Annotated in this window: 53 protein-coding genes and 2 pseudogenes (1 of these 55 only partly in view); 32 read left to right on the forward strand and 23 right to left on the reverse strand. The window is 65.9% G+C overall.

Features of this window, described 5'->3' with window-relative positions:
• The 7 genes and pseudogenes from A9975_RS24960 to A9975_RS24990 all read right to left on the reverse strand — a co-directional run.
• A partial coding sequence (locus tag A9975_RS24960; RefSeq protein WP_183035107.1) for a helix-turn-helix domain-containing protein occupies nt 1–328 on the reverse strand: 328 nt, incomplete at its 3' end.
• A gap of 37 nt (nt 329–365) precedes the next feature.
• Entirely contained in the window at nt 366–1,091 is a 726-nt protein-coding gene (locus A9975_RS24965) for a tripartite tricarboxylate transporter substrate binding protein (RefSeq protein WP_183035108.1), read from the reverse strand.
• Nucleotides 1,092–1,154: 63 nt separating this feature from the next.
• Nucleotides 1,155–1,961 carry an SDR family NAD(P)-dependent oxidoreductase gene (locus A9975_RS24970; protein ID WP_255503430.1) on the reverse strand — a complete coding sequence of 269 codons (807 nt, stop codon included), beginning with the start codon at nt 1,959–1,961 and terminating at the stop codon, nt 1,155–1,157.
• 213 nt (nt 1,962–2,174) lie between these two features.
• Nucleotides 2,175–3,272 (reverse strand): substrate-binding domain-containing protein, encoded by a 1,098-nt coding sequence (locus tag A9975_RS24975; RefSeq protein ID WP_183035109.1) that lies wholly within the window; start codon nt 3,270–3,272, stop codon nt 2,175–2,177.
• A gap of 112 nt (nt 3,273–3,384) precedes the next feature.
• Nucleotides 3,385–4,006, reverse strand: a pseudogene (locus A9975_RS24980) (flavodoxin family protein).
• A 133-nt stretch (nt 4,007–4,139) separates the two neighbouring features.
• Nucleotides 4,140–4,667: a hypothetical protein gene (locus tag A9975_RS24985; protein WP_183035110.1), complete on the reverse strand. Its 528-nt coding sequence runs from the start codon at nt 4,665–4,667 to the stop codon at nt 4,140–4,142.
• A gap of 83 nt (nt 4,668–4,750) precedes the next feature.
• On the reverse strand, nt 4,751–5,302 hold the full coding sequence (locus A9975_RS24990) for an ATP-binding protein (protein ID WP_183035111.1): 552 nt from the start codon (nt 5,300–5,302) through the stop codon (nt 4,751–4,753).
• 376 nt (nt 5,303–5,678) lie between these two features.
• Between A9975_RS24990 and A9975_RS24995 the strand changes: the two genes are divergently transcribed.
• From A9975_RS24995 to A9975_RS25040, 10 genes are all read left to right on the forward strand, one after another.
• Complete coding sequence (locus A9975_RS24995; protein ID WP_183035112.1) at nt 5,679–6,944, forward strand: serine protease; 1,266 nt, start codon at nt 5,679–5,681, stop codon at nt 6,942–6,944.
• 125 nt (nt 6,945–7,069) lie between these two features.
• Nucleotides 7,070–9,490 (forward strand): penicillin-binding protein 1A, encoded by a 2,421-nt coding sequence (locus A9975_RS25000; RefSeq protein WP_183035113.1) that lies wholly within the window; start codon nt 7,070–7,072, stop codon nt 9,488–9,490.
• 301 nt (nt 9,491–9,791) lie between these two features.
• Entirely contained in the window at nt 9,792–10,460 is a 669-nt protein-coding gene (locus A9975_RS25005; RefSeq protein ID WP_183035159.1) for a CDP-alcohol phosphatidyltransferase family protein, read from the forward strand.
• Between the two features lie 8 nt (nt 10,461–10,468).
• Complete coding sequence (locus tag A9975_RS25010) at nt 10,469–11,311, forward strand: 2OG-Fe(II) oxygenase (protein WP_183035114.1); 843 nt, start codon at nt 10,469–10,471, stop codon at nt 11,309–11,311.
• The gene (locus A9975_RS25015; RefSeq protein ID WP_183035115.1) at nt 11,308–12,315 is read left to right on the forward strand and encodes a flippase-like domain-containing protein; all 1,008 of its coding nucleotides are present in this window, start codon (nt 11,308–11,310) and stop codon (nt 12,313–12,315) included. The genes A9975_RS25010 and A9975_RS25015 overlap by 4 nt, the downstream gene beginning before the upstream one ends.
• 32 nt (nt 12,316–12,347) lie before the next feature.
• Nucleotides 12,348–13,112, forward strand: coding sequence for an NTP transferase domain-containing protein (locus A9975_RS25020; RefSeq protein WP_150984325.1), 765 nt, complete (start codon nt 12,348–12,350; stop codon nt 13,110–13,112).
• A 53-nt stretch (nt 13,113–13,165) separates the two neighbouring features.
• A complete protein-coding gene (gene aepX / locus A9975_RS38460; protein ID WP_220810889.1) occupies nt 13,166–14,815 on the forward strand; it encodes a phosphoenolpyruvate mutase in 1,650 nt (549 codons plus the stop codon).
• A complete protein-coding gene (aepY, locus tag A9975_RS25030; protein WP_183035117.1) occupies nt 14,812–15,993 on the forward strand; it encodes a phosphonopyruvate decarboxylase in 1,182 nt (393 codons plus the stop codon). The genes aepX and aepY overlap by 4 nt, the downstream gene beginning before the upstream one ends.
• Entirely contained in the window at nt 15,994–17,058 is a 1,065-nt protein-coding gene (locus A9975_RS25035) for a 2-aminoethylphosphonate aminotransferase (RefSeq protein WP_183035118.1), read from the forward strand.
• Nucleotides 17,059–17,208: 150 nt separating this feature from the next.
• The gene (locus A9975_RS25040) at nt 17,209–17,895 is read left to right on the forward strand and encodes an ABC transporter substrate-binding protein (RefSeq protein WP_183035119.1); all 687 of its coding nucleotides are present in this window, start codon (nt 17,209–17,211) and stop codon (nt 17,893–17,895) included.
• A gap of 43 nt (nt 17,896–17,938) precedes the next feature.
• On the opposite strand, the gene A9975_RS25045 is transcribed toward A9975_RS25040, so the two are convergent.
• The 5 genes from A9975_RS25045 to A9975_RS25065 form a co-directional block, all read right to left on the reverse strand.
• Nucleotides 17,939–20,023 (reverse strand): bifunctional diguanylate cyclase/phosphodiesterase, encoded by a 2,085-nt coding sequence (locus tag A9975_RS25045; protein WP_183035120.1) that lies wholly within the window; start codon nt 20,021–20,023, stop codon nt 17,939–17,941.
• Nucleotides 20,024–20,197: 174 nt separating this feature from the next.
• The gene (locus A9975_RS25050; protein ID WP_183035121.1) at nt 20,198–21,523 is read right to left on the reverse strand and encodes an MFS transporter; all 1,326 of its coding nucleotides are present in this window, start codon (nt 21,521–21,523) and stop codon (nt 20,198–20,200) included.
• Nucleotides 21,524–21,631: 108 nt separating this feature from the next.
• Nucleotides 21,632–21,847: a DUF2783 domain-containing protein gene (locus A9975_RS25055; RefSeq protein ID WP_174427511.1), complete on the reverse strand. Its 216-nt coding sequence runs from the start codon at nt 21,845–21,847 to the stop codon at nt 21,632–21,634.
• Between the two features lie 35 nt (nt 21,848–21,882).
• Nucleotides 21,883–23,616, reverse strand: coding sequence for an FAD-dependent oxidoreductase (locus A9975_RS25060; RefSeq protein WP_183035122.1), 1,734 nt, complete (start codon nt 23,614–23,616; stop codon nt 21,883–21,885).
• A gap of 54 nt (nt 23,617–23,670) precedes the next feature.
• Nucleotides 23,671–24,630 (reverse strand): MBL fold metallo-hydrolase, encoded by a 960-nt coding sequence (locus A9975_RS25065; protein ID WP_183035123.1) that lies wholly within the window; start codon nt 24,628–24,630, stop codon nt 23,671–23,673.
• Nucleotides 24,631–24,973: 343 nt separating this feature from the next.
• Between A9975_RS25065 and A9975_RS25070 the strand changes: the two genes are divergently transcribed.
• Complete coding sequence (locus A9975_RS25070; protein ID WP_255503431.1) at nt 24,974–25,762, forward strand: IclR family transcriptional regulator; 789 nt, start codon at nt 24,974–24,976, stop codon at nt 25,760–25,762.
• An 11-nt stretch (nt 25,763–25,773) separates the two neighbouring features.
• A complete protein-coding gene (locus A9975_RS25075) occupies nt 25,774–26,619 on the forward strand; it encodes an IclR family transcriptional regulator (RefSeq protein ID WP_183035125.1) in 846 nt (281 codons plus the stop codon).
• Nucleotides 26,620–26,624: 5 nt separating this feature from the next.
• On the opposite strand, the pseudogene A9975_RS25080 reads toward A9975_RS25075, so the two are convergent.
• Nucleotides 26,625–26,909, reverse strand: a pseudogene (locus A9975_RS25080) (succinylglutamate desuccinylase/aspartoacylase family protein); the annotation flags it as partial.
• A gap of 292 nt (nt 26,910–27,201) precedes the next feature.
• Here A9975_RS25080 and A9975_RS25085 point away from each other — a divergent pair.
• From A9975_RS25085 to A9975_RS25095, 3 genes are read left to right on the forward strand one after another with little or no spacing between them, the layout of a single operon-like run.
• Nucleotides 27,202–28,014, forward strand: coding sequence for a MetQ/NlpA family ABC transporter substrate-binding protein (locus tag A9975_RS25085; RefSeq protein WP_183035127.1), 813 nt, complete (start codon nt 27,202–27,204; stop codon nt 28,012–28,014).
• Between the two features lie 54 nt (nt 28,015–28,068).
• Nucleotides 28,069–28,962 carry an ATP-binding cassette domain-containing protein gene (locus tag A9975_RS25090; RefSeq protein ID WP_183035128.1) on the forward strand — a complete coding sequence of 298 codons (894 nt, stop codon included), beginning with the start codon at nt 28,069–28,071 and terminating at the stop codon, nt 28,960–28,962.
• Nucleotides 28,943–29,599, forward strand: a complete 657-nt coding sequence (locus A9975_RS25095; RefSeq protein WP_183035129.1) for a methionine ABC transporter permease — start codon at nt 28,943–28,945, stop codon at nt 29,597–29,599. Before A9975_RS25090 ends, A9975_RS25095 begins: the two co-directional genes overlap by 20 nt.
• A 53-nt stretch (nt 29,600–29,652) precedes the next feature.
• Here the strand turns inward: A9975_RS25095 and A9975_RS25100 are convergent, their stop codons facing one another.
• Complete coding sequence (locus tag A9975_RS25100; protein WP_220810888.1) at nt 29,653–30,474, reverse strand: class II aldolase/adducin family protein; 822 nt, start codon at nt 30,472–30,474, stop codon at nt 29,653–29,655.
• Nucleotides 30,475–30,676: 202 nt separating this feature from the next.
• On the opposite strand from A9975_RS25100, the gene A9975_RS25105 reads away from it, so the two are divergent.
• Complete coding sequence (locus A9975_RS25105) at nt 30,677–31,642, forward strand: tripartite tricarboxylate transporter substrate binding protein (protein ID WP_183035130.1); 966 nt, start codon at nt 30,677–30,679, stop codon at nt 31,640–31,642.
• 95 nt (nt 31,643–31,737) lie between these two features.
• Here A9975_RS25105 and A9975_RS25110 read toward each other — a convergent pair whose 3' ends face one another.
• Both A9975_RS25110 and A9975_RS25115 read right to left on the reverse strand, forming a co-directional pair.
• Nucleotides 31,738–32,787: a DUF418 domain-containing protein gene (locus A9975_RS25110; RefSeq protein ID WP_183035131.1), complete on the reverse strand. Its 1,050-nt coding sequence runs from the start codon at nt 32,785–32,787 to the stop codon at nt 31,738–31,740.
• On the reverse strand, nt 32,784–33,401 hold the full coding sequence (locus A9975_RS25115; protein WP_183035132.1) for a TetR/AcrR family transcriptional regulator: 618 nt from the start codon (nt 33,399–33,401) through the stop codon (nt 32,784–32,786). Before A9975_RS25115 ends, A9975_RS25110 begins: the two co-directional genes overlap by 4 nt.
• A 67-nt stretch (nt 33,402–33,468) precedes the next feature.
• On the opposite strand from A9975_RS25115, the gene A9975_RS38600 reads away from it, so the two are divergent.
• Entirely contained in the window at nt 33,469–33,597 is a 129-nt protein-coding gene (locus A9975_RS38600) for a DUF2274 domain-containing protein (RefSeq protein ID WP_370565469.1), read from the forward strand.
• 6 nt (nt 33,598–33,603) lie between these two features.
• Here A9975_RS38600 and A9975_RS25125 read toward each other — a convergent pair whose 3' ends face one another.
• A complete protein-coding gene (locus A9975_RS25125) occupies nt 33,604–34,776 on the reverse strand; it encodes a multidrug effflux MFS transporter (RefSeq protein ID WP_183035133.1) in 1,173 nt (390 codons plus the stop codon).
• A 145-nt stretch (nt 34,777–34,921) separates the two neighbouring features.
• On the opposite strand from A9975_RS25125, the gene A9975_RS25130 reads away from it, so the two are divergent.
• Complete coding sequence (locus A9975_RS25130; RefSeq protein ID WP_183035134.1) at nt 34,922–35,791, forward strand: LysR family transcriptional regulator; 870 nt, start codon at nt 34,922–34,924, stop codon at nt 35,789–35,791.
• Between the two features lie 251 nt (nt 35,792–36,042).
• Here A9975_RS25130 and A9975_RS25135 read toward each other — a convergent pair whose 3' ends face one another.
• From A9975_RS25135 to A9975_RS25145, 3 genes are all read right to left on the reverse strand, one after another.
• The gene (locus tag A9975_RS25135; protein ID WP_183035135.1) at nt 36,043–37,053 is read right to left on the reverse strand and encodes a GyrI-like domain-containing protein; all 1,011 of its coding nucleotides are present in this window, start codon (nt 37,051–37,053) and stop codon (nt 36,043–36,045) included.
• 153 nt (nt 37,054–37,206) lie between these two features.
• On the reverse strand, nt 37,207–38,262 hold the full coding sequence (locus tag A9975_RS25140) for an alkene reductase (RefSeq protein ID WP_183035136.1): 1,056 nt from the start codon (nt 38,260–38,262) through the stop codon (nt 37,207–37,209).
• A 72-nt stretch (nt 38,263–38,334) separates the two neighbouring features.
• Nucleotides 38,335–38,631 (reverse strand): helix-turn-helix transcriptional regulator, encoded by a 297-nt coding sequence (locus A9975_RS25145; protein WP_183035137.1) that lies wholly within the window; start codon nt 38,629–38,631, stop codon nt 38,335–38,337.
• 238 nt (nt 38,632–38,869) lie between these two features.
• Between A9975_RS25145 and A9975_RS25150 the strand changes: the two genes are divergently transcribed.
• The 3 genes from A9975_RS25150 (at nt 38,870) to A9975_RS25160 (ending at nt 43,212) form a co-directional block, all read left to right on the forward strand.
• The gene (locus A9975_RS25150) at nt 38,870–40,099 is read left to right on the forward strand and encodes an MFS transporter (protein ID WP_183035162.1); all 1,230 of its coding nucleotides are present in this window, start codon (nt 38,870–38,872) and stop codon (nt 40,097–40,099) included.
• 145 nt (nt 40,100–40,244) lie between these two features.
• Nucleotides 40,245–41,831: a DUF1800 domain-containing protein gene (locus A9975_RS25155; protein ID WP_183035138.1), complete on the forward strand. Its 1,587-nt coding sequence runs from the start codon at nt 40,245–40,247 to the stop codon at nt 41,829–41,831.
• A gap of 28 nt (nt 41,832–41,859) precedes the next feature.
• A complete protein-coding gene (locus A9975_RS25160; RefSeq protein WP_183035139.1) occupies nt 41,860–43,212 on the forward strand; it encodes a DUF1501 domain-containing protein in 1,353 nt (450 codons plus the stop codon).
• 22 nt (nt 43,213–43,234) lie between these two features.
• On the opposite strand, the gene A9975_RS25165 is transcribed toward A9975_RS25160, so the two are convergent.
• Nucleotides 43,235–43,819: a gamma carbonic anhydrase family protein gene (locus tag A9975_RS25165; protein WP_150984301.1), complete on the reverse strand. Its 585-nt coding sequence runs from the start codon at nt 43,817–43,819 to the stop codon at nt 43,235–43,237.
• A 254-nt stretch (nt 43,820–44,073) separates the two neighbouring features.
• Here A9975_RS25165 and A9975_RS25170 point away from each other — a divergent pair, with 254 nt between their 5' ends.
• From A9975_RS25170 to A9975_RS25210, 9 genes are all read left to right on the forward strand, one after another.
• Nucleotides 44,074–44,802, forward strand: coding sequence for a cyclopropane-fatty-acyl-phospholipid synthase family protein (locus tag A9975_RS25170; RefSeq protein WP_183035140.1), 729 nt, complete (start codon nt 44,074–44,076; stop codon nt 44,800–44,802).
• A 127-nt stretch (nt 44,803–44,929) separates the two neighbouring features.
• On the forward strand, nt 44,930–45,472 hold the full coding sequence (locus A9975_RS25175; protein ID WP_183035163.1) for a BON domain-containing protein: 543 nt from the start codon (nt 44,930–44,932) through the stop codon (nt 45,470–45,472).
• Nucleotides 45,473–45,632: 160 nt separating this feature from the next.
• Nucleotides 45,633–46,508: a hypothetical protein gene (locus A9975_RS25180; protein WP_255503432.1), complete on the forward strand. Its 876-nt coding sequence runs from the start codon at nt 45,633–45,635 to the stop codon at nt 46,506–46,508.
• 70 nt (nt 46,509–46,578) lie between these two features.
• Nucleotides 46,579–46,983 (forward strand): DUF4440 domain-containing protein, encoded by a 405-nt coding sequence (locus A9975_RS25185; RefSeq protein ID WP_255503433.1) that lies wholly within the window; start codon nt 46,579–46,581, stop codon nt 46,981–46,983.
• Nucleotides 46,984–47,121: 138 nt separating this feature from the next.
• Complete coding sequence (locus A9975_RS25190; RefSeq protein WP_255503440.1) at nt 47,122–47,619, forward strand: MarR family winged helix-turn-helix transcriptional regulator; 498 nt, start codon at nt 47,122–47,124, stop codon at nt 47,617–47,619.
• Nucleotides 47,620–47,804: 185 nt separating this feature from the next.
• Nucleotides 47,805–48,230, forward strand: coding sequence for an organic hydroperoxide resistance protein (locus A9975_RS25195; RefSeq protein ID WP_043353183.1), 426 nt, complete (start codon nt 47,805–47,807; stop codon nt 48,228–48,230).
• Nucleotides 48,231–48,374: 144 nt separating this feature from the next.
• Complete coding sequence (locus tag A9975_RS25200) at nt 48,375–49,301, forward strand: LysR substrate-binding domain-containing protein (RefSeq protein WP_183035142.1); 927 nt, start codon at nt 48,375–48,377, stop codon at nt 49,299–49,301.
• A gap of 133 nt (nt 49,302–49,434) precedes the next feature.
• On the forward strand, nt 49,435–49,809 hold the full coding sequence (locus A9975_RS25205) for a CzcE family metal-binding protein (RefSeq protein ID WP_183035143.1): 375 nt from the start codon (nt 49,435–49,437) through the stop codon (nt 49,807–49,809).
• Nucleotides 49,810–50,035: 226 nt separating this feature from the next.
• Nucleotides 50,036–51,118: an FUSC family protein gene (locus A9975_RS25210; protein WP_183035166.1), complete on the forward strand. Its 1,083-nt coding sequence runs from the start codon at nt 50,036–50,038 to the stop codon at nt 51,116–51,118.
• A 94-nt stretch (nt 51,119–51,212) separates the two neighbouring features.
• Here A9975_RS25210 and A9975_RS25215 read toward each other — a convergent pair whose 3' ends face one another.
• On the reverse strand, nt 51,213–52,034 hold the full coding sequence (locus A9975_RS25215; protein ID WP_183035144.1) for a CPBP family intramembrane glutamic endopeptidase: 822 nt from the start codon (nt 52,032–52,034) through the stop codon (nt 51,213–51,215).
• Between the two features lie 273 nt (nt 52,035–52,307).
• On the opposite strand from A9975_RS25215, the gene A9975_RS25220 reads away from it, so the two are divergent.
• Together A9975_RS25220 and A9975_RS25225 are read left to right on the forward strand one after the other, a co-directional pair.
• Nucleotides 52,308–52,595, forward strand: coding sequence for a hypothetical protein (locus tag A9975_RS25220; RefSeq protein ID WP_183035145.1), 288 nt, complete (start codon nt 52,308–52,310; stop codon nt 52,593–52,595).
• A 344-nt stretch (nt 52,596–52,939) separates the two neighbouring features.
• Entirely contained in the window at nt 52,940–55,519 is a 2,580-nt protein-coding gene (locus A9975_RS25225; RefSeq protein WP_183035146.1) for a penicillin acylase family protein, read from the forward strand.
• A gap of 121 nt (nt 55,520–55,640) precedes the next feature.
• On the opposite strand, the gene A9975_RS25230 is transcribed toward A9975_RS25225, so the two are convergent.
• Nucleotides 55,641–56,115: the 3' portion of a porin gene (locus A9975_RS25230; protein ID WP_183035147.1), read on the reverse strand. It continues 617 nt past the right edge of the window; the window shows 475 of its 1,092 coding nt (coding positions 618–1,092); its start codon lies off the right edge, out of view; the stop codon is at nt 55,641–55,643.

A 56,115-nucleotide genomic window follows, 5' to 3' on the forward strand; every position in this document is an offset into this window, starting at 1 on the left:
GCTCACCGATCAGCGACAGCGTCCACAGCCCGAACTCGAACTTGTACTGCAGCGGCGTGTTGTCCCTGATTGCCTTGGCCAGCCAGCGCATTTCCTCGGCGCTGATCTTTGGTGGGCGGCCGGGTATCGGCTTAGCCAGCAGCGCCGTCTGCCCGCCGTTGGCAAAGTCGGCCAGCCAGCGATAGACGCTGCGCACATTGACACCAAAGGCCGCAGCCACGCTTTCTACCGTCTGGCCTTCGCGAATAGCCTTCACTGCCTGCTGCCGCATTACCTGCAAGGCTTGATGCTCGATCGACCGAGCATCCGAGTTTCGTTTGCATTTCATGAAAGCATTGTCTCACATGACAATACTTTCTAAAAGGTTAGTAGCTCTTCACCCCGGGCAGGCTAGGCGAGCGCGAGGTACAGGTGCCGATCGCCTTGACCTTGCCGGACTTGACGAAGGGCGTGCCCGAAGTCATGTCCACATAGCCCAGCTTGATATGCCCGGCAACGATGTCGTTGAGTACCTGTGGCACGGTCTTGTAGGGAATATGCGTCATCGAGGCGCCGGCCAGTTGCTTGAGCACCTCGCCGCAGAATTGGCCCGTGGAGCCGGTGCCCCAACTGGCGTACTGCACTTCGTTGGGATGGCTTTTGGTGTACGCCACCAGCTCCTTGATGTCGTTCGCGGGAAAGTCGTTGCTGGCCACCAGCAGGATGGCGGCCGTGCCGACCTGGCCGATGGCGGTGAAGTCCTTCACCGGGTCATACGGCAGCTTGGTGTAGACCGCAGCGTTCAGCATATGCGTGGTCGCGCCGCCGAGCGTGAAGGTGTAGCCGTCGGGCGCCGCGCGCGCGACCGCTTGCGTGCCGATGATGCCGGAGGCCCCACCTTTGTTCTCCACCACGATGGGCTGCTTCAGGATGGCCGACATGCGCTGCGCGAGCACGCGGCCAAGGATGTCGCCGCCGGAGCCGGCCGAGATCGGCAGCAACAGGCGGATGGGGTGGGAGGGATAGTCGGCAGGGGATTCACTGGCCTGCGCTGCGATTGCGGGCACGGCAAGCGCGACGACGAGCGTGGCGGCGGCTAGGTGGCGGGGCATGGGGCGTCTCCTGGTTCTTTGTTATGTGCCGCGGCGCGGCCTTTGATTTGCTGTCTGTTTCCGTCAAAGCCCCAGTCCGCCGTCTACCACCATCTCCAGCCCCGTCACATAACGCGACTCATCGCAGGCAAGGAACAACGCCGCGTAGGCGATATCCCACGGCGTGCCTTGCCGGCCCATGGGGCAGCGGCTGTTGCGAAACTCGCGCGCGGCCTGCACGGCGGCTTCGTCGCCATCGGTCAGATGGGCCGCGTGCGGCGTATCGATCAGGCCGGGCAGGATCACATTGCAGCGCACCTGGTCCGCGGCGTAGCGGCGCGCGAGGATCCGTGTCATGTGGTTGAGCGCGGCCTTCGATGCGTTGTAGGAGAGAAAGGGCATCGGGCCCCATTTGCGGCTGGCGATCGACGAGATGTTGATGATCGAGCCGCCGCCCTGCGCGATCATGTGCGGCATTGCCTTCTGGCAGGCGAGCATGGCGCCTTTGAGGTTGATGTCGAACACCCGGTCCCAGGATTGCTCCGTGATGTCCTCTAGCTCGCCGATCTCCTCGATGCCCACGTTGTTGTGCAGCACGTCGATGCGGCCATAGCGCTCGCGGCAGGCCTGCACCATGGCAGCCAGCCGGGCGCCGTCGCGCACGTCGGCCTCGAAGGCGCTGGCGCTTCCGCCCGCATCCTCGATCTGGCTCGCGGTCCTGCGGGCCAGCGCCAGGTCGCGGTCCACGCACAGCACCCGCGCGCCTTCGCGGGCGTAGACGATGGCGGCCGCCGCGCCGTTGCTGGTGTCGGCGCCGATCGATCCCGCGCCTACGACGATGGCTGCCTTGCCGGCAAGCCGGCTCATTCCTTTGCGATTGCTGTCCGGCATGCTAGGGCTGTCTCCGTGGGTGATCTTTGGGTGATCTTTACGTGATCCCCGCTACCAGGGATGGGAAAAATATAGCACTGAATTGAAACGTTTCATATAAAGGGTAAACGACTGCCTGCAAGGGCTCGAGCCAGGGTCAGGGCATGCCGCATGGGCGGCATTGCGCTGCCCGGCGGGGGCTTGCGTGATGGGTCCGGGGATAAGGCGGCAGGCCTAGCTGGCGAGGCGCTTCGCCCGGCCTCGCGCTGGTTTTCTGCCTGCCCCCGTGCCGATGGCGGCGCAGGACTCGCGCAGGATCAGCTCGCAGGTCAGCATCAGGTGCGCGGTTGCGCCAGGGCTGCCTTGCGGCTCGATGCCGGGCTCCATCTCGGCAAGGAGCAGGCGGGCGGCATGGCGCCCCAGGTCCTGCAGGTTCCAGGTGAGCGTGGTCAGCTCGGGCGTGTGCACCTGGGCCAGTTCGGTATCGCCCACGCACACCACCGACAGGTCGCCCGGAATGTCCCGTCCGGTCTGGCGCGCCGCCTTGAGCGCGCCGGCGAGCAGGGTCGTGCCCAGCCCAAAGATGGCGGTCGGCGGCGCGGCTTGCTGGAACAGCGCCAGGCATTGCGAAAAGGCGACGTCCATCGAGCTGGTGTCGATGCGCACAAGCTCCAGCGCATCGCCGAGGCCGCGCGCGGCGGCAGCCGTCTCGAAGGCATGCCAGCGCTCGCGCGCCGGGCGCAGGTGCGAACTGGGGAAGAGCAGGGCAATGCGGCGGTGGCCGAGATCGAGCAGATAGTTGGCGGTCTTCAGCGCGCCGCTGAAGTGGTCCACCTTGACGCTGGGCCGGTCCGGGGCGATATCGCGGTCCAGGATCACCAGCGGCACATCCACCTGCGCGATCTGCTGCTGCAGCTTTCCGGAGCTCTCGGAGCCGGGCGCGAACAGCACGCCGTCAACGCCGACGCGGGTCACGTCCAGCAGCAGCTCGCATTCGCGTTCGGTGTCGTTATGGGTGTCGACCAGCAGCAAGGTGTAGCCGGCTTCGCGCAGCACTTGTTCGGCCGCGCGCACGATCACGCCGTAGAAGCGGTTGGTGATGTCCGGCACCAGGCAGGCCACCAGGCGCGAGCGCCGCGAGCGCAGGCTGCGGGCCGCGGCGTTGGTGACATAGCCGATCTTGCGCGCCACCTCGAACACGTGGGCGACGGTCTCGGCGGACGGGCCGTCTCGCCCCGCCATCACATTGGAGGCGGTGCCAACCGAAACGCCCGCTTGCTCGGCCAGGTCCTTCAGGGTCGGCTTGCGCTGCGCCGCGGCTTTTTTCTGCATGGCACTCCACGGATATCGTCGTTTCCTGTGGCATGCAGTGTAGCACGCTATGAAACGTTTCAATCACGTGGAGCGCATTGGGGCGCATGGGTGTGTCCTGGGGTGCAAGCCCTCAGGCGGCCTTCTTCAGCGACGCCAGTGCCGCGCGGCCAGCGGCCAGCTGCTGGGCCACTTCCGCCACGCGCGCACCCAGGTGCTCGGCCGTGCGCAGGTCTGCCAGCGGCGGCACCACATCAGCGCTTTCGTCCGCATTCGACTGCGCTGCCGCACCCAGGAAGAAGCCGTGGCGATTGAGCGAATCCTCGGTCGACTTCGAGTTGTTATGGCCGGGGGGGCAGGCCAAGGTTGACCCAGTGCATGCCGTGTTGCGCGGAGAAGATCGCGATCTGCTGCAGCGTGGCAAGCTTGTCGCCCGAACGCGAGGCCGAGTTTGTGAAGCCCGCCGCCACCTTGTTGGCCCATTTGCCGCCCTTGGCGAACACGTTGCGCGAGGTGGCGTCCATAAAGCCTTTGAACTGCGCCGACGCGCTGCCCATGTAGGTGGGCGCGCCGAAGATGATGCCGTCCACGTTTTCGAGCGTGTCCCAGTGCTGGTCGATGTCGTCGACGCTGATCAGCAGGCTCTTTACGCCATCGACGCTGGCGGCACCGCGTGCAACGGCCTGTGCCTGCCTGGCGGTGTGGCCGTAGCCGCTGTGGTAGACGATAGCGATTTGGGTAGCGTTGGGGTTCATGATGCGGTGCCTCGAAAAAGTTGGAAATATTTGAATTTGGCTCGCATCGCGTGGATTACTGGATCTGCTTGATTGCTGGGCCGGTGAGGCAAGTCTAGGCGCCGGCAGATCGCGTTAGTGACTGAAATCTCAATTATTCATTGAAATATTTTGAATTGTCGGGCGAGGCCGGGGATTCTGTGCGCCTGGCATTTCGTGCCCACCGTGCCAGGCGCCGATGACGGTGGCGAAACAGCCATTTCACGACGGCTGCGATCGCGTTGCCACCGCCGGGCAGCCAGGCCGCGGGTCCGCGCAAGGCAAAGGTGAGCCGGTCGTGCACCTCGCAGCCGCCAGGGGTGTCTCTGACCGTTCGTTCGTGCACCCAGCTGCGCATGCTCAGCATCCGCGACGTTTCCTTGAAGCGGTAGCCCGGCCCCACCTCCGCCAGCATGATGTCGTCCGCATCCACGGGAAACATGCCGAACGCCAGTAGCCAGCTGCGGCCAAGCCGCTCGCCAAGCGGCAGCTCGCCGATCGCCTTGCCGCGCATGGCGGGCGGCGCCGTCATGCGCAGCCAGGGAAACAGCTCGTCGTTGATGCCTTCGGACGTGGTCGCGCGCTGCCATGCCTGGCTGGCACTGATCGGCAAGGTGGATGCAAGCTCGAACATCAGGGGCATGGCGGTTTTCGATTAGTGGGTGAACATGTTCGCCATGATAGCGAGCCAAACCATGCGGCCCGCTGCCTCCCCGGCTTTGCCTGTCAGGTTGTCGCCGCGCCGGCCTCGGATGGCACATGCCGGATCACGTTGAAGCCCTCGTCCGGCGAGGGCGCCACGAAGTAACGCGTGATGGCATCGAACTGTGCATCCGTTGTCTCGAACGGATGCGTGCCGCTGGCGTTGCGCGCGCGCAGGCGCGCCTTGCACACGGCGTCAGGCACATCGAGGTAGTGGAGTTGATGCGCCACGCCCGCCTGCTCGACGATGGCCCTGGCCCAGCTTCGCGTGGCCGGCGTGTTGGCAGGGAAATCAAGCACGACCGACAGGCCCGCCAGCAGCAGCGCGTCGATGTGGCTGGCCATGGCGTCACGCAATCTTGCGGCACAGCGGGCATAGTCGGCGACCTCCCGGATCTCGCCGGGATACAGGCGTGACAGCCAGTCGTCCTCGCTGATCCGCACGGTGGCTGGCCGGGCAGCAAGCTGCCTGGCCAATGTCGATTTGCCGGAGCCGATCTTGCCGCAGACCATATAGAGGACGGCGGGTGCTGCTGCTTGTGCTGCTTCTGCTTCTGCGGGGCGGGTTGGCTGCATCTTCGGGCTCCTTGGTGTTTGCAGGCCCCAAGGAGACGGGCACAAAAAACCCGCCTCGTTGGGCGGGTCGCTTTGTGTGCTCAGTCCACGTGCGCTAACCCACCATCCCAGGGATGGTGCGAATAATCGACGGGTTTTGCGCGCGGGTCATGGCGCAGATGTTAACGGATCGCCGGCTTGCCCGCAATCGCCTTCGCGCGGCGGCGCCGCCCTTGTCCTATCGCCCCGGCCATTGCAGAATACGGCCACGCCAGAATAGATAGACCCTCACGATAAACCCTCACCGCCGTCGCGCGTTTGCGCGAAGCCGTCTGCCTTGCCACGCGGACCGGCAACCCCTCCCGGCTTCCTGCCTATGACAAGGTCACCGCAACCGATGCGCCGCTTCGCCCTGATCGTTACTCCTGTCTTCCTGGCGCTCGCCGCCGCCAATGCCAGCGCGCTCGATGCCGCGCAGCTGCTCACCAAGCTCACGCCAAGCATCTATGCCGTGCGGGCAATGGGCGCCAATAACGCGCCGCTGGCGTCCGGCTCCGCCGTGGTGATCGGCCCGGGGCAACTGGTCACGGCTTGCCACGTGCTGGCCGGTGCGCGCGCGATTGCCGTGCGGCGCGACAACGTGAGCTACGACGCCACGCTGGACGCGCCGGACGTGGATCGCGACTTGTGCCTGCTGCGGGTGGCGAACTTCAGCGCGCCGGCCGTGAGCGTGTCGGCCGCGGCGGCACCGTCGTTCGGACAGAAGGTGCTTGCGGCAGCCAGCCCGGAGGCCGCGGGCGTGGTCGTGCTGGACGGCAGCGTGTCCGGGTTGCGCGCGGGCTCGGACGGCAAGCTGGACCGCATCGAGCTCACGCTTGATTTCCCGCCGGCGGCCAGCGGTGGCGGCCTGTTCGATGAGACGGGCAGGCTCGTGGGCATCCTGTCGGCAGGGCGCGCGCCCGGCGAAAAGCCCAAGGCGTTGCCCGCCAGCTGGATCGCTCAGATCAAGGAGCGCGGCGTGGCGGCGATGGCCAGCTATCGCGCGCCAGCGCCAGCGCCAGCGCCGGCGGCTGCGGCGCCTGTGGTGGACGAGGCCGGCGCTGCCCCGGCTGGCGGCGCGTCGCCCCGCGTTGGCGAGGTCTGGCGCTATGAACTGGTCGACAAGCTGACACGCAAGCGGCGCGATGTGGTCTACCGGGTCGATCGCGTCGAGGATGAGCGCATTACGTTCAACCAGGGCGCCCGCGTCGAGACCCTGGACGGCCGCGTCGCGCGGATCAGCACGCCCAGCGGTGGCGAGTTCGATGGCGCATCGCCGCCGCGCGGCTGGGTGCCCGAAGACGTCAAGCCGGGTGCCCGATGGAAATACAGTTACAAGCAGGCCGGCACCGACTTGCGTACGGAACTCACCGGCGAGGTGACCGGGGAGTCCACCATCACGGTGCCCGCCGGCAGCTTCCGCGTCTTGCGCCTGGCCTACAAGGGCTATGTGGCGCGGCCGTTCTACGGCGTCTCGTATGGCGCACCATCCTCCGTGCCCTACACGGCGGTGGCGTGGTATGCCCCGGAGCTCAAGCGCGTGGTGCGCTTCGATGCCAGCTACGCGTCCAAGTACGAACGCGTGGACGAAAGCCTGGTGCTTGCGGAGCACCGCTTCGACTGAAGTGGCCCCGATGGGGCCTTGATTCCCAGGCGCGGGACGATATGCCGGGGTGCAGCAAGCGATTTTGGTAGGATGCAGACCTTTCTTCGTGCCGGAATGTGACTCCGCCCCATGCTGCTTGCTTCATGAATCTGGCCCAGATCAAAACCCTGGCCGCCGAGCGGCTTGCCCGCCTGCGGCGCCCCACGCGCCGCGGCGTGGCCAAGGCAGTGGCCGCCGTGCCGGTGCTGTTCCTGCTCTATGTGCTGGTGCTGATTCCGTTCACCCCGGGCATCAGCGATATCCGCAAGGCCAAGTCCGACCAGCCCGCGCAGATCCTGTCGGCCGATGGCAAGCCGCTGGCCGTGTTCAAGTGGGCCAACCGCGAATGGGTCCGCCTGGCCGATATCTCGCCCAATGTGACGACCGCGCTGATCGCCACCGAGGATCACCGCTTTTACCAGCACTTTGGCCTGGACTGGCGCCGCATGGGCTCGGCCGCGCTGCATACCTTCTCCGGCGACCGGCAAGGTGGCTCCACCATCACGCAGCAGCTGGCCCGCAATCTCTATCCGGATGAGATCGGCCGCGCGCCTACGCTCACGCGCAAGCTCAAGGAAGCCATCACGGCGCTGAAGATCGAGGCGCTCTACACCAAGGACGAGATTCTCGAGACCTATCTCAACACCGTGCCGTTCCTGTACAACGCTTACGGCATCGAGATGGCGGCGCGTACCTACTTCGATAAATCCGCCGGCCGGCTGGACGTGCTGGAGAGCGCCACGCTGATCGGCATGCTCAAGGGCAACAGCTACTACAACCCGGTCATCAACCCCGAGCGCGCCGTGCAGCGGCGCAATACCGTGCTGGCGCAGATGGTCAAGTACCAGAAGCTGGAGCCGGCGAAATACGAGTTGCTGAAGAAGCGCCCGCTGCGCATCGACTTCGAGCGGCAGACCGAGCCGCCCGGCCCGGCGCCGCACTTTGCCCAGCAGCTGCGCAAATGGCTGATCACCTGGGCGGACCGCAACGACTACAACATCTACACCGACGGGCTGGTGGTGCGTACCACCATCGATTCGCGCCTGCAGGCGCTGGCCAACCAGGCGGTGGCGCGCCAGGGCAACCAGCTGCAAGGCATCGCCGACGCCGCGTGGGCGCCGCGCTCGGGCTGGGCCGCCAACAAAGACCTGGTACAGGCGTTTGTGCGCGAGACCCCGGCGTACCGCACGGCCAGGGAGTCCGGGCAGACACCGGAGGCGGCCATGAAGCAGTTGCTGGCTGACACCGCCTTCATGCAGGCGCTGCGACAGTCCAAGACCCGCATCCAGGCTGGCTTCCTAGCGCTGGACCCGCGCACCGGCGAAATCAAGGCATGGGTAGGCAGCCGCGACTTCACCCTGGATGCCTTCGATCACGTCCAGCAGGCGCAGCGCCAGCCGGGTTCCACGTTCAAGCCGTTCGTGTATGGCGCGGCCTTTGAGCAAGGTGCCAAGCCCGACGACACCTTCGTCGACCAGGCAGTGGAAATCCCGCTGGCCGGCGGCGAGGTCTGGCGGCCCTCCGACGATGGCCCCCCGAGCGGGCGTGCCATGAGCCTGCGCGATGGCCTGGTGTATTCCAAGAACACCATCACCGCGCAACTGATGCAGAGCGTTGGCCCGGCCAAGGTGGCCAAGCTGGCGCGCGCCATGGGCGTGCGGCAAAGCCGGCTCGATCCCGTGCCCTCGCTGGCGCTGGGCACCAGCCCGGTCACCTTGAAGGAAATGGTCAGCGCCTACGGCACCATCGCCAATCAGGGCGCCTACCTGGAGCCGGTGATGGTATCGCGCATCGAGGACCGCAAGGGCGAGGTGCTGGAGACGTTCCGCCCCGCGTCACCCGAGCAGGCACTGCCGGTTGCCACCGTGCAGACGCTGATTGACGTGATGCGTGGGGTGATCGACCGCGGCACTGGCGCGAGCATCCGCACGCGCTTCGGCATCCGCGCGGATGTCGCCGGCAAGACCGGCACCACGCAGGACAACGCCGATGGCTGGTTCATCCTGATGCATCCGCAACTGGTAGCCGGCGCCTGGGTCGGATTCAACGACAGCCGGGTGACGCTGCGCAGCGACTACTGGGGCCAGGGCGCGCACAGCGCGCTGCCGATGGTGGGCGACTTTTTCCAGCGTTCGCTCCGGTCCCGCATGATCGATGCGAACGTCCGCTTCGTGGAGCAAAAGGAGACCGGCCTCTTTGAAGCCTTGGGCTGGACGATACGCGGCTGGTACCAGCGGTGGTTCGGGCCGGCGGCCAAGCCCGAAGCGCCGCCCGCGCCCAAGCGGGCGGCGCGCCCGGCGCCGGAGCCGGCGGCGGCGGCCGAGCCGGACACCAGCGTGGCGGCATCGGCGGTGCCGCCCGCCTTGCCGGGCGTGGGCAGCCCGGCCATTGAGCAAGGCGCCGTCGATGCGGCACCGGCCAGTGCCCCGGCGCAGGTGCCGGCAAGCGCGCCGTCAGTCATGGCGGCGCCATCCTTCACGCAAGACGATGCCAGGGCACGGGCCAGCGAAAGCAGCCAGCCCTGAAGCCGGGCCCGGCGCGACGTTGATCGCCGCAACCCCGGGTTCCGCCGCGCCAGGTTCAGCCCGCCGGCATGCGGAAGGTAAACGCGTCTTCGACGGCTTGTGGGCGACTTCCAGGTCGCCGCCGTGCACGCGCGCTTACCGTTGCGGGTCACATCGCTTAACATAGCGGTTTGACTGGCGTATGCCCCCAAAAGCGGCCCGGCCGGCCTTTCGGCGTTGCGTCCGCACAATGCAAGGTGCGCAATCCAGCGCTAGTATGCGAGCCGTGCGGCAGCTTTCCTGCCGGTGGACCTTTTTCCAGATGAACAAAAATCCAAAGAATTCCCGTGGCGAGCCTCCCGCTCCGCCTACCTGGGACGCCCGTCTGGCGCGCGCGCTTGTCCGCCCGCTCAAGGACTCCTGGGTCACTCCGAACCACTTGACCACCCTGCGGCTCGTGATCGGCCTTGCCGGGGTAGCGTGCCTGATGCAAGGCGGTTTCGCGTGGACCAACTACGGTGCGCTCCTGATCGTGGTGTCCAACTTCGTTGACCATACTGACGGAGAATTGGCAAGAATTAGCGGAAAATCGAGCAAGATAGGCCATTTTTATGACCTGGCAAGCGATGCGCTGATTACCGTCCTGCTCTTCGTGGGCATGGGCGTAGCCATTTCCGGGCAGGCCGCGGCAGACACGATGTCGCCTGTGCTGCAAGGCACGCTCGCCGGCGTGGCGGTGGCGCTGATCTTCTTCCTGCGCATGCGGATCGAGTCGCGTGTGGGGAAAAGCGGGACGAAGCAAGCCTCTGCCGGCGGTTTCGAGACAGAAGACGTGCTTTACCTGCTGCCGCTCGTTACGCTGACCAGCGGCATCGCGCCGTTCCTGATGGCGGCCTCGATCGGCGCCCCCCTGTTCGCGGCCTGGGTCATCATCGATTACTGGCGCGTGATGCGGCGTCCCCTGCCGGCCACGGCTTCGACGGAGATCTGAGAAACCCGATGAGCGAGCAAGCCAACGACATCACGCTGGACGACCCGTCCTCCGCTTCGGTTCCCTCCCGCCAAAGGCCGGCCGCGGAACCTGCCCTCGGCGCCATGCTGCCCAATCCCGATGCCTGCGTGGCCGAGCGCACCGCCCGGCTCGACAGCAAGCAGCTGCGCGCCGATTTCGTGCGCCAGGGCGCTTTCCTGCACCTGGAGGATTTCCTGGCGCCTGAGGTCACCGCGCAACTGGTGGCCAGCGCCCGCGCGCTGGTGCCGCAGATCAACCGCAATTACCTGCCCGGCCACAAGCAGGGCGGCAGTGTCAGCCGGCACACCATCGACGAGCGCGCGCCGTTCATCGCCGAGCTGTACCGGTCGAAGGCGCTGATCGGCTGGCTGGAGCAGATGTGCGGCGAGAAGCTGCTGCTCTCCCCCGACTCTGATCCCCATGCCTACGCGCTGTATTACTACACGCGCCAGGGTGACCACATTGGCTGGCACTACGACACCTCTTATTACGACGGCCGCCGCTACACGCTGCTGCTGGGCGTGATCGAGGAATCGTCATGCCGCCTGGACTACGAACTGCACACGCGCGACGCGCAGGTGCCCGATGAGCCCGGCTCGGTGCAGACCACGCCCGGCGGGCTGGTGTTCTTCGATGGCGACAAGCTGCGCCACCGCATCACGCCGGCCGGCGCCAACGAAATGCGCGTGTCGCTGACTTTCGAGTACGTGACCGATCCGGGCATGCGCCCGTGGCTGCGCTTCATCTCCAATATGAAGGACGCGGTCGCCTATTTCGGCTTCCGGCAAGTGTTCAAGAAACTGGTGCCGGGCCAGAAGCCACGCCCATGACCCGCGCTGCCATGCTCTTCCTGTCGATCGGTGCGGCGCTCTTTGTCGCGCTGCTCGCCTGGCAGGGATTCGGCTCCGTCGCGTCGACGTTCATGTCGGCCGGCTGGGGCCTGGTGCTGGTCGCCGCGTTCCACCTGCTGCCGCTGGTGCTGGACGCCGGCGCCATCTACGTGTTGTTCGACCGCCGGGCCGGCCACGGCACCATGCGCGACGCGCTGCTGGCGCGCTGGGCCGGGGAGTCCGTCAACAGCCTGCTGCCCGCGGGGCAGATCGGCGGCCCGGTCCTGATGGTGCGCTACTTGGCGCAGCGCGGCACGCGCATGCGCGACGCCGCCGCGGCCATCACGGTGAGCACCACCATGCAGGCGCTGGCGCAGATGGTGTTCGCCTTTATCGGCCTGGCGCTGTTTGGCTTGTATGGCGGGCACGACGCGCTTGCGGACCTGCGCACGCCGACCCTGGTCGTCACCGCCGTGCTTGCGCTATGCATAGCGGGTTTCTACGTGGTGCAGAAGCGCGGCCTGTTCGGCCGGGTGCTGCGCCTGCTGTCGAAGGTATTCGGCAAGCGCGACTGGTCGGGGTTGACCATGCGCGCCGATGCCGTGGACGCGGCCGTGCAAGGCATGTACCGCGACCGCCGCAAGGTGGCGTCCACCTTCGCGCTGAGCCTGGTGGGCTGGCTGGTCGGCACGGGCGAGGTCTGGCTGGCCCTGCATTTCCTCGGGCATCCCGTCAGCTGGCTCGACGCCTTGCTGCTGGAGAGCGTGGGGCAGGCGATCCGGGGCGCGGCATTTGCCATTCCCGGCTCGCTGGGCGCGCAGGAAGGCGGCTACCTGCTGCTGGCGCCCATCGTCGGCCTGCCGCCCGATGCGGCGCTGGCGCTATCCCTGGCAAAGCGCGCCCGCGAGATCGGGCTCGGCGCGCCGGGGCTGCTGTATTTACATTTGAGTGAACGAAAATTCCAACGGCGGCGCGCAGCAGGTGTGCAGCGGGCCGCCGATTGATCGATGGCAATTTGCATGGGTGCGGAGAACGAATGCGAGCAATCATCCTTGCCGCGGGCCTAGGCCTGCGACTTCAGCAACAACCCGGGGAGCAATTCCCCAAGTGCCTGCTGCGTTTTGAGGGCATTACCCTGCTGGAGCGGCATCTGCGCATGCTCGACGCGGCCGGGGTGGACGAGATCGTGCTGGCGCTGGGCTTTCAGCCGGAACACGTCGAAGCCGAACTGGTACGGCTGGGGCGCGACCCCTATCCGGAGATCGTGCTGAACCCGCGTTACGACCTGGGCAGCGTGCTGACCGTGCACACGGTGGCCGATGCGCTCACGCGCGGCGGCGACGTGCTGCTGATGGATGCGGACGTGCTCTACGACGAGCGCATCCTGAGCGCGCTGGTGGCGGGCGGCACCACCAACCGCCTCTTGATCGACCGTGATTTCGAAGCCGGCGACGAACCCGTCAAGCTGTGCCTGAAGGACGGCGTGCCGGTGGAGCTGCGCAAGCAGCTCGCGGTTGGCCTGGAATACGACACCATTGGCGAGTCGGTCGGTTTCTTCCGCTTTCAGGAGCAAACGGCGCGCCGCCTGGCGCAGATCGTCCAGGGATACGTCGACAGCGGCCGCTCGAACATGCCGCACGAAGAAGCGGTGCGCGACCTGCTGCTCGAAGGCGGCCACGTATTCGATGTCGCCGATGTGAGTGGCGCACCGTGGATCGAGATCGATTTCCCGAACGACGTGGCGCGTGCGCGCGACGAAGTCCTGCCCGAACTTCAGCCGATTGTGGGAGTAGCACAGTGAACGCGATTGACCCGATTTTCTCGACTGCCTCGCGCAGCGCCCGGCTGCGCCAGATGATTGTCGGCAACGAGCTGGAATTCATGATGGAAGCCCACAACGGGCTGTCCGCGCGCATCGTGCGCGAGGCCGGTTTCAAGGCCATCTGGGCTTCTGGCCTGGCGATTTCCGCCCAGTACGGCGTGCGCGACAACAACGAAGCCAGCTGGACCCAGGTGGTCGACACGCTGGAGTTCATGGCCGACGCCAGCGACCTGCCGATCCTGCTGGACGGCGACACCGGCTACGGCAACTTCAACAATGTGCGCCGCCTGGTGCGCAAGCTCGAGCAGCGGGGCATTGCCGGCGTGTGCATCGAGGACAAGCAGTTTCCCAAGACCAACAGCTTCATCGACGGCGAGCGCCAGCCGCTGGCCGAGATCGATGAGTTCTGCGGCAAGATCAAGGCCGGCAAGGATTCGCAGTCGGACGACAACTTCTCCATCGTTGCCCGCGTGGAAGCCTTGATCGCAGGCTGGGGCATGGACGAAGCCCTGCGCCGCGCCGAGGCCTATCGCCAGGCCGGCGCCGACGCCATCCTGATCCACAGCAAGCTGTCGCGCCCGGACGAGATCCTGCAGTTCGCGCGCGAGTGGGCCGGCCGGGGCCCGCTGGTGATCGTGCCGACCAAGTACTACAGCACCCCGACCGAAGCCTTCCGCAAGGCCGGCATCAGCGTGGTGATCTGGGCCAACCACCTGATCCGCGTGGCGGCATCCTCGATGCAGGCCGTGGCCAAGGAAATCCACGACAGCGAGACGCTGGTCAACGTGGAAGACCGCATCGCCACCGTCAACGAGATCTTCCGCCTGCAGGACGCCGACGAATACTCGACCGCCGAGAAGATCTACCTGTCCGGCTCGCAAGCGCCGGGCGCGGCGGTGGTGCTGGCGGCCGGCCGTGGCACCGGCCTGGAGCCCCTTACCGAGGACCGTCCCAAGGTCATGCTGCCCGTGGCCGGCAAGCCGCTGCTGCGCTGGCTGGTGGACGCGTTCAAGAAGCAGTCGATCAACGACATCACCGTGGTGGGCGGCTACCAGGCCAAGGCCATCGACACGGCCGGCATCAAGCTGGTGGTCAACGAGCAATACGCGCAGACCGGCGAGCTGGCCTCGCTGGCATGCGCCGTCGACGGCTTGCAGACGGATACCGTGATCGCCTACGGCGACCTGCTGTTCCGCAGCTATATCCTGCGCGACCTGCTGGAGAGCGACGCGCCGTTCAGCGTGGTGGTGGACTCGTCGCTGACCACGGAGTCGAACCAGAGCGTGCGTGATTTCGCCTATTGCTCCGCGCCCGACGACCGCGACCTGTTCGGCCAGAAGATCCTGTTGCGCCATGTGTCGAGCAAGGGCCAGGAGCCGGGCGCCGCACAAGCCCAGGCACCGCACGGCCGCTGGATCGGCCTGCTGAACGTGCGCGGCGAGGGCCGCGCGCGCCTGCAGAAGCTGGTCGCCGAGCTGCGCAAGCGCGACGACTTCAACACGCTGGACATGCCCGCGCTGCTCAACGCGCTGGTCGAAGCCGGCGAAGAGATCGAAGTGAAGTATGTGCACGGCCACTGGCGCGGCGTGAACGACCTCGACGACTTCCGTCGCGCGGGCGATTTCGCGCATACGCAGACGCCGTTTGCGGTCGGCGGCACGGACGCAGAGGAAGCCCGATGATCGAAGCGGCACAGTTTGTCGAGGCCGCGCGTGCGCGCGGCTTCGACTGGTATGCCGGGGTGCCCTGCTCGTATCTCACGCCGTTCATCAACTATGTGATGCAGGATCCGTCGCTGCACTACGTGTCGGCGGCGAACGAAGGCGATGCGGTGGCGCTGATCGCCGGCGTGACGCTGGGCGCGCAGGGTGGCCGCCGCGGCGTCACCATGATGCAGAACTCCGGCCTGGGCAATGCGGTCAGCCCGCTGACCTCGCTCACGTGGACGTTTCGCCTGCCGCAGTTGCTCATCGTGACCTGGCGCGGGCAGCCGGGCGTGGCTGACGAACCGCAGCACGCGCTGATGGGCCCGGTCACCCCGACGATGCTCGACACCATGGAAATCCCGTGGGAAACCTTCCCGACCGACCCGGCCGAGGTTGGCCCGGCGCTGGATCGCGCGGTGGCGCATATGGATGCCACCGGCCGTCCGTACGCGCTGGTGATGCAAAAGGGCAGCGTCGCGCCGTATGCGCTCAAGCAGCAGGAGCAGCCCGCGCCGCGCCCCAAGTGCACGCCGCTCTCGGGCGCGCAGGGCGCATCGCGCGATGGCCTGCCGACGCGCCGCGACGCGCTGCAACGCGTGATCGCGCATACACCAATGGACAAGACCGTGGTGCTGGCATCGACCGGCTTCTGCGGGCGTGAGCTTTACGCGCTCGACGACCGAGCCAACCAGCTCTACATGGTGGGTTCGATGGGCTGCCTCACGCCCTTCGCGCTAGGCCTTGCGCTCGCGCGTCCGGACCTCAACGTGGTCGCCGTGGATGGCGACGGCGCGGCGCTCATGCGCATGGGCGTGTTCGCCACGCTCGGCGCCTATGGCCCGGGCAACCTCACGCATGTGCTGCTCGACAACGGCGCCCATGACTCCACCGGCGGACAGGCGACCGTGTCGCACCATGTCTCGTTTGCCGGCGTGGCGTCTGCCTGCGGCTATGCGTCGGCGGCCGAAGGCGACCAGCTCGACCTGCTAGACCAGACGCTCACGGCCGCGCCTGCGAGCGCCACCGGCCCGCGTTTTGTCGCGCTGACGATCAGCGCCGGCACGCCGGATGGCTTGCCGCGCCCGACCATCACCCCGGTCGATGTGAAGACGCGCCTGGCGCGACACATCGGTGCCGACCAAGGAGGGAAGTAAATGCTGCTACTCAATCCGGGCCCCGTTACCCTGTCGGAACGTGTCCGCCAAAGCTTGCTGCAGCCCGACCTGTGCCACCGCGAAAGCGAGTTCTTCGACCTGCAGGACGAAGCCCGCGCACGCCTGCTGGACATCTACGAGCTGGATCCCGCCGAGTGGGCCGCGGTCCTGATGACCGGCTCCGGCACGGCGGCGGTGGAGAGCATGATCGCCGCGCTGGTGCCCGAGCAAGGCAAGCTGCTGATCGTCCAGAACGGCGTGTACGGCGAGCGCATCACGCAGATCGCCACGCAGTACCGCATCGCCCATGAGGTCGTTGCGCACGACTGGATGCAAGCGCCCGATCTTGCCCGCATTGCCGCCGCGCTCGAAGCGGACTGCGCGATCACGCACGTGGCGGTGATCCATCATGAAACCACCACCGGCCGCCTGAACGACCTCCAGGCACTGGACGCACTGTGCCGCGCGCGGGATGTGCGCCTGCTGGTCGATGGCGTGAGCAGCTTCGGCGCCGAGGCGATCGATTTCGGCGGCAGCATTGCCGCGGTGGCGGCCACGGCCAACAAGTGCCTGCATGGCGTGCCGGGCGCATCGTTCGTCATTGTGCGGCGCAGCGCGCTGGAGCAAGCCGCCAGCCGGACGTACTACCTCGATCTCGGGCGGCTCGCGCGCTTGCAGGACCAGCGCAATACACCGTTCACGCCGTCGGTGCATGCCTATTACGCACTGGTGGAAGCGCTGCGCGAACTGGCGCAAGAGGGTGGCTGGCGCGCCCGCCATGCGCGCTATGCGGCCCTTGCGGAACGCGCGCGCGCCGGGCTTGAGGCCCTGGGCATGCCGGCCCTGTGGCCGTCGGACCAGTCCTCCGTGGTGCTGCGGGCCTACCGCTTGCCGGCCGGCTTGTCGTATCCCCAGTTGCACGACGGCCTGAAGGAACGCGGGTTTGTCATCTATGCGGGCCAGGGCGGGCTGTCGGCCGAGCTGTTCCGCATTTCCACGATGGGCAATATCCAGATGGATGACATCGAGCGCTTGCTGCAAGGTTTCAAGGCGCTGACCCAGTAATTGCCTGCTGGCATTGGCCGGTGCGTGGTGCGCGCCGGCCACTGTCGTTTTCGTCATTTTATTTTTGGCGGCAAAGCACTAGCATTAGGCAAGAGATGCGGGTACCCCGGGCCCCGGGCGAGCGCATCTTGTTCGTGGAGGATCATTGCGATGCCTCGCCGTTTCCGCCATCGCTTTGCCCGTGCGGGATGCCACGCCACCGTGCTCGCGGTTTGCGCCGGCTTTGTCTTTGTCCTTGGCGCATCCTTGCCCATCACCGCGCCGGCAGCGACACCTGGCGAGAGTCCCGCAGCCGTGGGCGTTGACCGCGCCTCGCCGGACCGCATGGTCCGCGCCGCCGTCGAAGGCGTACTCACCACCATCCAGGCCAACGCCGACACCCGCAACGGCGATCTGGACAAGATCACGGCCGTGGTGCGCCGGCAGTTCCTTCCTTATGCCGATTTTCAGCGCACTACCCGGCTTGCGGTCGGCAGCGCCTGGCGCACTGCCACGCCAGAGCAGCAGAAGCAGCTTTACGAGCAGTTCCAGACGCTGCTGGTGCGCAGCTACGCCTTGTCCCTTTCACAAGTGCGCGAGCAGACGCTGAAGTTTCGCTACAAGGCGCCGCGGACCGCGGGAAAGGATGTGGTGGTGGAGACCAGCGTGCTGAACAACGGGGATGAGGTGCAGATCGATTATCGGCTGCAGAAGGGCGCGGCGGGGTGGTCGATTTACGATATCAATATGAGCGGGGCTTGGCTGATTGAGGTTTATCGTAAGCAGTTCGCGGATATTGTGGCCAAAGGGGGGATTGAGGGGTTGGTCAAGTATTTGGCTAGTCATAATGCGGCGTGAGGTAGCCCGCGTCGTTTAGTGGCCCCAGGGTATGGGGCCTTCTTCATCCGGCATCCAATAGCAGATTGTCGCTGGACAGCGATTCAATCAGGTTCTCCGCGGACATTGGCCGTCCGAGCAGGAATCCTTGCAGCGAATTGCATCCAAGCCGCGTCAGGAACTCCTGCTGCTTCGCCGTTTCGACCCCTTCTGCAACGATATTCAAATTCAACGTCCGCCCCAGCGCCACAATGGCCGAGACAATCGCCGCATCCTCGGTATCGCGTGACAGGTCCCGGATGAATCCGCGATCGATCTTCAGCTCGCTCGCAGGCAGCCGCTTGAGGTACAGCAGGCTCGAGTAGCCGGTGCCGAAGTCGTCGATCGAGATGCGCACGCCCATGTCGTGGAGCTGCTCGAGGATCTGCAGGCTGGCGTCCGCGTCGCGCATGGCCGTGGATTCGGTGACCTCCAGCGTCAGGCAGGCTGGCTCCAGCTCATGCCGGGCCAGCGTGTCGCGCACGGTCGCGATCAGGCTGGCGTGCCGGAACTGCAGCGCCGAGAGGTTGACCGCCATGGTCCACTCGGGGCGGCCCTCGTTGCGCCATGCCCGCATCTGCCGGCAGGCTTCGTCCAGGATCCAGTCCCCGATCGGCACGATCAGGCCGGTTTTCTCCGCGAGGGGGATGAACTGGTCCGGGGCGATCAGGCCGCGCGTGGGGTGCATCCAGCGCACCAGGGCTTCCACGCCGACTATCGGGCCGCTGGGGGCGGTGAGCTTGGGCTGGTACTGCAGGGTCAGCTCACGGCGTTCCAGCGCCATGCGCATGTCCTGCACCAGCTGAAGCTGCTCGTGCACGTTGGCGTTCATCGATGCTTCGAAGAAGCAGATGGTGTTGCGGCCCAGCGCCTTGGCGTGATACATCGCCGCGTCGGCGTTGGTCAGCAAATCGTGCTGGAGCTCGCCATCGCCAGGGTACATGGCGATGCCGATGCTGGTGGAGACGCGCAACTCGCGCCCGGCTACCTGGAAGGGCTCGCGCATGGCGCTCAGCACCTTTTCGGCAAGGGTGGCGGCATCCGCCGGCTCGTTGACGCCGGCCAGCAGCACGAACTCGTCGCCGCCCAGCCGTGCAATGGTGTCTTGCGACCGAACATTGGCGCCGATGCGCCGCGCGACTTCCACCAGCAACTGATCGCCGACGGGATGGCCGTAGGCGTCGTTGACCGCCTTGAAACCGTCCAGGTCCATGAACATCAGGGCGAAGCGGCTCTTCTCCCGCGTGGCGCCCTGGATCGCCTGCTCGAGCCGGTCTTCCAGCAGTGCGCGGTTGGGGAGCTTGGTGAGGTTGTCGTGCAGCGCCAGGTAGGTCAGTTCCTGGTTGGCTTCGGCGAGTGAGATGGCCAGCATGGAGGTGCGGGCTTCCAGGCGCATGTCGAGCACCGAGGTGATCAGGGCAATCGCCAGCACGGCCAGCGTGACGACGATGATCACCACGGCCAGCCAGCCGGAGTCCATGCCGTCGCGCGCCGCGCCGCAGACGGCGCCGATCGGAAATTGCGCGGCCGCCATGCCGGTGTAGTGCATCCCGGCGATGGCAAAGCCCATCACCACCGATGCGCCCGCGCGCAAGGGCCGCACCCAGACGGACTCGCGCCGCAGGTTGAACGCGATCCACAGCGCCGTGCCCGACGCCAGGACCGCAATGACCACGGACAGGACGAACAACGAGGGGATGTAGTGGATACCCGGCACCATGCGCAGTGCAGCCATGCCGGTGTAGTGCATGCCGGCAACGCCGCTGCCGATCAACAAGGCGCCGCCAGCCAGGCGCCGCCATGGCAAGGTCTCCCGGCCCACCAGCCAGAGCGCGAGCGCGGATGACGCGATGGCGATCAGCAGCGAGGCCACGGTGATGGGCAGGTCGTAGCCCAGCGGAATCGGCAGGTGGAACGCCAGCATGGCGATGAAGTGCATCGACCAGATGCCGGTGCCCATGGCGCAGGCGCCGCCCGCCAGCCACCAGTGGGCCGCGCGCCCTTGCGCGGTGGCAATGCGCCCGGCCATGTCCAGGGCGGTGTAGGAGGCCAGCATCGCCACAAGCAGTGAGAACAGCACAAGCAAACTGTTGTAGCTACCGGCGTGCATGGAAGACCTTTCTGGATGTTGACCTGGAACTGCCTGGAGGCCGCCTTGTGCGCACGCGCAAAGCGAGCGTGCCAAGGAAGGCGCCAGTACGCCCCTCATATCGACAAGAGGGCGGGCAAGTTTAGTCGAAACCCCAAAAAGATGGGAGCTCGGGGGCCAACTGGCCCCCGGCGATCAGTGCCGTGGCTCGGCCTTCGGCACGCCCGCCCACATGGCGGCGCCGCTGGCCAGCAGCAACGCCGCGAGCAGGTACAGCGCGTTGTCCATGCTGCCCGTGTGCGTCTTGATTTGCCCGATCACCCACGGGCTGACGATGCCGCTGGTAATGCCGATGCTGCTGATAAAGGCAATGCCGGCGGCAGCGGTGTGGGCTGGCAGGTGGCTTGGCGGCAAGGACCAGAAGATCGGCAATGCTGCGAAGATCAGCACGCACGCGGCGGACAGCAGCGCGAGCATCGCCGCGAAGCTGGGCAGGTGCAGGGTCAGCAGCGCCAGTGCCAGCGCGCCGCCCACCGTGCAGGCGACGAAATGGCGATGCCGCTCGCCGCGCCGGTCGGAGTGGCGGGCGATCAGGATCAGGCCGACGGCGCCGACGGCGTTCGGGATGACGGAGTAAAGACTGATGGACATCACATCGGTGATGCCGAAGTCCCGGATCATCAGGGGCATCCAGAAGCTCAGCGTGAGCGAGCCGCAGGTCAGCGCGAAGTAAATGAAGGCAAAGAGGTAGATGCGCGGGTTGCGCAACGCCTCGATGAGCGCGCTCAACGAGTGCGCGCGCGTGGCCTGTCCGGCCGGCCCGTTATGCGCGGCGAGGAATGCCTTCTCCGGGGCGGTGAGCCAGCTCGCCTGCTGCGGGCCATCGACCAGGAACACCGCGGCGGCGAGCCCGAGCAAGATGGCGGGCGCACCTTCGATGGCAAACATCCACTTCCAGCCATAGAGCCCGAGCACGCCGGCCATGTCGCGCATGATCCATCCCGACACCAGCCCGCCCAGCACGCCGGCCACGGCAACGCCCGCGAAGAAAATGGCCATCACGGCGGCGCGCCGCCGCGCCGGGAACCAGTAAGTCAGGTACAGCACGATGCCGGGGAAGAAGCCGGCTTCGAACACGCCCAACAGGAAGCGCAGCGTATAGAAGTGCGTGGGTGTCGACACCCACATCATGCCGACCGACGCCAGGCCCCACAGCAGCATGATGCGGGTGAAGGTGCGGCGGGCGCCAAAGCGGGCCAGCAGCATGTTGCTGGGCACCTCGCACAGCACGTAACCCACATAGAACACGGCGGCGCCCAGCCCGTACATCGCATCGCTGAAGCCCAGGTCCTGCTTCATCTGCAGCTGGGCAAAGCCGATATTGATCCGGTCGAGGAAGGAGATGACGTAGCAGACAAAGAGGAAAGGGATGATGCGCAGCCAGATCTTGCGATAGAGCGCGTCTTCGTCGCGGGCAGCACGAGCCGGGGGCGCAATGGCCCCTGCAGAGGAATAGGTCATGGATTGTCTCCGGGAACGCGGGCCCGGCCGGGCCCTGGATGCCGACGTCTGGTGCGTATTGGCAATGAGTGGAAGCGGGAAGCGGGAAGCGGGCCGCGCCCGCTGCAATCAGGCTTGCGCGCTGATCTCCGGCGCCGCGCCCTGCCGCGCGAGCTGCATGGCGGCGGCGAGCGTGTCGTGGTCGCCGATGTGATTTGCGAGCAACAGGATCAATTGCGCATTGGCCGCCTGGCTCTGGCCGTCGTCGAGATCGCGGTGCATGTCGATCAGGGCTTCGTAGAAGTCGTCGGCGCGCGCCAGGTTGGGTTGGGTGTTGAGTGCCATTGCTGTCTCTCTGACTCAGAATGTCGCGGCGGGATTCATGCCGCTACCGCAGCGGCCGCTTGCGCTGCCGGTGCGCCGGTCTGCGTGCCGAGCAAGTTGCCGGTCGCGCGTGACATGGCCTGCTGGACGGCGGCGATGTCGACCTGCCGCCAGCGCGCGCAGACATGCTGGTCGGGGCGGATCAGGTACAGCGTGCCGGGCCGCGCGTCATAGCGCTGCGCCGCGAGTCCCTCGGCGTCGTGCCACACCGCTATGCCGGGCGATGCAGCGGACATGGCTTGCGCGCTGACCACCACCAGCCTGAGCGGCACGGTGCCTTGCTGCAGCCGTTGCAAGGCGGCCAGGCTGTCGGCGTCGGGTATGCCGAACAGCAGCGCGGTGAATTGCCCGCCTAGTTGCGGCAGCAGCCATCCTTGGCCTTGCGCACTGGAGATCGGCGCATCCACGCAGGCCGTGCCCGGCACCATGGTGCCGGCAAAGTCGCCGGTGTCAGGCGTGTTGAGCGTCGAATCGCGCAGCACCGATGGCAACGACAGCCGCCCGCTATTCACCAGCTGCCGGGCGAACGCATGCGTCTTCGACAGCGCCAGCACGGCATCGCGGAACACCTTGCTGACCGCACTCTTCGGTGTGATGAAATCCGTCGAGCGCGTCGAGTTGCGGATGTTCTCGTCGGCGGCGTATTCGCGCTCGCTCGCATAGGTGTCGAGCAGGCTGTCCGGCGCGCGGCCCTGGATCACGTACGCCAGCTTCCACGCAAGGTTCTCCGCGTCCTGCACGCCGCTGTTGGCGCCGCGCGCGCCGAACGGCGAGACGCCATGCGCGGAGTCGCCGGCAAACAGCACATGGCCATGGCGGAAACTGTCCATGCGCAGGCAGGAGAAGGTATAGACGCTGACCCATTCCAGCTCGAACTTCGCGTCCGGCCCGAGCAGCGCCTGCACGCGCGGAATCACGCGCTGCGGCGTTTTTTCCAGCACGGGATCAGCGTCCCAGCCGAGCTGGAAGTCGATGCGCCAGACATTGTCGGGCTGGCGGTGCAGCAGCACCGACTGGTTCGGATGGAAAGGCGGGTCGAACCAGAACCAGCGCTCCGTGGGGAATTCGGCTTCCATCTTCACGTCAGCGATCAGGAAGCGATCCTTGAATGTGCGGCCCTTGCTGTCCAGGCCCAGCAGGTTGCGCAGCGGGCTGCGCGAGCCGTCGGCCGCCACCACGTAGCGTCCGGTGAGCGCATAGGGGCCGTCCGGTGTGTCGACGGTCAGCACCACGGCCGCGTCCGGCGTGCCGGCGTGACGCTGTTCGATGCCCGTCACCTTGTGCTTCCAGCGGATCTCCAGGTTCGGCAACTGGCGTGCACGATCGAGCAGGAAGCCTTCGACGTAATACTGCTGCAGGTTGATGAAGGCCGGCCGTTGATGGCCCGCCTCCGGCAGCAGGTCGAAGGTGTAGACCTGCTCGTCGCGCACGAAGACCTTGCCGACGTGCCAGCGCACGCCCTTGTCCACCATGGGTTCGCCGCAGCCGAGCCGGTCGAAGACATCCAGCGTGCGCTTGGCAAAGCAGATCGCGCGCGATCCGCTCGACAGCGTGCAGTCATCATCCACCAGCACCACCGGCACGCCGTGCTGGGCCAGGTCGATCGCGGTGGCCAGGCCGACCGGCCCGGCGCCGACGACGATCACCGGGTGCGGCTTGCCCGCGTGCGCCTGCCTTTGCTCGCGGCAGGGCTGGTACTCAAATGACTGGTTCTGGTAATCGTTGCTCATGCTTGTGTCTCCATCCACGCTGTACGGCCATTCCATCTATGCGGCGATTGGCCTTCAGTTTTGCAGCGCGGCCCACATTTCCTTGTCGCGCTGCGCGGTCCAGATGCGCGGATGCTGGATGCCGCTGGCCTCATCGAAGGCGCGCGACACGTCGAACGGCAGGCAGTGTTCGTAGATGAAGACGTGGCCGAATTTCGGGTCCATCGATTTGCGCGTATGGGCCATCGCGCTCTTCAGGTCCAGGCGGTCCACCACGGCTTCCTTACCCGCCTGGAACAGCGTGGTGACGAAATCCTTGGTGTACTCGATCCCCTTCTTGACCTCTTCCGGATTGGTCAGGGCCGGGCCGCGGCCGGGGACGAGCTTCTCGGCGCCCAGCGCCTGCAAGGCGTCGAGCGTGGCAGGCCATTGCTCGAGTTGCGCGTCGCCGCAGTAGCAGGCCGCGTCGTACTCCACCAGGTCGCCGGAGAACAGCACCTTCTGCGACGGCAGCCAGACCACGGTATCGCCCTTGGTGTGGCCCGAGCCCAGATGGGCGATGCGCACTTCGAGCTTGCCGAGGTACAGGGTGATTTCTTTCTCGAACACCAGCGTCGGCCAGGTAAGGCCCGGCACGGTTTCCACGCCGGCGAACAGGCGCGGGAAGCGTTCGATCTCCGACTTCATGTCGGCCTCGCCGCGCTCCACGATCATTTCGTAGGTGCCGCGGCTGGCGATGATCTGCTGCGCGCCTTCGGCGAAATAGGCCGAAGCACCCAGCACGCGCACCGCGTGGTAGTGCGAGAGCACGACGTACTTGATGGGCTTGTCCGTCACCGAGCGGATCCTGGCGATCAGGTCTTGCGCCATGGCGGGCGTGGCGGTGGTGTCGACGATCAGCACGCCGTCGTCGCCAATGATCACGCCGGAGTTGGGATCGCCCTCGGCGGTGTACGCGTAAGCGTTCTCGGAGAGCTGGGTGAAGGTGACTTTCTTGGCTTCCAGGTCGGCCTGGGATGCGAATGCCTTGCTCATGCTTGCCTCATCTCTTTTGTCTTGCGTGGGGAAAAGACGAGACAGCAGGCGCCGGAGCGGATCACTGCATAGCGGGGGACTGTCTCGCCCCGTATTCACTCTATAGCTGCACCGGTATCGGGGTAAGGCCATCTTAGGAATCGCAGTGAAATTAGTCAATAACAAATCGTATTGTTTTTGACTAACTAACTTGGCGAGACGGGTAAGGCACAGGCAAGACGCAGAAATCCAAGGGGAAACCCTCGGTCTTGCCAGGTGGATGGCGTCGGGTCGATTACTATCTGGGTTTTCAAGCGGGGGCCGAATGCCACGACCAGCACGATCAGCGCGATCCGAGGAGCACATGGCGGACGCCGGCGGCGAGGAGAAGGCGCAGCGCGGCATCCAGAGCGTGGAAGTCGGCGGCCGCTTCCTGCGCGCGCTGGCCGATGTCCGTGCGCCGATGGCCCTGGCCGAGCTTGCGGCCAGCGTGCAGATTGCGCCCGCGCAAGCACACACTTACCTGGTCAGCCTGGTGCGGCTTGGCCTGATCAAGCGCGACCACCTGTCCGGGCGCTACGAGCCAGGCCCGCTGGCGCTGCAGCTCGGCATGCTGTATCTGGATCACGATCCGGCCTACCGGGCGGCGGTGCCGCGGGTGGCCGCGCTGGCGGGCTCGTGCGGGTTCAGTGTGGCGATCTGCGCCGCCGGCCCGCAGGGCCCCACCATCGTGCGCTATGCACACGCCGGTTCGCCCTTGCACGTGAACCTGCACGTCGGCACGGTGATGTCGCTGTCGGCAACGGCGACCGGCCGTGTTTTCTGCGCGTTTCTTCCGCCAGGCCAGTGGCAGGCGATCTGGGCGCAGCAGCACGCGGGCGACACGCCCGCCGTGGACGCCACCGCGTTCGACGCGGAGCTTGCCGCTATCCGCGAGCGCGGCATCGAGCGCAGCATCGACGCGCCAAGCCCCGCCGTCAGCAGCCTGTGCGTGCCGGTGCTGGACGCCAGCGGGCGGCTGCGCCTGGCGCTGACCGTGGTGGGATCGACCGGCGCCATCGATGTGGGCTGGCGCGGCCCCGTGGCTGTCGCATTGCTAGACACCGCCGCCGCCATCCGTGACGCGATCGTCGCCACTACCGAAGCCGAATGACACCCGCCCCCATGCCAATCGACGACATCCCGGGCGAAGCCGCCAAGCCGCAACGCGGCATCCAGTCGCTGGACAACACCGGCCAGTTGCTTGCCGCGCTGGTCGCGGCCGGGCGGCCGCTGCCCTTGCGCGACCTTGCGCGCGCGGCCGGCATGCCGCCCGCCAAAGCGTTCCCGCATCTGGTCAGCCTGCAGAAGATCGGCTTGCTGGCGCGCGACGCGGCGGGCAATTTCCTGTCCGGCCCGCTGGGCCTCGAGCTCGGGCTGATCGCCTTGCAGCGGCTCTCGCCAACCCGCGAGGCCGAGCCGGAAGTGATCGAACTGGCGGGCGCGACCAGCCTGAGCGTGGCAATGGCAGTGCTTGGCCCGCTGGGGCCGACCGTGGTCCGCCTGGAGGAAGCCGCGCGGCCACAGCACGTCAGCCTGCGGGTCGGCACCGTGCTGTCGCTGGTTAATACGGCGATCGGCCGGCTGTTCGCGGCGCACCTGCCGGAGCCTGTGCTGATTGGCCTGCTGGGCCAGGACGCGCTTCGGCTAGCAGGTGTACCGAAAGCGGAAGCCGTCGAAGCGGACGGCGGCGCGGGCGAAGCGCTTGCGCCTGCGTACGCGGCCCGGCTGGCGCAAATCCGCGCGCAGGGGATCGACAATGCGCTGAGCCGGCCCGTGCCCGGTATCGACACACTTGCGGCGGCCGTGTTCGACCACACCGGCAGCATTGCGCTCGTCATCGCCCTGATTGGCACATCGGGCAGCTTCGACAGCGGTACCGACGGCGCAACGGCCGGGACGCTATTGCAGGCGGCGCGGCGGTTGTCGTGGCGGTTTGGCGCGATGGAGCCGATGGAGGTGCCCAGCTAGCCGCGCGGCCGCAGGATCACCTGGCCCTGCACCATCTCCGGCGTGAGCGCGCGGATCAGCCGCGAGACCAGGATCTGGCCTTCGTATTCGTCCCCGTGGTTGCCTGCCATCACCAGCACGGCGGGGCCTTCGCCGTTGCGTACCGAGGCGATCGGGATGGGCAGCCAGCCATAGGCGGAGCGATGCGCGGAGTGCGGCAGGCGCAGGTAGCCGGTGTGCTTGCCCGGCGCGTCGAAATCGACTTCGCTGTGGATGGGGGTGGCGGGCGCGTGCCCCGGGGAGGAAGCCATGGTAGAGCCTTGGGGTGATGGCGGCGCGAGCCGTGCAGCTCGCGCGGCGTACGGAAACCCATCACTTTACGCAGCCGGCCCGGCATGCGGAAAGAACAAATCGGCGCATGGATATGCGTACGGCGTGCGCACGCTTTGACTTCTGGTCGCCACGGCTGCCACGCTGGCAGGATTTCCGGATTTGCTATTGCGGTTTTATTCTTGGACCGGCATGCCGTCGCTTACCTAGACTGGTTGCCTGGCATTTCGCCAGCTCAATCAACGCCAGCAACGTCTTCGAGGTGAACGGCTTATGAACCTGCGTGCAATTTTCTCCACGGTCCTCGCCGCCACGACGGCGCTCGCCATCGGCGCTGCCCCGGCGCTGGCCGCCGACAAGCCCATCAAGGTCGGCGTGCGCGGCGGGGTGGACGAAGAGATCTGGGAAGTGGTGACCAAGGTGGCCAGCAAGCAAGGCCTCAACGTGGAGCCGATCGTGATTACCGGCACCGCCAGCCCCAACGAAGCGCTGAACAATGGCGACCTTGACGCCAACGCGTTCCAGCACAAGCCGTTCCTGCGTGACCAGATCAACCAGCGCGGCTACAAGATCGTGGCGGTGGCGGACACGCTGATCTCGCCGATCGCCTTTTACTCGCGCAAATACAAGTCGCTGGAGTCGCTGCCGCAGGGCGCGCGGCTGGGCATTCCCAATGATCCGAGTAACCAGACCCGGGCGCTGGTGATCCTGCGCGACCACGGGCTGATCAAGCTGCGCGAGGGTTTCGACCCGTACACCGGCACGGCCACGCTGGGCGACATCACCGCCAACCCGAAAAAGCTGGACCTGGTGGAGAGCGCCTCGGTGGTGCTGGCGCGCTCGCTGCCGGACGTGGATGCCGCCGCCGTGGTCAACACCTTTGCCTACCAGGCCGGGCTGATCGCCACGCGCGATGGCATTGCGGTGGAGAAGAAGGAGCGCAACCCGTACGTGAACGTGATCGCCGTGCGCGAGCGTGACAAGGCGGCGCCGTGGGTGGCACCGCTGATCAAGGCGTACCAGTCGGATGAGGTGCGCAAGTTCATCCTGACCAAGTACCAGGGCTCGGTGATCCCTGCGTTCTGATGTGGCGGATGTCGTTGTTCATGTTGTTCAAGTTGTTCCCGGAGGATTTTCATCGTGTCACAAGCGCCCCCGCTGCAATCAAGTCCGCCGCATATCGTCTTCGAGCAGCTTGGCAAGCACTACCCGGGCGCGCCCGCGGCCGCTTTGCAGGAAGTGTCGTTCACGGTGTCGCGCGCGGAGGTATTCGGCATCATCGGGCGTAGCGGCGCGGGCAAGTCCACGCTGTTACGCACCATCAACATGCTGGAGCGTCCCAGCGCCGGGCAGGTGCGCGTGGATGGCGTGGACGTGGGCACGCTGGATGAAGACGGCCTGGTGGCGCTGCGCCGGCGCATCGGCATGATCTTCCAGCATTTCAATTTGCTGTCGGCCAAGACCGTGTTCGAGAACGTGGCCTTGCCCTTGCGCGTGGCCGGCGTGCCGCGCGCGGAGATCGTGCCGCGCGTGATGGCGTTGCTGGAACTGGTGGGCCTGGCCGACAAGGCGCAGGTGTATCCGGCCACGCTGTCCGGCGGGCAGAAGCAGCGCGTGGGCATTGCGCGCGCGCTGGTGCACCGCCCGGAGATCCTGCTGTGCGACGAGGCTACCTCGGCGCTGGACCCCGAGACCACCGAGTCGATCCTGGCCCTGCTGCGCGATATCAACCGCACGCTCGGACTGACCGTGGTGCTGATCACGCACGACATGGCGGTGATCCGCCAGGCTTGCGACCGCGTGCTGGTGCTCGACCAAGGCCGCGCGGTGGAGCTCGGCACGGTGTGGCAGGTGTTTGCCGAGCCGCAGGCCGCCGCCACGCTGGCACTGCTGCGTCCGCTGCGGCTGGATTTGCCAGTGCCGGCCGGCGGCGAGTTTGCCAATGCCATTCATGCCGCCAATGCGGCCAACGCGTCGTACGCCCGTGCGCGCGCCAATATCGAGATAGAGGCTTATGTTCCCGCCAATGGCTGACAAGTACGTAAAGGCGCTGGGCGAGACCTTGCTGATGGTGAGCGCCGCCTGCCTGGTGGTGTTCGCGTGCGGAATGGCGCTGGCCATCGTGCTGACGCTGAGCGCGCCGGGCGGCTTGCGTCCGCGTCCGCGGCTGCACCGCACGCTGTCGGCGCTGGTCAACACCTTCCGCTCGATCCCGTTCATCATCCTGCTGGTGGCGATGCTGCCCGTGACGCGGCTGATCGTCGGCACCACCATGGGCACGTGGGCGGCGGTGGTGCCGCTGAGCGTGCACCTGATTCCCTTCTTTGCGCGCATTGCGCAGGTCAGCCTGAACGAGATCGATCCGGGCCTGATCGAGGCCGCGCGCGCCATGGGCTGCCGGCGCTGGCACATCGTGCGCCACGTGCTGCTGCCCGAAGCGCTGCCCGGCATCGTTGGCGGCGCAACCGTCAGCGTGATCGCCATGATCGGCTCGTCGGCCATGGCCGGCGCGGTGGGCGCCGGCGGCCTGGGCGACCTGGCCATCCGCTACGGCTACGAGCGCTACGAGACTGCGGTGATGTTCAACGTGATCGTGATCCTGGTTGCGCTGGTCACGCTGGTGCAGTTTGGCGGCGAGCGGCTGGCGCGGCGCTTCGACCACCGGCGCTGAGCCGGCCACGCAGCGCGTGCCGCCGTTGCCGCCGTACTGACGGTGACTGACCGCTACTGGCGATACGACGGATCGCTGCGATCGAGCTGCCGCATCAGGGCCGCCCAGTGCTTGCGCGTGACGGCGCCGCCGGCATTGCTCACCACCAGGTCCGCCACCTTGCGCGCCACGGCATCGGGCGCGATCACCAGCGGCGCACCGCCGGACTGCGCGGCCAGCTGCGCCACGCAGGCGCGCTCCAGCATATGCAGTTCCTGGAAGGCCTGCGCAATGGTGGGCGCGCACGTCAGCAGGCCGTGGTTGCGCAGGATGAAGATGTCGCGCTCGCCCAGGTCTGCCACCAGCCGGGAGCGTTCGTCCAGGTCGATGGCGATGCCTTCGTAATCGTGATAGGCCACCCTGTCGAAGAAGCGCATGGCGTGCTGCGAAATCATCAGCAGTCCATCGCGCTGTGCCGACACGCCGATGCCGGCGGCGGTGTGGGTATGGAGCACGCAGCCCACGTCGTGGCGCGCGGCGTGGATGGCGCTATGGATCACGTAGCCGGCCGGGTTGATGCCAAGGCCGGTGTCGTCGCGCAGGATCTCGCCGTCGATATCGACCTTGACCAGGTTGGACGCGGTGATCTCTTCGAAGGTCAGGCCATACGCGTTGATCAGGAAATGCGCATCGGGGCCCGGCACGCGCGCGGAGAAATGCGTGTAGATGTGATCGGTCCAGCGGAACTGCGCCGCCAGCCGGTAGGCCGCCGCCAGCTCCACGCGCACGGCCCACTCAGCGGGCGAGACCTCGGCCTGGACGGCGGGAAAGCGCAGCGCGGGGAGGGAGAGGCTCGGGTCCGACAAGGCAAGCAGCGGTTCGGTGACGGCGTTCATGCGGCGCTCCGGAAGAAGGGGGGAGCGGAACATCATACGGCTGACGCCCGGGCTTGCCAACGCCGCAATCGGCATATGGAAATGCAAGCGCAGCAGCGATGCGCCATCCCGTAGAATCCTCCCCTGCGCGGCCGTTCTCATGCGCCGCGCGCCATGCACATACGCAGCACCACACATAAAACCAATAACGCAGGAGCGCCCCTTGAAGAAGCCCTTTGCCCTCATCGCCGCCGCAGCAGCATTGACGACGGCTGCCACCTTTGCCCACGCCGCTTATCCCGAGCGGCCCATCAAGCTGATCGTGCCTTTCCCGCCGGGGCAGGCCACCGACATCTTTGCGCGCGCGCTGGCCGAGCGGCTGGGCAAGCAGCTTGGCCAGCCGGTGGTGGTGGACAACCGTGCCGGGGCGGGCAGCAACCTCGGCATGGAGATCGCTTCGCACACTGCGCCCGACGGCTACACGCTGGTGATGGCCGGCAGCGCGATGGCAGTCAACCAGACGCTGTACAAGAAACTGAACTACAACCCGCGCCAGGATTTCCAGCCGATCTCCGGCGTGTTCTCGGTACCGTTGGTGTTCCTCGCCACGCCGGCTTCCGGCATCGTCTCGCTGCGCGACCTGATCGCCAAGGCCAAGGCCGCGCCCGGCAAATACAGCTACGCCAGCGCGGGCGTGGGGGGGACCCAGCATCTGTCGGCCGAAATGCTCAAGGCCCAGGCCGGCATCTTCATGGTGCACATCCCCTACAAGGGCAGCGGCCCGGCGCAGTCCGACTTTCTCGGTAACCAGATCCCGCTGATGGTGGATTCGGTGACGGCGGCGCTGCCCCTGATCCAGTCGAAGAAGGCCGTGCCGCTGGCGGTCACGGTGGCCAAGCGCGCGCCGCAGCTGCCGTCGGTGCCCACGGTGCGTGAGCAAGGCGTGCCTGGCTTCGAGGCGCTGGGCTGGGCCATCCTGATGGCGCCCAAGGGCCTGCCCCCTGCGCTCGTGAGCCAGCTCAACGCGGAAACGGTGAAGGCGCTGCAGTCGCCCGAGCTGTCGAAGTTCATCACCGACCGCGGCTCGGAGCCGATGCCGATGAGCCCGGAGGAAACCGGCAAGTTCGTCGACAGCGAGATCCTCAAGTGGGGCGCGGTGGTGAAACGTTCGGGCGCCCAGGCTGATTAAGCGCGGCTAACAAAACCATGTCATCGCCACATGCCTGTTGAGCTTAGCCATGAGGCGATGGCGCAGCGGCTTGCAAGTGAACGGAATCCATGCGTCTAACGCACGGCTGTCAGCCATCGCATCAGGCGTTCGACAGGGCCTTGCCTCATCTTGAAGCTCCAGACCCAGGCCACGATTGTTGCAAATGCCAGAAAAGCTGATGCGGCCAGCGCGGCGTCGGTCAGAGTACAGTTGCCACCCAGCGCCCCAAGTGTTTCCAGCAGGCCCATGCCGATGAAAATGTGTGCCAGATAGATGCTGAGGGTCATGCGCCCGGCAGGTAGCAGGAATCTCAACGGCCGATTGGGCCACTGGCTGGAAATTCGCAGGCAAACGCCAATGGCAGCGCTGGCGGAGCCAATGCCCATGAGCAGATATAGCGGGCCCGGTGGCATAGGTGTCGTGCCTAGCAGCCAGGCAAAGGCGCTGTCCTGGCACAGGTGTGAGATTACACCAGCCAGCACGGCCATCGACAATCCGGCTCCTGCCAACGCCCATTGCGTACTGGCGCGTTGCAGTGGTAGATGTGCCAGCAACATGCCATATAGAAACAGCGTCAACCATGGCAGCACCGGATGGAATCCGTTGAACAGCAGGTTACGAGCGAAGCCGGCCGGCGTCCACAGGTCGGAGTAGTGTAACGCTGCCCATTCCCAACCTTGACTGTAGTCGGAGTTCAGCAAAGCCCACAATGAAACAGTTGCCACGGCCAACATGGCGGCGAGCAACGGCGCTGTCCTAGCTCGCAGCAACGGCAATACCAGCAGGAAATACACTGCGTAGTAGTGGATGATGTCGGCGGGAAATATCAGCAGATTAAGTAATCCTGCACATAGCAGGAATAGCGAACGACGTAGCGTCCATATGCGTGCCGTTGTCGACTCCAGATTGCGTGTGGCTAGCACCAAGCCCATGCCAGCCAGCACGACAAAGGTGGCTGACGCCTTGCCTTCAAGGAAGCCCAATAGTCCGTCCAGCCACGCCGGCCCACGGGCGGCAGGCTGCATCGCTAACCGGAAGTTGACCAGTATCATTCCGGCCAGCGCCAGATAGCGAGCCAGATCCAGACCATCCAGGCGCGGTCTTGCGGGGGGAGCAGACGTCATGTTCCAAGCAAGCCGCGCAGGAGCCCTGGATGGAGTGCATCCATTACCTGGACAGAGGGACTGTCTTGGTAGCCGGCGGTTTCTGCCTGCGCCATCAACGCCTGGCGCAAGGCATCGTTCTCAACGATATCTAGCAGCGCCTGTGCCACTAGCCGCGCGGGCGCAGTCGCTTTGAACACGCCTCGCTTCGTGGCACGTTCGATGGCATTTGTCAGGGTATCGAGCAATTGCCTGCGATTGTTCTCGAACGCAGGCATAAGAGCGGGACTTCGCGCGATTTCCGCCAGGCATTCAACGCCCAGTATCGCCCATTCGCGCTGCCGGCAAAGCGCCCAGTATGCTGCAAGGAACTGCGTTACCTGTTCCGTTGATGGATTGGTGGTTCTTTCGAGTGTGCGTAGCAGCGGCGCTAGTTCGGCCTGCTCCTGATTAGCAACTTCGGCAATAAGAGCCTGTTTGCCGGGAAAGTAGTTGTACAGGTTGCCCAGACTGACTGACGCAGCCAAAGCGATATCGCGCATGCTGGTCGCGTGAAAGCCCTTGTCTATGAAGCAGTCGATGGCGGCCTGCATGATGACGGTACGACGATCCGTCTGATGTCTGTTTTGGCTCATAACGGAACAATATGAACGAACGTTTGTTCATTTTACGCATCGTGCTGGTAGCAAGGCAAGCAGAAAACTGATCGATGCCTGCTACGCACTGGACCACACGCAGACCTACGGCGAAGCCGTCGATGCCTTGAAACTGATCCCCCACATGCTGGAGGCGTTCATGGCCGGGGATCGGGGATTCAAGAGGCGTACATGATGGTACTCAGACCACGCCCGTTCGGCGTCCAGGCCGTGGCAGACAGGTGGACAGCGCGATCAGGCCGAGCACCAGCACCGCGCCACTAAGCACGCCAAGGCCGGTGCCGAAGGCCGCGCTGACCCCCATTGCTACCAGCGCGGCGCTGCCGATCTGACAGAACCCGACCAGTCCCGACGCGGTGGCCGCATACCCGTGCTCGCTTGCAATGGCCCCGGACACCGCCAGCGACAGCGACGAGCCATTGGCGAGACTGACCAGGCACATCGGTAGCACTACTGCGGTTGCGCTATGGAGCCCCAGCGCCGCCACGGCCAGGAATGCCACGCCGCCAAGCACGAAGCACATGATGCCGGCAGCGAGGATGCGGTCGTAGCGCCAGCGATCAAGCAACCGCTTGGCCAGCAGGTTGGCACCGATGATGCCGGCCGTCAGTGGCAGGTACAGCCAGCCGCTTTGTTCCTCACTCAAGCCTTGGCGCGCGAAAAGAAACGGCGATTGGGTCAAGTAGACGAACCAAGCGCAATAGATTGCGCAGACCACCAATGTATAGCGGCGAAAAGTTCGGTCGCGCAGGACATGACTGAAGCCGGCAAAGGGAGAGGTCCGGGTGCGGGCGGCAATGGGTAGCGTTTCCGGTAGCAGCGTCATCACCATCAGTAGTGCCACGACACCGAACGCGGCGACGAACAAGAAGTCTGACCGCCAGCCGAAGGCCGCTGCCAGGTGGCCGCCTATGGCCGGTGCCAGGGCTGGCGACAGCGACACCAGTGGGTAGATCACCGCATAGGCCTTGGCAGAGGTGCGCTTGTCGCAAGTGTCGGCGATCAGGGCGCGGCCAACGACAAGGCCTGCAGCCGCGCCGACTGCTTCAAGCATGCGCCACGCCAGGAACCCGTTGTAGGTGGCCGAGGTGGCACAGCCCACCGAGCCGACGATGTAGAGGGCGATGCCGGTCAGCAGTACGGGCTTGCGGCCATTGCGGTCCGACAGTGGCCCGTAGGCCAACTGGGCAATTGCTAGTGCCAGCAGGTAGAACGAGATTGTCTGCGGCATCTGCCAGTCGGCCACGCCGAACTCCGTGGTCATGCTCGGCATGGCGGGCAGATAAACATCCGAAGCAATCAGGCCGAAGGCACTCAGCATGGCGACGGTCAGAATGAACGGTAAGCGAGGCATGGCAGCTCCCGGCAGCCAGGCGGGCCGGCTGCGCGTCAAAGGTTCAGAAGGGATGGGCGCTATGTTATGGAGATGCCTTCCATGTGAAAATGCACAAAACAGCAGCCTATGGCTGCATATTTGCGGTATTGACAATGGGGCAGTGATGAACTGGGACGACGTGCGGATATTCCTGGCAATTCAGCGCGCCAGCACCTTGCGCGGGGCAGCGCAGCAACTGGCCATCGACCAGACCACGGTGGGTCGGCGTCTGACCGGATTGGAGCAGGCGCTGGGCAGCCGGCTGTTCCTGCGCACCACGGGCGGCTTGGTGTTGACCGACACCGGCCAGCAAGTGCTGCGCATAGCCGAGGACATGGAACGCATGGCCGTCTCCTTCGAGCGCCGCAGCGAAGGTGCCGACGCGCGCGTGGCCGGAGAGGTGCGGGTGACCACCACCGACGCGTTGGCGGTGGACTTCGTGGTTCCGGCCATTGAACGCCTGCGCGCCAGCCATCCCGAGGTGCGGGTGATCCTGAGCACCACGACGCGGCTGCTCGACCTGGCGCGGCGGGAGGCCGACATTGCTGTACGTACCCTGCGGCCGGAGCAACCGGACTTGATCGTCCGCCAACTCGGCTGCTGGGAAGTTGGCCTGTACGCAACCCGAGGCTATCTGGACAAGCATGGTGAACCGCAGCCCGGAAAAGGCTTTGCGAGCCACGACATTGCGCTCTACCAGGAGGGTGTGACCGGCCGGCAGGACGACACGCTGGCGGGTGAATCCAGGGCACAGGGTCGCGTGGTTGCCGAACTGGATTCGAGTCTGATGCTCACGACCTTCGTGCGCGCCGGCTTGGCGATAGGCGAGCTACCCGAGTACCTGGCCCGGCGCGATCCCGCGCTGGTGCGGCTATGGCCGGAGTGCCAGCGGGCCAAGCCCTACGAGGCGTGGCTGGTGTTGCACCAAGACTTGGCGCGCACGGCCAGAGTGCGTGTCGTCGTGGAGGCGATCACATCGGCTTTCGCCGATTGAACGTCAGGCATGGGCGAGCCACGTATCCGCTTTTGGGGAGCGATGGTCGAGAGGCTGATATGACTCCCCGTGTCAATCGGGATTGGTTTGGTTCAGTTGACAGTTCATGTCGTTTCTCCCACCCAATTCCCTGAGGGCGGCTCCGGCCATTCTCTTGAGTCCGGGGGGGTCCCCCCGCTATGCCCGCCTGCGCTTTAGCAACGCGCAGATCGTCTCGTGGGTCTTCTCATCCAGGTGGTAGTTCCACAGCGCTATAGCGCACGCACGGGAATACACAGCTCGCAGGTCAGTGAGCCCGTTCGCGAGTCCAGTGCCGACACTGCCGAGAAGCGCTCGAAGCATGGGCGCTCGTCGCATTGCAGACCGCTGGACGGCAGCCATTCGCGGGTCAGCCAGGTCCATGCCTGGGCGATGGTGGCAGGGGCGCCGCTGAATTGCGCCACGGCGTAACGCCCGCCTGGCAAGACGGAGATGCTGGCCTGGCCGCCGGGCTGGAAGGTTTCAGGTATCTCCACGCAGGCGTCGTAGCGGCACTTGTCCGGTGGCGTGATGCCGGGGGCATCGTGGCCGATGCCGTAACACATTTGCCCGGCCAGGCCGTTGGCATGCATCCATGGCGCGACGGCTTCACGCCAGAAGGTGCCGATCGCCGGGCCATAGGGGCCGATGTGGCGTTGGTAGGCGACACGTGCCTCGGGTAGATCGATGATGCGGACTTCCATATTGCTCTCTCCATCTGTTTGGCAGGAGAGACCATGGTCGATGAAAGCACCGCCATCCACCTGATCGACGTTGCGCAGGACCTGATCCGGATTGCTATGGCGGTTGGCCAGGCGCGCGCGCGCCGCCGCGGCCCGCGTGGCGCGGTGTTCGGCTGCGCCGGCGCGCCACGCAGAGGGCGTGCAGCCAAACTTGAGCCTGAAGGCGCGCGCGAATGCCTCGCCGGAGCCGAAACCGGTGGCCAGTGCGATTTCCAGCACCGAGGCGCCGGGTTTGCACGCCAGCTGGAATGCGGCGGACTCGAGCCGGCGCCGGCGTGCGTAGTCGCCCAGCGTCTCGCCCATCCAGGCCGCGAACAAGCGATGAAAATGGAAGCGGGAAAAGTTCGCGACGTCCGCCAGTTGGGCCAGATCGAGCGGTGCATCCAGATGCTGGTCGATATAGTCGAGCACGCGGTTCATGCGCCGCGTGTACTCCGCGCGATGGATGCGCAGCTGCGATGGGGCTGACTGCGGGCCTTCTGCTTGGTCGGTGGGTGCCATGGCTGCGGATTATGGCATGACGGCGACAAGCGCAAATCGTCCCGACCAACGGAAAACGCCCCGCGCTGGGCGGGGCGTTCAACCGGTCACCTGCTCGACCAGTTCGCCTGGCCGCGCGCGCTCATGCAAGCCAGCGCGGGCCGGCAACCGTGCTCAGGCAAGCGCGGGGTAGTCGATATAACCTTCGGCGCCCGAGTGGTAGTAAGTCTCCGGCTGCGGCGTGTTCAGCGGCGCGTCGATCTGCAGGCGGCGCGGCAGGTCCGGGTTGGCGATGAACAGCTGGCCAAACGCCACCGCATCGGCTTCACCGGCTTGCAGCACGTGCTCGGCAGTTTCCTTGGTCATCTTCTCGTTGGCGATATAGGTGCCGCCAAACGCCTTCTTCAGCGCGGGGCCGAGGCGGGGCTCGCCCAGCGCTTCACGTGAGCAGATGAAGGCAATGCCGCGCTTGCCGAGTTCGCGCGCCACGTAGCCGAAGGTGGCCGGCAGGTCCGAGTCGCCCATGTCGTGCGCATCGGCTCGCGGCGCCAGGTGCACGCCCACGCGCGATGCGCCCCACACGTCGATGCAGGCGTCGGTCACTTCCAGCAGCAGGCGGGCGCGGTTTTCGAGCGAGCCGCCGTAGGCGTCGGTGCGCTTGTTGGTGCTGTCCTGCAGGAACTGGTCGAGCAAGTAGCCGTTGGCGCCGTGTACTTCCACGCCATCGAAGCCGGCGGCCTTGGCGTTCTCGGCGCCGTGGCGGTAGGCCGCGACGATGCCGGGGATTTCATCGGTTTCCAGCGCGCGTGGCGTGACAAACGCGCGCTTGGGGCGCACCAGGCTGACATTGCCTGCGGCGGCGATGGCGCTGGGCGCCACCGGCAGTTCGCCGTCCAGGAAGACCGGATCGGAAATACGGCCCACGTGCCACAGTTGCAGGAAGATGCGGCCGCCGGCGGCGTGCACGGCATCGGTCACCACCTTCCAGCCGGCGACTTGCTCGTCGGACCAGATGCCCGGGGTGTCGGCATAGCCCACGCCCTGCGGGGTGACCGAGGTAGCTTCGCTGAGGATCAGGCCTGCGGAGGCGCGCTGCACGTAGTACTCAGCCATCAGGGCGTTGGGCACGCGGCCGCCGCCCACTGCGCGCGAGCGCGTCAGCGGCGCCATGATGACGCGGTTGGGGAGGTCGAGGTCGCCGATGCGGATGGGGTCGAAGAGTGAGGTCATGTCAGTTTGTCTGGGTGTCGAGGAGAGTGGCGCACCGTGGGTGCGTAAGTAGGCGCTCGCGCGCCGCTGGTATCAAAGATCGCTGTGCATGTGTTCGAGAAAGGCCTGGATGGTCTGCTCGTCACGCTTGAAAAAAATCCATTGGCCAACCCGCTTGGAAGTCACCAGCCCGGCGCGTTGCAACGTGGCGAGATGTGCCGACACGGTGGATTGCGACAGTCCGGTGCGCGCGTCGATCAGGCCTGCGCAGACGCCCAGCTCGAGCGGATAGTCCTGCATGGCGAAATTCTCCTGCGGGGCTTTCAGCCAGGCGAGGATGCTGCGCCGTACGGGATTGGCCAGGGCCTTGTGGATGGCGTCGATGTCCATTGCGTGGGTTTGTCCGGTCTCGGAGGTACGGGCTGTTTCGCGTTTTGGCGAAACATATATCCGCTTCTCACAAAATTAATATCGTGACTATACGATATACATGGAGACTTTGCTCGAGAGGCTTTTGCGCCACCTGATAGTGCCTACTCGGATTGTGGTTATCTCCATTTGGTTGCTTAAAGAAACCAATGTGACTTAGAATTCGCCAAGTTTCTTTATAAAACCAGATGGATCCATGATGACGCCTAATCCAGCCACCGCCGCCACCCTGGCCACCGCACCATTGGCGCAGACCTCGGACGCGCCGTCTGCCATGCCGTTGTCGCTGGTCTGGCTGTTCGCATTGGCGTGTGGGCTCAGCGTGGCCAACGTCTACTACGCGCAGCCCTTGCTGGATGCGATGGCGCGCGAGTTCGGCTTCGGCTATGGCTCGGTCGGCATCGTCGTCACGGCCACGCAGGCGGGCTGCGCGCTGGCGTTGCTGCTGCTGGTGCCGGTGGGCGACCTGGTGGACCGGCGCCGCCTGATCCTGCTGCAGTTGCTGTTGCTCGCCGTCGCCCTGGCGCTTGTGGCGGCGGCCTCCACCCGCACGGCCTTGCTGGCGGGCATGCTCGCCGTGGGTCTGCTGGGCACGGCGATGACCCAGGGGCTGATTGCGTTCGCGGCCACGCTCGCCGCGCCGGCCGAGCGCGGGCGCGTGGTGGGCGCCGCGCAGGGCGGCGTGGTGATCGGCTTGCTGATGGCGCGGGCTATGGCGGGCGCGCTGGCGGATCTTGCTGGCTGGCGCGCGGTGTATGTGGTCTCGGGCGTGCTGGCGTTGCTGATGATCGCGCTGCTGGCGCGCCGTTTGCCGCGGCAGGCCAGCGCGCCGGTGAAGATGCGCTACGTCAGCCTGCTCGCGTCGATGTTCACGCTGCTGGCGCGGGAGCGCACGCTGCAGGTCCGCGGCGTGCTCGCCATGCTGATGTTCGCCGCGTTCAGCGTGTTCTGGACTGCGCTGGTGTTGCCGCTGAGCGCGCCGCCGTATTCGATGTCGCATACCGCTATCGGTGCCTTTGGGCTGGTTGGCGCTGTGGGCGCGCTGGCGGCCGCGCGTGCCGGGCGCCTCGCGGATCGCGGGCTGGGCCAGTGGACCACCGGCATCGCCCTGGTGCTGCTGGTGGCGTGCTGGGCGCCGCTGGCTTTTGCGCGGGAGTCGCTGTGGCTGCTGGTGGCGGGCATCATCGTGCTGGACCTGGCCGGGCAGGCCATCCATGTCACCAACCAGAGCATGGTGTTTCGCGTGCGGCCCGAAGCGCACAGCCGGCTGGTGGGCTGCTACATGTTGTTCTATGCGCTTGGCAGCGGTGCGGGGTCCATCGCTTCGACGCATGTCTATGCGTGCGCAGGATGGTCCGGCGTCTGCATGCTGGGCGCGGCGATCAGCGCGGCAGCGCTGGTATTCTGGGGTGTGACCTTACGCCGGTAGCGCGGCGATAAAGCGACAATAAAGCGGCGGGAACTTTCATTTTGCTTACTGGTTCAGACCGGATATCCGGTGAATCCACGTCAACCAAATGCCGTCCCCCAGCGTAAGAGCGGTGTCACCCCTTGGGGTTCGAGACAGGCCAACCATGTCCTTGAGCATTTCACGCCTGCTGTCACGCCTGATGTCGGCTTGCCTCCTGAGCGCGGCCGCAGGCCTGCTGGGTGCTTGCGCGCAAGGCGGCGGCGCGCCGGAGGGCACATCCGGTGCGGCCCTGAAGCCGGGCGACCTGCACTGGCTCAACACCGTCACCTTCGGCGCCAACCAGGCCAGCATCGAGCGCCTGCGCAAGCTGGGGCGCGAGCGCTATCTCGAAGAACAACTCAAGGCGCCCGGCACCGATACGGGCGAGCTTGCCACCACCATCGGGGCGCTGAGCATTGCCCAGCAAAGCGGTGAGCAAAGGCTGCGCAGCGTGCGCGCCGAGCAGCAGCGCATCAACACCCTCACCGACGAAGACGAAAAACGCAAGGCACGCGACGCGCTCAACCGCAGCGGCAACGACGTGGTGCTCGACACCAGCCGCCGCCATCTACTGCGCGCCCTGTACTCGCCCGCGCAACTGCGCGAGCAGATGACGTGGTTCTGGATGAACCACTTCAGCGTGTACTCCGGCAAGGGCTCTGTGCGCTGGGTGCTGGCCGACTACGAGGACAAGGCGGTGCGCCCGCATGCGCTGGGCAAGTTCCGCGACCTGCTGATGGCGACCGTGACATCGCCCGCCATGCTGGAGTACCTGGACAACGCGCAGAGCGCGGTCAACCGCATCAACGAGAACTATGCGCGCGAGCTGATGGAGCTGCACACGCTGGGCGTGGCCGGCGGCCCGAGCGGTTCGCGCTATACGCAGCAGGATGTGCAGGAGCTGGCCCGCGTGCTGACCGGCCTGGGCATCAATGCCAGCGGCGAGCCGCCCAAGCTCGCGCCGCAAAAGCAGGCGTTTTACCGCGCGGGCGGGCTGTTCGAGTTCAATCCGAACCGGCACGACTTCGGGCCCAAGACCTTGCTTGGCCATCGTATCGAGCCGAGCGGCTTCCACGAGGTGGAGCAGGCCGTGGAGATTCTCAGCCGCGATCCGGCCACCGCGCGCTTCATCTCCTACAAGCTCGCCGTGCACTTCGTCGGCGATGCGCCGCCGCCGTCGCTCGTCAATCGCATGGCAGGCACGTTCGCGCAGACCGACGGCGATATCGCGGCGGTGCTGCGCACGCTGTTCCTGTCGCCTGAGCTGAACACCACGCTGGCCTCCGGCACGCGCAAGTTCAAGGACCCGATGCAGTTCGTGGCTTCGTCGCTGCGGCTGGCGTATGACGGCCGCACGGTGGCCAACCTGCGCCCCGCCATCGGCTGGCTTAACCAGCTTGGCGAGCCGCTCTATGGCCGCATCACGCCGGACGGTTTCCCGGCCGCGGAGAGCGCATGGGCCAGTTCGGGGCAGATGGTCAAGCGTTTCGAGATCGCGCGCGCCATTGGCTCGGGGCAGGCCGGGCTGTTCTCCAAGGATGATGGCAAGCCGGCCGAGCGCACCGGCTTTCCTTTGCTGACCAACCGCGTGTTCTTCGACAGCATCGAATCCACGCTCGGCCCCGCCACGCGCACCGCGATGACGCAGGCGACGTCGCAGGCGGAGTGGAACACCATCTTGCTGTCGTCGCCCGAATGGATGCAGGACTGAGCAGTCCGCCCCGAACAAGGAGTACCCCATGCAACGACGTGACTGGCTAAAGGGCGCGGGGCTTGCCGGACTGGTGGCATTGGCGCCCGGCATCGTCTCGCGCGCCTACGCGCTGCCGCAGCAGGCCGATGCGCGTTTCCTGCTGGTGTTCCTGCGTGGTGGCTACGATGCCACCAATGTGCTGGTGCCAGCGGGCAGCGATTTCTACTACGCATCGCGCCCGACCATCGCCATTGCCAGGCCGGTGGCGCAGGGCGCACCGGCCGATCCGCGCGCCGCGCTGTCGCTGGCGGCGGCCTTCGATGGCGGCGGGGGCAGGGGCATCGATGCGTGGGCGCTGCACCCCGCGCTCAAGGACAGCCTGCTGCCGCTGTGGCAGAAGCAGCAGCTTGCGTTCGTGCCGTTTGCCGGCACCGATGACCTCTCGCGCAGCCACTTCGAGACGCAGGACGGGGTCGAGGCTGGCTTGCCGCTCGCCGGCAACGGCAAGGGCAGCGGACGCATCGATGCCTCGCTGCGCGGCACCGGCTTTCTCAACCGGCTGGCCGAATCCATGGGCGGACGCGCCGCGCCCGTCGCCTTTACCGACGGCCTGCCGATGGTGCTGAGCGGCGCGCTCACCGTGCCCAATGTCTCGCTCAAGGGTACCGGACGCACGCCTTTCGACGAGCGCCAGACCCGCGTGCTTGCGCAGATGTATCGCGGCACCCGCTTCGAGTCGCTGATCAACGAGGGCTTCGAGCTGCGCCAGACCGTGGCGCAGGAGGCCGAGGCCATGCAGCGCCGCAACAGCATGATGGCCGCGAACCTGCCCGCGCAGGCCGAGCCTGACATGGCGGGCCGCATGCAGGAGATGCAGGCGGCCAACCGCCGCGCGCTCAGTGCCAAGGGCTTCGAGGTGGAAGCGCGCCGCATGGCGGGGCTGATGCGCGAGCGTTTCAATCTTGGCTTTATCGATGTCGGTGGCTGGGACACGCACGTGAACCAGGGAGGCGCACAGGGGCAGTTGGCCAACCTGCTCGATAACCTCGGGCGCGGCATCTCCGGATTCGCGGACGAGATTGGACCTGTGTGGAGCAAGACCACCGTGGTGGTGGTTTCCGAATTCGGCCGCACCTTCCGCGAGAACGGCACGCGCGGCACCGACCACGGCCATGGCACGGTGTACTGGGTGGCCGGCGGCGCCGTGCGTGGCGGGCGCATCGCTGGCGAGCAAGTGGCGGTGGAGCAGCGCACGCTGAACCAGAATCGCGACTGGCCGGTGCTCAATGAATACCGCGCGATGCTGGGCGGGATGTTCAAGCGCCTGTACGGGCTGGACGATGCGCGCCTGGCGCATGTGTTTCCCGATACCCGGGCCGTGGATATCGGGCTGGTCTAGCTCGCGGTGATCGTGGCGACTGTCAAACGTCGGTCGCCTCCAGCTCCGCCTGCAGCCGCTCCATCTCCCGCATCATCTGCGCCGAAAACGCCGGCCCTTCCCACGCCCGATAGTTCTGCTGTGCATAGGCCAGCGCGTTCTTGTAATACAAGAACGCATTGAGCCGGTTGCGCACATAGTTGTTCTGCGTGCGCGTGACCTTGCCCGGGCTGCCCATCACGATGGAGTTGGGCGGGATCACGGTGCCTTCCTTGAGGAAAGCGTGCCCGGCAATGATGCAGTTATCGCCGATCACGCAGCCGTCCATGATCGTCGCGTTGATGCCGATCAGGCAGTTGTCGCCGATCGTGCAGCCGTGGATGGTGCAGTGGTGGGTGATCGAGCAGTGGCTGCCGATGATGGTCGGCGTGCGATCGCCGATATGCAGCATCGCGAAGTCCTGGATATTGGTGTAGGCGCCGATCACGATTTCCCGGCTCTCGGCGCGCGCTGCCACATTGATCCAGATCGATGCGCCCTCGTGCACGGTGATCTTGCCGTAGAGGTAGGCCGATTCGTGCACGTAGGCGGTGGGGTGCAAGCTCACATCGGGGCCGATGAATGCCATCGCTGTCTCCTTAAGTTATTTTTGGAATGGGCAGATTGTACGTCGATGCGTTGGCGCGTTAATGCGCCGGGGTGCGTTCCATCTGTCGCGTCGACGCCCTCGCGACGGGTTCGTTTCCGCTTTTGTATTCGACCTTGTGCTGGTAGGTCTCATACCAGCATAAGTTGTCATCTTGTCGCGCCGGGACCGGCCCTTTAGGCTGTTCAGGGTCATCTCCCCGCAACAAGACAGAGCGAACGACGAGGAACGCTTCCATGACCCCCAATAAAACCGCCGCCGCTGATCCCGCCGCCAAATTCGACCCCAGCCGCGCTGGCGAGTACGAAACGCAAAGCCGCATCGCGCTGGCTGGCTACGACGCCTGCCATGAGCTGTCCGCCTGCATGCTGGCGGCAACGCTGGGCGCCGGGCGCGCGGCCGAGGTGCTGGTGGTCGGCGCTGGCGGCACGGCGCAGGAGATCGTCTGCGCGGCCAGGCTGGAGCCGGCGTGGCGCTTCACGGCGGTCGATCCGTCGGCGCCGATGCTGGACCTTGCCATGGCGCGCGTCGCCCAGGCCGGGCTGGCCGAGCGAACGCATGCCGTGCCGGGCGTGGTGGAGGACCTGCCCGCCACGCCGCGTTTCGACGCCGCCACGTTGATCGGCGTGCTGCATCACCTGCCAGGGGACGAAGCCAAGCGCGATATCTTGCACGCCATCGCCGCCCGCCTGAAACCGGGCGCGCCGCTGATCGTCGCCGGCAACTACCGCGCCTATGCCAGCGAGCCGCTGCTGCTGGCTGCGTGGGGCGAGCGCTGGCGCATGCAAGGCGCCAGCGCCGACGAGGTCCAGGCCAAGCTGGGCAAGATCCTGCAAGGCGCGGACCCGCCGCACTCGGAGGCTGCTGTGCAGGCGCTGCTGGCCGAGGCGGGCTTTGCCGCGCCGCAACGCTTCTTCGGCAGCTTGTTCTGGGGCGCGTGGCTGGCGCGCAAGCAGGGCAACTGAGCCTGGACGCGCGCGCTTGGCCGGGCTTTGCGCGCAAGCCAGCCGGTTCTATCCTACGCAGACGAGAGCCGCCATCAAGGAGCTTGCCGTGTCCGTCCGCTTTTTGTCCTTGCGCGCGCAGATCGCCATGGTGGCGCTGGCCGGGACTGCTCTGCTGGCCTGGCCGGCGCGCGGCGCCGACAGCGACCAGGAAAACCGTGGCCACGATCCCTTCTTCCAGATCTCGTCGCGCATTGCCAATTGCCCGGAGCCGCTCGGGCCTCGCGTGGACGAAGCACAATGGCGGCGCGACGCCCATCACCGGATCGAGGACGGCAACCACTGCTATGTCGAGGGCCGCTGCCGTCTCGGCAATGCCTACCAGTATGAGACGGAGATCGTGGAAAGCACGCAGCGCCGCCTGCAATCGCTGTCGATCACGCTGCCGGGCTGGCGGGAATCCACGCTGTGGCTCACCGTGCGGGGCCGCTGGCTGCTGGTGCAGGGCTGCGTGGGGCGGGGTTTTCCCGGGCAGCCCTTCGTGGCCGCATTGCGCGAAGTCGCCGACGTGGAGATCGTGGTCGACCAGTTCACGGCGGATCCGGCGCGCGGCGTGCCTTACCCCGTATTCGGTGGCCGTCCCGGCCCGGCGGCGCCCGTTCCGCCGCAATCCGGCCGAGGGCCGAATTAAGCATTTTCTTCCCAAGGTGAGATTCTTCGATGCTGGCGCCAATCCGGGTTGTGGGGCGTCATGCCAAGTGCTACCTTCTGGGCGTGCTGGCGGCCCGTCCGGGTTGAAACCCCGATCCATGGGGAAGCGCCAGCGGCAGGTTTTTTGCTCGGGACACGACATGACTGCTCACCCTCAGGGGCCGAAGCCCGCCTTCAGGCGGCTGGGTGCGGTGCTGCTTCCATTGCTGCTATGCGGGCTCGCCGATGAAGCCCTGGCGCAGCAAGGCGCTCCCGACAGCCCGGCGCAGGGCGTGCCCGGCACCATCTGCGACGCGCCGTGGTTCCAGTCCGGCGCGCGGGCGCAGATGGAGGCCAGTGGTGACATGCCGATGTCGATCACCATGACCATCCGGAACCCGGCGCTCACGGCAAACGGCTGCAGCGCCTGGCTGTCGATTCACTCTAAGTCGGCGCTGGCTGCCATGATGGGCCCGCCGGTGGTGATGGACCAGGTCCACAAGATGACGTTCGACCGTGGCGCGACGCCCGGCTCGGTCGGCAGCGTGAGCAGCCAGCGCGCCACCATCAATGCGCAGGCGCGCTACACGCGGCTGTTCGGGCAGGCATCGTTCCAGGGCAAAGGCGTGCTCAGCTACGCGGGCCTTGTGATACGAGAGGGCGTGGTGCTGCCGGGCGAGACGCTCAGTTCCAGCCTGGATCTCGAGATCCACAGCCTGGCAACGGACGAGATGGTGACGACCATTCGCGCGCCATCGGCCTCGGTCTCGGTTGGCGAGCGGCGTGTCGGCCGTGCGCAATCCATCGAGACCATGCTGGGCCGCCGCGAATGCATGCCGATCACTTACGAAAAGCGCACCTCTCTGGGGCCTTTGATGATGGGCGATGACCTCATCCAGACCGAGCCCGCGATCATGAGCGTCACCGACTGGTACTGCCCGACGGAAGCGTTCGTGCTGCGCACCGAGGTGCGGCAAAAAGGCAAGGTCGAGAGAATCGACACGACTGCCATTGGCTTGGACGACGACGCGCAGTGACGCAGGATGCCGAGCGCTGGCAGGAACGCCGCGCCGGAGAATGCCGGGGAACGCCAAGGAGCACCACGACATGAACAACGAGCACCACGAGAACCACGAGATCGATTTGCTGCCCTTGCTCCGGCAATTCGAAACCGAACTGCACCGTCCCGCCGCGCGCGGCGACCGCCATCGGCTGGACGCGCTGCTGCACGAGGACTTCCTGGAGTTCGGCCGCTCCGGTGGCATCTATACCAAGGCCGACACGCTGGACCAACTGCCCACCGAAGCCGCCTCGGGCACGATCTGGGCGCAGGATTTCTCGCTTCGCCACCTTGCGCCAGGCGTGGCCATGCTGAACTACCGCTCCGCCTGCCAGCAGCCGGACAGCCGGCTGGAGCGGCACACCCTGCGCACCTCGATCTGGACGCTGACCGACAAGGGTTGGCAGATGTCGTTTCACCAGGGCACGCCAACGGACCCTTTTTCTGCTTGATGCGTTTCAAGCTGGCTGAATTGCGCACGTTGATTTAAAGCGCCATGGCCACGACTGCCTGGTAGGGACCGGTCAGGGCCGGTTCGACAAGGAAAAAATAGCTTGCAATTGAATCGTGCGCTATGTATATTTCAACCCATGGACACGAAACGCACCTCCCGGACCAAGCAGGCAGCACACGACGCCACGGCAAATGCCGCGTCGGGGTTGCTTCTGGACCAGCAGTTCTGCTTTTCCGTGTACGCCACGTCGCTTGCGTTGAACAAGCTGTACCGCAAGTTGCTGGCGCCGCTGGGCCTGACATATCCGCAGTATCTGGTGATGTTGGTGCTGTGGGAGGCCGACGGCCTGACCGTGTCGGAAATCGGCGGCCGCCTGCATCTGGATTCGGCCACGCTGACCCCGCTGCTCAAGCGCATGGAAGCGCAGCAACTGCTGCGGCGTGAACGTGCCGTTGCCGACGAGCGGCAGGTCATTGTCACGCTGACCGCCGAAGGCCATGCGCTCAAGGAGCCGGCGCAGGCGGTGCCCCGCGCGGTGCTGTGTGCCTCGGGCTGTAGCGTTGATCAGGTGGTGGCCGTGAAGGCGGAGCTGGACCAACTGCGCGAGCGGTTTGCCGTAGCGGCCGGCGGGTAAGGATCAAGGCGCCGGCGCGATGGGAGTGGCGGCTGACGGCGGGCTAAACAACTTGACAGCCCGTTTTGATTGTCTAATATATAGCGTGCTATTTAATAGCTAGCTATTAAATATGGAAAGCGAACAGGCTTTCTCCAACCTAAGGCTCGATGAGCCGGTTTTATCAACTAGCCAGGAGTGTCATCATGTCGATCGAAAAAGTCCTCTACCGTGCATCCGCCACTGCAACCGGAGGCCGTGACGGCCGCGCCGTGTCGTCCGATGGCGCCCTGGATATCAAGCTGGCCACCCCGCGCGAGCTGGGTGGCGCGGGCGGCGCCGGCACCAACCCGGAGCAGCTGTTCGCAGCAGGCTACTCGGCTTGCTTTCTCGGCGCGCTGAAGTTCGTGGCGGCGCGTGACAAGGTGGCGCTGCCTGCCGACACCGCCATCACCGGCCAGGTCGGCATCGGCGCCATCCCCACCGGGTTTGGCATCGAGGTGGACCTGAACATCGCGTTGCCCGGCCTGGATCGCGCCGTCGCGCAAGACCTGGTCGACAAGGCGCACGTGGTCTGCCCGTATTCGAATGCCACGCGTGGCAATATCGACGTGCGCCTGACGCTGATCTAAGCAGGCATCTCCATCCCTGCGTCCCCGGGGCCGGCCCCGCGCAATGCTCTAAAATGAGCCCCTTTGCGCGGGGCCGTCTGCTTTGTCTCGCGTGTAGCCACAAGTGGCAAACAGCGAAGCAACAAGACAGCCCCCGGAGACACAGTGCGCTACGAGCTCACCGACCTGCGCCTGTTCCAGGCGATCGCAGAAGCGCAGAGCCTGTCCAGTGGCGCTTCTGCCAGCCACATCACGGCATCCGCCGCCAGCTACCGCCTCAAGAATCTCGAGCACGCGATGGGTACCGCCTTGTTCGTGCGCAGCGCGCGCGGCATGGAACTCACCCCTGCTGGCGAGACCTTGCTGGTGCACGTGCGCGAACTGCTGCGCGGCGTGGAGCGCATGCATGGCGAGGTCGGTCGCTTTTCCGCCGGGCTCAAGGGCCATATCCGGCTGCTGGCCAATAGCAGTTCGCTCAACGGCTTCATCATCCCCAGCGTGAGCCGCTTCCTGGCCGCCAACCCGGACGTCAACATCGACCTGGAAGAGCGCGCCAGCCAGGCGATTCCCTGCGCCGTGGCTGCGCAAGAGGCCGATATCGGCATTCTGGCTGGCGATATCGATGCCAGCGACGTCCGTGCCGTGCGTTACGCGGTGGACGAACTGATCCTGGCGGTGCCCAACGGCCACCCGCTGGCGCGCCAGGCCGAGCTGCGCTTCGGTGCCGCGCTGGATTTCGATTTCGTGTGCATGAGCCGCGGCAGCAGCAACTTCCTCTTCCTGCGCGACATGGCGCAGCGCGCCGGAAAAAGCCCCAACGTACGGCTGCACGCTCATAGCTTCGAGGCCGCGTTGTCACTGGTCGAAGCCGGCGTGGGCGTGGCCCTGGTACCGCGCAGCGTGGCCGCGGCAGCCCTGCGCGAAGCCCGGATAGCCGGCGTGCGGCTGGCGGAAACCAGGGCCCGCCGCGAGCTGAACCTGATCGTGCGCGCCGCAGGCAAGCTGCCGTCCTTCACGGCGGCGTTCGTGCAATTCCTGCTCAATGACCCGCGTGTGGCCGCCACGCGGGAGGATGGCGCCCCGGTCGCGTAGTTGCCGGCGTCACCACTGAGTATGAAAAAAGCGACTGAATGCACGATGAATATATCATTTTTAGAATAGATTCATCGTCGCTACACTTTCCTCGTGTACCCAAATCTGACAAGGGTAGGCACAAGGAAAAACGATGAACAAGAAGCAAACGCTCGCCGCCGCTCTGGCACTCCCCCTACTCGGCATTGCCTGCGCTAGTCCCTCCGCCTGGAGCGCCACGGCGCCCACGTCGGCCACGAAAGCCGCCCGTGTCGCCGCCCTGTTTGGCAGTCCCGCCGACGTGAGCACGACCACCCGCACGGTCACGCTGGTCCCGGGCATGAATTACGTGAACGTGGCATCCGGCGAAACGGTGGCCTTTCGCGCCGGCGACAAGACCGTCGGCTGGACGTTCCTGGAGGCCGTCGGCGGGACCTCGGTCGATATGAGGACCATCTTCCCGGAGATGGCGCAGGCCAAGGGGATCCGGGTGTACATCGCGCCGAGCCAGTTGTTTACCGGGGGCTGAGCCCGGCAGCCCCGGAGGCTGCCAAGAGCGGAGGTCGGACTGCCGTCAGGCCTGGTGGGCAATACACCCATCGCCGATGCCGATGCGGCGGGGGGCGCAGGGCGCGTGCCGGCGTGCCCGGGCCCGGTTGCCTTACGGTGAAAGGCGGAGGACACTAGCGTACTTTGCCGGTGCCAGCCGGGCGATTGCGCCCAGCGCCGCTTCGCTGTCAGCCACTTCGCCGATGATGCTGCCCAGAATTACCCGTCTGCTCGCGCGCGTCCATCCGGTGCTGCGGCGTGCGCTGCGCCCGGTGCTGGATCCGGCGCGCCGCTACCGCCATGCCAAGGTGATTCATGCAGCCAGGGTAGCGCTTGGCCTGCTGACGTCCATTGCGCTGACCACGGGCATCCGCCTGCCTCATGGCGAATGGGCATCGATCACGCTGCTGGTGGTCATCGGCGGCCTGCAGCACCACGGCAATATCCGCAAGAAGGCGGCCGAGCGTGCGCTCGGCACGCTGATCGGCGCGGGCGCGGGGCTGGTGATCATCCTGCAGCAATCGTATTTTCACGCGCCCTTGCTCAGCTACGCGCTGATCGTGATCGCTTGCGCCATCTGTGCGTATCACGCGATCGGCAAGGGTGGCTACGTGGCGCTGCTCTCCGCCATTACCATCTTCATCGTCGCTGGCCATGGCGAGAACGCCATTGCGGACGGCCTCTGGCGCGCGGCGGATGTGCTGATCGGCATCGCGATCGCACTGCTGTTCTCCTTCGCGCTGCCCCTGCACGCCACCTATACGTGGCGCTACAAGCTAGCCGAGGCCCTGCGCAGTTGCGCCAGGATGCACACGGCCATCGTCAACGACGCGGGCTTCGACCGGGCCGTGCTGCAGCGGGCCATGGTGCTGCAAGGCAGCCTGCTGGTACAACTGCGATCGCTGATGCCGTCGGTGGCCAAGGAGATCAATGTATCGATGGAGCAGCTCGAAGCCATCCAGCATGGCATGCGCGTGTGCATCAGCTTGCTGGAAGTGCTCGCAGCCACGCGCCCGCGCGTTGACGACGAAGAAGACAAGACATTCGTGCGCGACCATCTTGCCGAAGAAAACCGCCGCGTCTGCGCCATGCTGATCGGCATGGCGCGCGCGTTGACCCATGGCGTGGTGGCGCGCCTGGCCCCGCGCGGTAGTTGTTCGCTTGCGCAAACTGCGGGCACCGTCGCGCCGCAATGGGCTGGCTACATCTCGCTGACGCTGCGCTTGTCCGACGAGTTCGACGACCTCAGGCAGCGTCTGGCGGCCATCGCGGATCGCTGGAACATTTAAGGCCGCTTTGGTGTTCACCGGTTGCCTCGACGCCGGTGATGACGTTTGCCCGGGCGCCGGCCTCGTGGTTTGTCTGCAGGGAGGACGTGGGCTGTCAGGATTGGCCTTCGGCCGCACCCGCGCCACGCGGGTACCAGAGCAGCCGGCGCAGCATCCAGGCGCCGGCCAGCCCCAATGGAACGGCTAACGCCCACACGCCGACCGGCGCTTCCAGCGCCGTGCTTTCCGGCGCCATCGCGGCTGAGATCATGACGCCTGTGTTCAGGCCCGCGTGCAGGACGATGCCAGGCCAGAGCGAACGCGTGCGGCAATAGAGCGCCGCCGCGAACAGCCCGATGGCGAACGCAATCACGAACTGGTAGATGTTCAGGTGCGCCACGCCGAAGACGAAGGCCGAATACACGGTGGCATCGGCACGCGCGTACCGACGGAGCATGCCGCGCAGCAGGATGCCGCGGAAGAACATCTCCTCAACAAACGGCGCGATCACGCACACCAGCACCCAGATGCCAATGCCCCCGCTCGTCATCTCCGTGATCATGCGCGCATCGTCGGCGGAAAACGGGAACAGCGCCTCTATGCCGACCATGGCCAGTCCGTCCAGCAGCAGGATCAGCGGCACCATCAGCAGGATCGGCGGGGCCAGCACGCCCAGCGTGGCCGCCACGCTGGCCCGGCCCTCGTGAAACAGCTTGCGGTAGCTCAGCCCGCTGGCATGCAGCAACGTGCTGAGCACCAGCCCATAGCAGGCCACGCGAATCAGGCTGGCGGCGGCCATTGGCTGCATGCCGCTGCGCAGCAAGGCCGGGCGCAGCAACATGGTCAATATCACCTCGACAAACCAGGCCACGAAGGTGAGCGCGAGCGCCCATTGGAAGGTAATCGGTCGGGTCTGGTCTGGCCGGTTGGAATTCATGGATCGCGAGATCTTTCGGGGCGAAGGGCTTGTTGTAGACGGCCGTCTCCATTAACGGCAGCGGCATCGCGATTCTGTAGAGTCGGCCACTCGAAAATGACGTGAAAGGCAGACGGCAGGTGCGTGCATTGTGGCTTTTCGCCCCGCACCTGCCAGGTACTAACAATTGATTACAACCGAGGGAGGCCCGTCGCACTATGCTCCCCGAGCCCCAAAAGACTGCGCCCGCCAATGCAGCGGTATGCCGTACAACATGAATCGCAGGAGATTCGCATGAACAAGATCTACTCGTTTGCCTTGATGGCGATTGCCACGCTGGCGGCGACCTCGGGAGCCGCCCAGGCGCAGCATGTTGTCGGGGGGATGGGCGAGGAAGTCAGGCTCGGCGCTTTCGGTGGCCGCGGCGACAATGACCTGGGCGGCCGCAGCCTGCCGGACAGCCCTGGGCTCAATGCAGCAGGCCGGGACAGGAACCGCACGCGAGCCATCGGCCGACACGCAGTGCGCGCCAGTGGCGCACGCGGAAGGACACCTTCACTTCCCGGCAGAAATTTGCCCTAGGGGTCAGAGACACCGTCTTTCCGCCGCTCTGGAGCCCAAGTGGACACTTGGGCGGGCGAGTCGGGAATGACATCGCTGCTACCTGTACTCCACACCGATGCATGGGCAATCGGCCACTTCCGAGGATGCTGTCGCCCCGGCTCATGGGCGGCGGCAGCTACCCGCGGACGGAAGTCAGCGCAGGCTGAATTCCGGTGCCGCCCCCGCATGCGGAAAATGACAAACGACAAATGACAACCGGAGGGAGTTGTTGCAGGGGCAGACGCGCCTTTATTAATTGACCAACCGGTCGGTTTATTTTAGGATGTGCCGGCGCCATAAAGAAAAAAGACCCCGGAGACATCATGACCCTGCGCCCCCGCCTTGCCCGCATTGCATCGACCGCCGTCATCCTCGCCCTCGGCGGCATCGCGGATATTCCAATTGGTCTTGCGACGGCGCATGCGGCTTCGTCCCATGCTGCGCAGCAGGTCGTGATCAAGCGGGACGAGTATGGCGTGCCGCATATCTACGCGGATACCGCCTACAAGCTCTTCTATGGCTATGCCTATGCCGTCGCGCAAGACCGGCTGTTCCAGATGGAGATGGCAAAGCGCAGCACGCAAGGCACGGTGGCTGAGGTGCTGGGCGAGAAGTTCGTCAAGTTCGACCTGGCAACGCGCGGCAACTACTGGCCCGCGGCGATCGAGCAACAAATCGCGGCCTTGCCGCAGAGGGAGCGCGACATCCTCGATGGCTATGCCGCCGGGATGAATGCGTGGATCGCGCAGGTCCGTGCGCGGCCTGACACCTTGATGCCAAAGCAGTTCAACGATGCGGGCTTCAAGCCGTCAGACTGGAGCGCATTCGACGTGGCGATGGTGTTCGTCGGTACCATGGCGAACCGCTTCTCCGACAGCACCAGCGAGGTGGACAACCTGGCGTTGTTGACTGCCCTGAAAGACCGGTATGGTGAAGCGCGTGGCATGGATCTGTTCACGCAGTTGAAGTGGCTCGTCAATCCAAAGGCGGTCACCACCATCGCGGCCGGCGAGCGTACTTATCCGATACGGCTCGGCGCCCCGGCAGGCACCGGCGAACTTGCCTACGCTTTGCCACGCTACGACGGACCGCCGCCGATGGCGGAGCGGCCCGCGCGCGGCGACGACGGCATGCTGCTCGCGCTCGACACGCAGGCCAACCGCGACACCGTGTTGGCCCAGTATGCGCAGAGCGGCGCCAACGGCCCTGCCGGCTTCCCGACCACCAGCAATATGTGGGTGATCGGCAAGCAGCGTGCGCGCGGCGCCAAGGCGATCATGCTCAACGGGCCACAGTTTGGCTGGTTTAACCCGGGTTACACCTACGGTATCGGCCTGCATGGCGCGGGCTTCGATATCGTCGGCAATACGCCGTTTGCCTACCCTTGCATCCTGTTTGGCCACAACGGCACGATCTCATGGGGATCGACTGCCGGCTTTGGCGACGACATCGACATGTTCGCCGAGCGCGTCGACCCCGCTCGGCCTGACTTCTACTGGCACAACGGCAAGTGGGTGCAGATGCAAAAGCGCGCCGAGATCATCCACGTCAAGGATGGCGCGCCCGTGACACTCGACGTCTACCGCACCGTGCACGGCATCGTCATGCAGCGGGACGACGCCACGCACACTGCCTATGCCAAGGCACGCGCTTGGAGCGGTAAGGAAGTCCAATCGCTCCTGGCGTGGACCCATCAGGCGCAGGCGCATGACTGGAAGAGTTGGACAGCCCAGGCCGCACGACAGGCCCTGACCATCAATTGGTACTACGCGGACCGCCAGGGCAATATCGGATACGCACACACCGGCGCCTATCCACATCGCCGCACGGGCCACGACCCGCGCCTGCCCGTGCCCGGTACCGGGGAATGGGACTGGCGCGGCGTGCTGCCGTTCTCCACCAACCCGCAGGTCTACAACCCGCGCTCCGGCTATATCGCCAACTGGAACAACTCGCCTGAGCAGGGCTACCCGGCCTCTGATCTTTTTGCCTTCCTGTGGGGCGCGGCGGACCGCAATGTCGAAATCCAGCATCGCATCGAGGCGCACGCGACGCTCGACAGTGACGATGCCTGGCAGATCCTGAAGGACACCAGCCGCTCGGACCTGAACGTGCGGCACTTCCTGCCGTTCATCCGCAATGCCGCCGCGGCGCTGCCTGCCGATGATCCGCGCCGCCGCCTTGCCGATACGCTGGCAGGCTGGAACGGCCTCAACGACGACCCGCGCGACACAGGAAAGTACGCCCAGCCCGGCTCGGCCATCATGAACGCCTGGCTCACGTCGATGCTGGCAAGGACCGTCGTCAAGGCGGTTCCAGCGCCGTTCGACAAGTGGTACATGGCCAGCGGCTACGAGACGACGCAGGATGGCCCCACCGGCTCGCTGAACCTCAGCACGGGCAGCAAGGTTCTTTACGAGGCGTTGCTGGGATCTCGCTCGGCCATTCCCCAGCGCGTGGACCTGTTTGGCGGCGCTGCGCCAGACGATGTCATTCGCGCCGCACTGGGCGACACCTGGACATCGCTGTCAGCCAAGTACGGGGACGATATCGCCCGCTGGCAACCGCCAGCCGTGATGCTCACCTTCCGCGCGAACAACTTCTTTGGCATTCCGCAGGCGGATGCGGCCGAAGCCATTCGCGTGCCGGAGTACCAGAACCGCGGGACGGAGAATGACCTGATCGTGTTCGGCAGTGCCGCGGCTGCCGGCAAGGCGCAGGCATGGGATGTGGTGGCGCCGGGGCAGAGCGGGTTCGTCGCGCCGGATGGCACTCGCTCACCGCACTACAGCGACCAGCTCGCCCTCTATACGAGCTTTGGCCGCAAGCCGCTGCGCCTGGAGGCGGGCGAGGTCGCGCGCCATACGCGCAGCGAGGAAAGGGTCACGGTCACACCGCGCTAGTTCGTGGCTGGCGGCCTCAGGCTGGCCGCTGTGTCCCTTGGCCAGCGGCAACATTGGCTGCGCCCCGCTGGCCCTGGCTCTTGTCGAAGTCGCGCCGGGCTCAAAAGCCGGGAAAAACGGCTCAGAACCGATGCCGCATGCCCACAATCGCACCCACCTGGCTCTGCCCGGCGCCGACTTGTTCCGTGGTATTCACCAGCGTTGTCGCATTGGCATTCAGCGACGGCCCGAACCCGGACAATCCCATTGCAGACCCATCGCGGTTCTTCGCGTAAGCGAGGATCGTGTAGAGATCGGTCCGCTTGGACAGCGCGTAGGTGCCGGATAACACAAAGCTCAGCGGATCGGCCGACGAGTTGCGCACGTCGGTGTAGTACGCGGCGCCGGTCAGCGAAATGCCTGGCGTGGCCTGGTACTGCAAGCCGGCCCAGTAGAGGTTGGTGCGCAGGGAGCTGGTGGTGAAGTCGCCACGGTAGTAGCGGTAGCCCGCCAGCACCTTGACCGACGAGATGGCATAGGCCGCGGCCACGGCGGCACGGCGCTCGCGGTTGTCCTGCAGCGTGACCGTGTTGCCGCGGACTTCGTCGTAGGCCATG

Origin of the sequence: Cupriavidus sp. UME77, assembly GCF_014170355.1 — a bacterium.
GTDB lineage: Bacteria > Pseudomonadota > Gammaproteobacteria > Burkholderiales > Burkholderiaceae > Cupriavidus > Cupriavidus basilensis.

Excerpts from the sequence above, each read along its gene's own strand:
- A9975_RS24965 (WP_183035108.1), bottom strand. The coding sequence starts at position 1,091 with ATGCCCCGCCACCTAGCCGCCGCCACGCTCGTCGTCGCGCTTGCCGTG.
- A9975_RS24970 (WP_255503430.1), bottom strand. The coding sequence starts at position 1,961 with ATGCCGGACAGCAATCGCAAAGGAATGAGCCGGCTTGCCGGCAAGGCA.
- A9975_RS24975 (WP_183035109.1), bottom strand. The coding sequence starts at position 3,272 with ATGCAGAAAAAAGCCGCGGCGCAGCGCAAGCCGACCCTGAAGGACCTG.
- A9975_RS24985 (WP_183035110.1), bottom strand. The coding sequence starts at position 4,667 with ATGCCCCTGATGTTCGAGCTTGCATCCACCTTGCCGATCAGTGCCAGC.
- A9975_RS24990 (WP_183035111.1), bottom strand. The coding sequence starts at position 5,302 with ATGCAGCCAACCCGCCCCGCAGAAGCAGAAGCAGCACAAGCAGCAGCA.
- A9975_RS24995 (WP_183035112.1), top strand. The coding sequence starts at position 5,679 with ATGCGCCGCTTCGCCCTGATCGTTACTCCTGTCTTCCTGGCGCTCGCC.
- A9975_RS25000 (WP_183035113.1), top strand. The coding sequence starts at position 7,070 with ATGAATCTGGCCCAGATCAAAACCCTGGCCGCCGAGCGGCTTGCCCGC.
- A9975_RS25005 (WP_183035159.1), top strand. The coding sequence starts at position 9,792 with ATGAACAAAAATCCAAAGAATTCCCGTGGCGAGCCTCCCGCTCCGCCT.
- A9975_RS25010 (WP_183035114.1), top strand. The coding sequence starts at position 10,469 with ATGAGCGAGCAAGCCAACGACATCACGCTGGACGACCCGTCCTCCGCT.
- A9975_RS25015 (WP_183035115.1), top strand. The coding sequence starts at position 11,308 with ATGACCCGCGCTGCCATGCTCTTCCTGTCGATCGGTGCGGCGCTCTTT.
- A9975_RS25020 (WP_150984325.1), top strand. The coding sequence starts at position 12,348 with ATGCGAGCAATCATCCTTGCCGCGGGCCTAGGCCTGCGACTTCAGCAA.
- aepX (WP_220810889.1), top strand. The coding sequence starts at position 13,166 with ATGATTGTCGGCAACGAGCTGGAATTCATGATGGAAGCCCACAACGGG.
- aepY (WP_183035117.1), top strand. The coding sequence starts at position 14,812 with ATGATCGAAGCGGCACAGTTTGTCGAGGCCGCGCGTGCGCGCGGCTTC.
- A9975_RS25035 (WP_183035118.1), top strand. The coding sequence starts at position 15,994 with ATGCTGCTACTCAATCCGGGCCCCGTTACCCTGTCGGAACGTGTCCGC.
- A9975_RS25040 (WP_183035119.1), top strand. The coding sequence starts at position 17,209 with ATGCCTCGCCGTTTCCGCCATCGCTTTGCCCGTGCGGGATGCCACGCC.
- A9975_RS25045 (WP_183035120.1), bottom strand. The coding sequence starts at position 20,023 with ATGCACGCCGGTAGCTACAACAGTTTGCTTGTGCTGTTCTCACTGCTT.
- A9975_RS25050 (WP_183035121.1), bottom strand. The coding sequence starts at position 21,523 with ATGACCTATTCCTCTGCAGGGGCCATTGCGCCCCCGGCTCGTGCTGCC.
- A9975_RS25055 (WP_174427511.1), bottom strand. The coding sequence starts at position 21,847 with ATGGCACTCAACACCCAACCCAACCTGGCGCGCGCCGACGACTTCTAC.
- A9975_RS25060 (WP_183035122.1), bottom strand. The coding sequence starts at position 23,616 with ATGAGCAACGATTACCAGAACCAGTCATTTGAGTACCAGCCCTGCCGC.
- A9975_RS25065 (WP_183035123.1), bottom strand. The coding sequence starts at position 24,630 with ATGAGCAAGGCATTCGCATCCCAGGCCGACCTGGAAGCCAAGAAAGTC.
- A9975_RS25070 (WP_255503431.1), top strand. The coding sequence starts at position 24,974 with ATGGCGGACGCCGGCGGCGAGGAGAAGGCGCAGCGCGGCATCCAGAGC.
- A9975_RS25075 (WP_183035125.1), top strand. The coding sequence starts at position 25,774 with ATGCCAATCGACGACATCCCGGGCGAAGCCGCCAAGCCGCAACGCGGC.
- A9975_RS25085 (WP_183035127.1), top strand. The coding sequence starts at position 27,202 with ATGAACCTGCGTGCAATTTTCTCCACGGTCCTCGCCGCCACGACGGCG.
- A9975_RS25095 (WP_183035129.1), top strand. The coding sequence starts at position 28,943 with ATGTTCCCGCCAATGGCTGACAAGTACGTAAAGGCGCTGGGCGAGACC.
- A9975_RS25100 (WP_220810888.1), bottom strand. The coding sequence starts at position 30,474 with ATGAACGCCGTCACCGAACCGCTGCTTGCCTTGTCGGACCCGAGCCTC.
- A9975_RS25110 (WP_183035131.1), bottom strand. The coding sequence starts at position 32,787 with ATGACGTCTGCTCCCCCCGCAAGACCGCGCCTGGATGGTCTGGATCTG.
- A9975_RS25115 (WP_183035132.1), bottom strand. The coding sequence starts at position 33,401 with ATGAGCCAAAACAGACATCAGACGGATCGTCGTACCGTCATCATGCAG.
- A9975_RS25125 (WP_183035133.1), bottom strand. The coding sequence starts at position 34,776 with ATGCCTCGCTTACCGTTCATTCTGACCGTCGCCATGCTGAGTGCCTTC.
- A9975_RS25130 (WP_183035134.1), top strand. The coding sequence starts at position 34,922 with ATGAACTGGGACGACGTGCGGATATTCCTGGCAATTCAGCGCGCCAGC.
- A9975_RS25135 (WP_183035135.1), bottom strand. The coding sequence starts at position 37,053 with ATGGCACCCACCGACCAAGCAGAAGGCCCGCAGTCAGCCCCATCGCAG.
- A9975_RS25140 (WP_183035136.1), bottom strand. The coding sequence starts at position 38,262 with ATGACCTCACTCTTCGACCCCATCCGCATCGGCGACCTCGACCTCCCC.
- A9975_RS25145 (WP_183035137.1), bottom strand. The coding sequence starts at position 38,631 with ATGGACATCGACGCCATCCACAAGGCCCTGGCCAATCCCGTACGGCGC.
- A9975_RS25150 (WP_183035162.1), top strand. The coding sequence starts at position 38,870 with ATGACGCCTAATCCAGCCACCGCCGCCACCCTGGCCACCGCACCATTG.
- A9975_RS25155 (WP_183035138.1), top strand. The coding sequence starts at position 40,245 with ATGTCCTTGAGCATTTCACGCCTGCTGTCACGCCTGATGTCGGCTTGC.
- A9975_RS25160 (WP_183035139.1), top strand. The coding sequence starts at position 41,860 with ATGCAACGACGTGACTGGCTAAAGGGCGCGGGGCTTGCCGGACTGGTG.
- A9975_RS25165 (WP_150984301.1), bottom strand. The coding sequence starts at position 43,819 with ATGGCATTCATCGGCCCCGATGTGAGCTTGCACCCCACCGCCTACGTG.
- A9975_RS25170 (WP_183035140.1), top strand. The coding sequence starts at position 44,074 with ATGACCCCCAATAAAACCGCCGCCGCTGATCCCGCCGCCAAATTCGAC.
- A9975_RS25175 (WP_183035163.1), top strand. The coding sequence starts at position 44,930 with ATGGTGGCGCTGGCCGGGACTGCTCTGCTGGCCTGGCCGGCGCGCGGC.
- A9975_RS25180 (WP_255503432.1), top strand. The coding sequence starts at position 45,633 with ATGACTGCTCACCCTCAGGGGCCGAAGCCCGCCTTCAGGCGGCTGGGT.
- A9975_RS25185 (WP_255503433.1), top strand. The coding sequence starts at position 46,579 with ATGAACAACGAGCACCACGAGAACCACGAGATCGATTTGCTGCCCTTG.
- A9975_RS25190 (WP_255503440.1), top strand. The coding sequence starts at position 47,122 with ATGGACACGAAACGCACCTCCCGGACCAAGCAGGCAGCACACGACGCC.
- A9975_RS25195 (WP_043353183.1), top strand. The coding sequence starts at position 47,805 with ATGTCGATCGAAAAAGTCCTCTACCGTGCATCCGCCACTGCAACCGGA.
- A9975_RS25205 (WP_183035143.1), top strand. The coding sequence starts at position 49,435 with ATGAACAAGAAGCAAACGCTCGCCGCCGCTCTGGCACTCCCCCTACTC.
- A9975_RS25210 (WP_183035166.1), top strand. The coding sequence starts at position 50,036 with ATGCTGCCCAGAATTACCCGTCTGCTCGCGCGCGTCCATCCGGTGCTG.
- A9975_RS25215 (WP_183035144.1), bottom strand. The coding sequence starts at position 52,034 with ATGAATTCCAACCGGCCAGACCAGACCCGACCGATTACCTTCCAATGG.
- A9975_RS25220 (WP_183035145.1), top strand. The coding sequence starts at position 52,308 with ATGAACAAGATCTACTCGTTTGCCTTGATGGCGATTGCCACGCTGGCG.
- A9975_RS25225 (WP_183035146.1), top strand. The coding sequence starts at position 52,940 with ATGACCCTGCGCCCCCGCCTTGCCCGCATTGCATCGACCGCCGTCATC.